This window comes from Streptomyces sp. NPDC050997 (assembly GCF_040660135.1).
GTDB lineage: Bacteria > Actinomycetota > Actinomycetes > Streptomycetales > Streptomycetaceae > Streptomyces.
Map to the genome: position 1 here is coordinate 154,617 of NZ_JBFAGK010000001.1, position 57,671 is coordinate 212,287.

38 protein-coding genes and 4 pseudogenes (1 of these 42 only partly in view) are annotated in these 57,671 nt (G+C 71.1%); 20 read left to right on the forward strand and 22 right to left on the reverse strand.

Annotated elements, in window-relative coordinates; all coding sequences use genetic code 11:
• The 3 genes from AB0H86_RS00785 to AB0H86_RS00795 form a co-directional block, all read right to left on the reverse strand.
• On the reverse strand, nucleotides 1-4,266 hold a 4,266-nt coding region (locus tag AB0H86_RS00785), incomplete at its 3' end, for an Ig-like domain-containing protein (protein ID WP_362431228.1).
• 551 nt (nucleotides 4,267-4,817) lie between these two features.
• Nucleotides 4,818-6,419 (reverse strand): AMP-binding protein, encoded by a 1,602-nt coding sequence (locus AB0H86_RS00790; RefSeq protein WP_362432227.1) that lies wholly within the window; start codon nucleotides 6,417-6,419, stop codon nucleotides 4,818-4,820.
• A gap of 53 nt (nucleotides 6,420-6,472) precedes the next feature.
• Nucleotides 6,473-8,143, reverse strand: a complete 1,671-nt coding sequence (locus AB0H86_RS00795; RefSeq protein ID WP_362431230.1) for an AMP-binding protein — start codon at nucleotides 8,141-8,143, stop codon at nucleotides 6,473-6,475.
• Between the two features lie 125 nt (nucleotides 8,144-8,268).
• Here AB0H86_RS00795 and AB0H86_RS00800 point away from each other — a divergent pair, with 125 nt between their 5' ends.
• The 4 genes from AB0H86_RS00800 (at nucleotide 8,269) to AB0H86_RS00815 (ending at nucleotide 14,050) form a co-directional block, all read left to right on the forward strand.
• A complete protein-coding gene (locus tag AB0H86_RS00800) occupies nucleotides 8,269-9,120 on the forward strand; it encodes a helix-turn-helix transcriptional regulator (RefSeq protein ID WP_362432229.1) in 852 nt (283 codons plus the stop codon).
• 162 nt (nucleotides 9,121-9,282) lie between these two features.
• Nucleotides 9,283-12,093, forward strand: a complete 2,811-nt coding sequence (locus AB0H86_RS00805; protein WP_362431233.1) for an AAA family ATPase — start codon at nucleotides 9,283-9,285, stop codon at nucleotides 12,091-12,093.
• 256 nt (nucleotides 12,094-12,349) lie between these two features.
• The gene (locus AB0H86_RS00810) at nucleotides 12,350-13,141 is read left to right on the forward strand and encodes a serine protease (protein ID WP_362431235.1); all 792 of its coding nucleotides are present in this window, start codon (nucleotides 12,350-12,352) and stop codon (nucleotides 13,139-13,141) included.
• Nucleotides 13,142-13,330: 189 nt separating this feature from the next.
• Nucleotides 13,331-14,050, forward strand: a complete 720-nt coding sequence (locus AB0H86_RS00815; protein ID WP_362431238.1) for an FxLYD domain-containing protein — start codon at nucleotides 13,331-13,333, stop codon at nucleotides 14,048-14,050.
• An 88-nt stretch (nucleotides 14,051-14,138) separates the two neighbouring features.
• On the opposite strand, the gene AB0H86_RS00820 is transcribed toward AB0H86_RS00815, so the two are convergent.
• The 3 genes from AB0H86_RS00820 to AB0H86_RS00830 form a co-directional block, all read right to left on the reverse strand.
• A complete protein-coding gene (locus AB0H86_RS00820) occupies nucleotides 14,139-15,266 on the reverse strand; it encodes a winged helix DNA-binding domain-containing protein (protein ID WP_362431240.1) in 1,128 nt (375 codons plus the stop codon).
• 260 nt (nucleotides 15,267-15,526) lie between these two features.
• A complete protein-coding gene (locus tag AB0H86_RS00825) occupies nucleotides 15,527-16,396 on the reverse strand; it encodes a universal stress protein (protein ID WP_362431242.1) in 870 nt (289 codons plus the stop codon).
• A gap of 379 nt (nucleotides 16,397-16,775) precedes the next feature.
• The gene (locus AB0H86_RS00830; protein ID WP_362431244.1) at nucleotides 16,776-17,381 is read right to left on the reverse strand and encodes a TetR/AcrR family transcriptional regulator; all 606 of its coding nucleotides are present in this window, start codon (nucleotides 17,379-17,381) and stop codon (nucleotides 16,776-16,778) included.
• 181 nt (nucleotides 17,382-17,562) lie between these two features.
• Here AB0H86_RS00830 and AB0H86_RS00835 point away from each other — a divergent pair, with 181 nt between their 5' ends.
• Both AB0H86_RS00835 and AB0H86_RS00840 read left to right on the forward strand, forming a co-directional pair.
• Entirely contained in the window at nucleotides 17,563-18,372 is an 810-nt protein-coding gene (locus AB0H86_RS00835) for an alpha/beta hydrolase (protein ID WP_362431246.1), read from the forward strand.
• 211 nt (nucleotides 18,373-18,583) lie between these two features.
• Nucleotides 18,584-20,137, forward strand: a complete 1,554-nt coding sequence (locus AB0H86_RS00840) for a serine/threonine-protein kinase (protein ID WP_362431249.1) — start codon at nucleotides 18,584-18,586, stop codon at nucleotides 20,135-20,137.
• Nucleotides 20,138-20,311: 174 nt separating this feature from the next.
• Here AB0H86_RS00840 and AB0H86_RS00845 read toward each other — a convergent pair.
• The 5 genes and pseudogenes from AB0H86_RS00845 to AB0H86_RS00865 form a co-directional block, all read right to left on the reverse strand.
• A pseudogene (locus tag AB0H86_RS00845) lies at nucleotides 20,312-20,509 on the reverse strand (cupin domain-containing protein); the annotation flags it as partial.
• 135 nt (nucleotides 20,510-20,644) lie between these two features.
• The gene (locus AB0H86_RS00850; RefSeq protein ID WP_362431251.1) at nucleotides 20,645-21,325 is read right to left on the reverse strand and encodes a response regulator transcription factor; all 681 of its coding nucleotides are present in this window, start codon (nucleotides 21,323-21,325) and stop codon (nucleotides 20,645-20,647) included.
• On the reverse strand, nucleotides 21,322-22,527 hold the full coding sequence (locus AB0H86_RS00855) for a sensor histidine kinase (RefSeq protein WP_362431253.1): 1,206 nt from the start codon (nucleotides 22,525-22,527) through the stop codon (nucleotides 21,322-21,324). The genes AB0H86_RS00850 and AB0H86_RS00855 overlap by 4 nt, the downstream gene beginning before the upstream one ends.
• Nucleotides 22,528-22,605: 78 nt before the next feature.
• The gene (locus tag AB0H86_RS00860; RefSeq protein WP_362431255.1) at nucleotides 22,606-24,858 is read right to left on the reverse strand and encodes an MMPL family transporter; all 2,253 of its coding nucleotides are present in this window, start codon (nucleotides 24,856-24,858) and stop codon (nucleotides 22,606-22,608) included.
• Between the two features lie 151 nt (nucleotides 24,859-25,009).
• Nucleotides 25,010-25,111: pseudogene (locus AB0H86_RS00865) on the reverse strand (C4-dicarboxylate ABC transporter substrate-binding protein); the annotation flags it as partial.
• A gap of 1 nt (nucleotide 25,112) precedes the next feature.
• On the opposite strand from AB0H86_RS00865, the pseudogene AB0H86_RS00870 reads away from it, so the two are divergent.
• From AB0H86_RS00870 to AB0H86_RS00880, 3 genes and pseudogenes are all read left to right on the forward strand, one after another.
• Nucleotides 25,113-25,559: pseudogene (locus AB0H86_RS00870) on the forward strand (amidohydrolase family protein); the annotation flags it as partial.
• Nucleotides 25,560-25,564: 5 nt separating this feature from the next.
• Complete coding sequence (locus AB0H86_RS00875) at nucleotides 25,565-26,548, forward strand: amidohydrolase family protein (RefSeq protein WP_362431257.1); 984 nt, start codon at nucleotides 25,565-25,567, stop codon at nucleotides 26,546-26,548.
• A gap of 42 nt (nucleotides 26,549-26,590) precedes the next feature.
• Nucleotides 26,591-27,949, forward strand: a complete 1,359-nt coding sequence (locus tag AB0H86_RS00880; protein ID WP_362431260.1) for an MFS transporter — start codon at nucleotides 26,591-26,593, stop codon at nucleotides 27,947-27,949.
• Nucleotides 27,950-27,999: 50 nt separating this feature from the next.
• Here the strand turns inward: AB0H86_RS00880 and AB0H86_RS00885 are convergent, their stop codons facing one another.
• The gene (locus tag AB0H86_RS00885; protein WP_362431262.1) at nucleotides 28,000-29,154 is read right to left on the reverse strand and encodes a HoxN/HupN/NixA family nickel/cobalt transporter; all 1,155 of its coding nucleotides are present in this window, start codon (nucleotides 29,152-29,154) and stop codon (nucleotides 28,000-28,002) included.
• A gap of 159 nt (nucleotides 29,155-29,313) precedes the next feature.
• Nucleotides 29,314-30,543, reverse strand: a complete 1,230-nt coding sequence (locus AB0H86_RS00890) for a heparan-alpha-glucosaminide N-acetyltransferase domain-containing protein (RefSeq protein ID WP_362431264.1) — start codon at nucleotides 30,541-30,543, stop codon at nucleotides 29,314-29,316.
• Between the two features lie 281 nt (nucleotides 30,544-30,824).
• Here AB0H86_RS00890 and AB0H86_RS00895 point away from each other — a divergent pair, with 281 nt between their 5' ends.
• Both AB0H86_RS00895 and AB0H86_RS00900 read left to right on the forward strand, forming a co-directional pair.
• Nucleotides 30,825-31,484 (forward strand): response regulator transcription factor, encoded by a 660-nt coding sequence (locus AB0H86_RS00895; RefSeq protein WP_362431266.1) that lies wholly within the window; start codon nucleotides 30,825-30,827, stop codon nucleotides 31,482-31,484.
• Nucleotides 31,481-32,614, forward strand: a complete 1,134-nt coding sequence (locus tag AB0H86_RS00900; protein WP_362431268.1) for a histidine kinase — start codon at nucleotides 31,481-31,483, stop codon at nucleotides 32,612-32,614. The genes AB0H86_RS00895 and AB0H86_RS00900 overlap by 4 nt, the downstream gene beginning before the upstream one ends.
• 20 nt (nucleotides 32,615-32,634) lie before the next feature.
• Here the strand turns inward: AB0H86_RS00900 and AB0H86_RS00905 are convergent, their stop codons facing one another.
• Nucleotides 32,635-33,456, reverse strand: a complete 822-nt coding sequence (locus AB0H86_RS00905; protein ID WP_362431270.1) for an SAM-dependent methyltransferase — start codon at nucleotides 33,454-33,456, stop codon at nucleotides 32,635-32,637.
• Nucleotides 33,457-33,934: 478 nt separating this feature from the next.
• Between AB0H86_RS00905 and AB0H86_RS00910 the strand changes: the two genes are divergently transcribed.
• A complete protein-coding gene (locus AB0H86_RS00910) occupies nucleotides 33,935-35,590 on the forward strand; it encodes an allantoin permease (protein WP_362431272.1) in 1,656 nt (551 codons plus the stop codon).
• Nucleotides 35,591-35,691: 101 nt separating this feature from the next.
• Here the strand turns inward: AB0H86_RS00910 and AB0H86_RS00915 are convergent.
• Nucleotides 35,692-36,126: pseudogene (locus tag AB0H86_RS00915) on the reverse strand (LysR substrate-binding domain-containing protein); the annotation flags it as partial.
• Between the two features lie 196 nt (nucleotides 36,127-36,322).
• On the opposite strand from AB0H86_RS00915, the gene AB0H86_RS00920 reads away from it, so the two are divergent.
• Both AB0H86_RS00920 and AB0H86_RS00925 read left to right on the forward strand, forming a co-directional pair.
• On the forward strand, nucleotides 36,323-37,825 hold the full coding sequence (locus AB0H86_RS00920) for a family 43 glycosylhydrolase (protein ID WP_362431274.1): 1,503 nt from the start codon (nucleotides 36,323-36,325) through the stop codon (nucleotides 37,823-37,825).
• Between the two features lie 22 nt (nucleotides 37,826-37,847).
• On the forward strand, nucleotides 37,848-39,296 hold the full coding sequence (locus AB0H86_RS00925) for a family 43 glycosylhydrolase (RefSeq protein WP_362431276.1): 1,449 nt from the start codon (nucleotides 37,848-37,850) through the stop codon (nucleotides 39,294-39,296).
• A 44-nt stretch (nucleotides 39,297-39,340) separates the two neighbouring features.
• On the opposite strand, the gene AB0H86_RS00930 is transcribed toward AB0H86_RS00925, so the two are convergent.
• Nucleotides 39,341-39,931: an HAD-IIIA family hydrolase gene (locus AB0H86_RS00930; protein WP_362431279.1), complete on the reverse strand. Its 591-nt coding sequence runs from the start codon at nucleotides 39,929-39,931 to the stop codon at nucleotides 39,341-39,343.
• Nucleotides 39,932-40,131: 200 nt separating this feature from the next.
• On the opposite strand from AB0H86_RS00930, the gene AB0H86_RS00935 reads away from it, so the two are divergent.
• Nucleotides 40,132-40,572: an SRPBCC family protein gene (locus AB0H86_RS00935; protein ID WP_362431281.1), complete on the forward strand. Its 441-nt coding sequence runs from the start codon at nucleotides 40,132-40,134 to the stop codon at nucleotides 40,570-40,572.
• Here the strand turns inward: AB0H86_RS00935 and AB0H86_RS00940 are convergent.
• Nucleotides 40,555-45,384, reverse strand: coding sequence for a DNA/RNA helicase domain-containing protein (locus AB0H86_RS00940; protein ID WP_362431283.1), 4,830 nt, complete (start codon nucleotides 45,382-45,384; stop codon nucleotides 40,555-40,557). The two genes, AB0H86_RS00935 and AB0H86_RS00940, sit on opposite strands and share 18 nt — an antisense overlap.
• A gap of 60 nt (nucleotides 45,385-45,444) precedes the next feature.
• Here AB0H86_RS00940 and AB0H86_RS00945 point away from each other — a divergent pair, with 60 nt between their 5' ends.
• Genes AB0H86_RS00945 through AB0H86_RS00960 form a run of 4 tightly spaced genes read left to right on the forward strand, consistent with a single transcriptional unit; the run spans nucleotide 45,445 to nucleotide 49,568 of the window.
• A complete protein-coding gene (locus AB0H86_RS00945; RefSeq protein WP_362431285.1) occupies nucleotides 45,445-46,332 on the forward strand; it encodes a DUF4231 domain-containing protein in 888 nt (295 codons plus the stop codon).
• Nucleotides 46,333-46,345: 13 nt separating this feature from the next.
• Nucleotides 46,346-47,623 carry a toll/interleukin-1 receptor domain-containing protein gene (locus AB0H86_RS00950; protein ID WP_362431288.1) on the forward strand — a complete coding sequence of 426 codons (1,278 nt, stop codon included), beginning with the start codon at nucleotides 46,346-46,348 and terminating at the stop codon, nucleotides 47,621-47,623.
• Nucleotides 47,620-48,600 (forward strand): MoxR family ATPase, encoded by a 981-nt coding sequence (locus tag AB0H86_RS00955; RefSeq protein ID WP_362431290.1) that lies wholly within the window; start codon nucleotides 47,620-47,622, stop codon nucleotides 48,598-48,600. The genes AB0H86_RS00950 and AB0H86_RS00955 overlap by 4 nt, the downstream gene beginning before the upstream one ends.
• A 2-nt stretch (nucleotides 48,601-48,602) precedes the next feature.
• On the forward strand, nucleotides 48,603-49,568 hold the full coding sequence (locus tag AB0H86_RS00960; protein WP_362431293.1) for a hypothetical protein: 966 nt from the start codon (nucleotides 48,603-48,605) through the stop codon (nucleotides 49,566-49,568).
• A 72-nt stretch (nucleotides 49,569-49,640) separates the two neighbouring features.
• Here the strand turns inward: AB0H86_RS00960 and AB0H86_RS00965 are convergent, their stop codons facing one another.
• The 4 genes from AB0H86_RS00965 to AB0H86_RS00980 form a co-directional block, all read right to left on the reverse strand.
• Entirely contained in the window at nucleotides 49,641-50,792 is a 1,152-nt protein-coding gene (locus tag AB0H86_RS00965) for an XdhC/CoxI family protein (protein ID WP_362431295.1), read from the reverse strand.
• Between the two features lie 113 nt (nucleotides 50,793-50,905).
• Complete coding sequence (locus AB0H86_RS00970) at nucleotides 50,906-53,296, reverse strand: molybdopterin cofactor-binding domain-containing protein (protein WP_362431297.1); 2,391 nt, start codon at nucleotides 53,294-53,296, stop codon at nucleotides 50,906-50,908.
• A 2-nt stretch (nucleotides 53,297-53,298) separates the two neighbouring features.
• On the reverse strand, nucleotides 53,299-53,916 hold the full coding sequence (locus tag AB0H86_RS00975) for a (2Fe-2S)-binding protein (RefSeq protein ID WP_362431299.1): 618 nt from the start codon (nucleotides 53,914-53,916) through the stop codon (nucleotides 53,299-53,301).
• On the reverse strand, nucleotides 53,916-54,803 hold the full coding sequence (locus AB0H86_RS00980; protein WP_362431302.1) for an FAD binding domain-containing protein: 888 nt from the start codon (nucleotides 54,801-54,803) through the stop codon (nucleotides 53,916-53,918). The genes AB0H86_RS00975 and AB0H86_RS00980 overlap by 1 nt, the downstream gene beginning before the upstream one ends.
• 364 nt (nucleotides 54,804-55,167) lie before the next feature.
• Between AB0H86_RS00980 and AB0H86_RS00985 the strand changes: the two genes are divergently transcribed.
• Nucleotides 55,168-56,841 carry a PucR family transcriptional regulator ligand-binding domain-containing protein gene (locus tag AB0H86_RS00985; RefSeq protein WP_362431304.1) on the forward strand — a complete coding sequence of 558 codons (1,674 nt, stop codon included), beginning with the start codon at nucleotides 55,168-55,170 and terminating at the stop codon, nucleotides 56,839-56,841.
• 8 nt (nucleotides 56,842-56,849) lie between these two features.
• Here the strand turns inward: AB0H86_RS00985 and AB0H86_RS00990 are convergent, their stop codons facing one another.
• Nucleotides 56,850-57,671, reverse strand: the 3' end of a protein-coding gene (locus AB0H86_RS00990; protein WP_362431306.1) for an IS200/IS605 family accessory protein TnpB-related protein. Its footprint extends 822 nt past the window's final position; 822 of the gene's 1,644 nt are visible here — the last part of the coding sequence; the start codon falls outside the window, past its right edge — the gene reads right to left on this strand; it ends in the stop codon at nucleotides 56,850-56,852.

Consider the following 57,671-nt stretch of genomic DNA (forward strand, 5'->3'; position numbering starts at 1 on the left):
GTCGAAGGTGACCGTCCCCGTCGGCGTCCCCGCACCCGGAGCCGTCGCTGTCACCGTCGCCGTCACCGTCACCGGCTCACCCACCACCGACGGATCCGGCGCCGACGTCACCGTGGCGGTCGTCGCGGCCTGGCCCACGGTCTGGGTGTCGGTACCGGTGGAGGCGTTGAAGTTGACGTCCCCGCCATAGGTCGCGGTGATGGTGAACGGGCTGCCCACCGTGGTGGCGTACGCGTGCGTGACCGTGGCCACACCGCCCACCAGAGTGCCGCTCTGGGTCGGCGACCCGTCACCGAAGTCGAAGGTGACCGTCCCCGTCGGCGTCCCCGCACCCGGAGCCGTCGCTGTCACCGTCGCCGTCACCGTCACCGGCTCACCCACCACCGACGGATCGGGAGCGGACGTCACCGTGGTGGTGGTGTCCGCCGCGCCGACCGTGTGAGGGTCGGTGTCCGAGGAGCCTGCGAAACTGATGTCTCCGCCGTAGGTGGCGGTGATGGTGAACGGGCTGCCGGTCACCGTGGTGTAGGTGTGAGTTGCCGTGGCCGTGCCGCCCACGACGACTCCGGGGACCGGCGGGGAGCCGTCGCCGAAGTCGAAGGTGACCGTCCCCGTCGGCGTCCCCGCTCCCGGAGCGGTCGCTGTCACCGTCGCCGTGGCCGTCACCTGTTCACCGACCAGGGACGGATCGGGCGCCGACGTCACCGAGGTCGTCGTGGCCGACTGGTTCACGGTGTGGGTGTCGGTGCCGACCGACGGGTTGAAGTTGCTGTTGCCGGTGTAGATGGCGGTGATGGTGTGGGGGCCGACCGTCAGGGCGCTGGTGGTGACGGTTGCCGTGCCCCCGGTGACGGGAGCGCTGAGGACCGGTCCACCGCTGATGACGAAGAACACCGTCCCGCCGGGCGTTCCGGCTCCGGGCGGGGTGGGCGTCACCGTGGCGGTGATCGTCACCTGCTCGCCGAAGACGGAGGGGTCGGGAGTCGAGGTGACCGTGGTGGTCGTCGCGGCCTGGTTGACCGTCTGGGTGTCGGTACCGATGGAGGCGTTGAAGTTGAAGTCGCCGTCTCCGGCATACGTGGCGGTGACGGTGTAAGGGCTGCCCACGGTGCTGGTGTAGGTGTGGGTGAGCGTCGCCGTCCCGCCGACCAGCGTCACGGTTTGGGCGGGTGACCCGTCCCCGAAGGCGACGGTCACGTTTCCGGTCGGCGTTCCCGCACCGGGTGCCTGGGCGGCGACCGTCACGGTGATGCCGACCGGTTGGCCGACCGGCGAGGGGTCGGGGCTGGTGGTGACCGTGGTGGTGGTTCCGGCCGCTGCGACGGTCTGGGTGTCGGTGCCGACGGAGGTGGTGAAGTCGGCGTCGCCGCTGTAGGTGGCGGTGACGGGGTAGGGGCTGCCGGAGACACTGGTGTAGGTGTGCGTGACCGTCGCCGCTCCGCCTGTGGCCGGCACGGTCTGGGTGGGGCTGCCGTCGCCGAAGTCGAAGGTGACCGTGCCCGTCGGCGTGCCCGCGCCCGGCGCCACCGGAGCCACCGTCGCGGTGAAGGTCACCGACTGCCCCACCACCGACGGATCCGGCGCGGAAACCACCGTCGTGGTCGTCGCCGCCGCGGCCACCGTCTGCGTGTCCGTACCCGACGAACCGGCGAAGTTCCCGTCGCCGCCATAGACCGCCGACACCGCGTACGGGCTGCCGACGGTGGAGGCGTAGGTGTGAGTCACCGTTGCCGTGCCGCCCACCAGAGTGCCGCCCTGGGTCGGCGACCCGTCACCGAAGTCGAAGGTGACCGTGCCCGTCGGCGTCCCCGCGCCCGGCGCCACCGGAGCCACCGTCGCGGTGAACGTCACCAACTGCCCCACCACCGACGGATCCGGCGCGGAAACCACCGTCGTGGTCGTCGCCGCCGCGGCCACCGTCTGCGTGTCCGTGCCCGACGAACCGGTGAAGTCGCCGTCACCGCCATAGACCGCCGACACCGTGTACGGGCTGCCGGTCGTGGAGGCGTAGGCGTGCGTGGTCGTCGCGGTACCGCTGACGACCGGCACCGTGACCAGCGCGCTGCCGTCACCGAAGTCGAAGGTGACCGTGCCCGTCGGCGTGCCCGCGCCCGGCGCCACCGGAGCCACCGTCGCGGTGAAGGTCACCGACTGCCCCACCACCGACGGATCCGGCGAGGAAACCACCGTCGTGGTCGTCGCCGCCGGCAACACGATCTGCGTGTCGGTACCCGTGGAGGCCTGGAAGTTGGCGTCGCCGCTGTACGCCGCGGTGATGGTGAACGGGCTGCCGGTTGTGGTGGTGTAGGTGTGGGTGGCCGTCGCGGTACCGCCGGCGACCGGCACCGTCACCGTCGCGCTGCCGTCACCGAAGTCGAGGGTGACCGTGCCCGTCGGCGTGCCCGCGCCCGGCGCCACCGGAGCCACCGTCGCGGTGAAGGTCACCGACTGCCCCACCACCGACGGATCCGGCGAGGAAACCACCGTCGTGGTCGTCGTGGCCGTGGTCACCGTCCGGGTGTCGGTGCCGGTGGAGGAGCCGAAGTTGCTGTCCCCGCCGTAGGAGGCGGTGATGGTGAACGGGCTGCCGGTCACCGTGGTGTAGGCGTGGGTGACCGTCACCGCGCCGCCCACCAGGGGCACCGTCTGGGCCGGGCTGCCGTCGCCGAAGTTGATGGTGACATTTCCCGTGGGCGTGCCGGCCCCCGGTGCGACCGGTGCCACCGTCGTGGTGATGGTCACCTGCTGGCCGACCGTCGACGGGTCCGGCGCGGACGTGACCGTCGTGGTCGTGGCCGACTGGCTGACGGTGTGTGTGTCGGTGTCCGAGGAGCCTGCGAAGTTGCCGCTCCCGGCGTAGGTGGCGGTGACGGTGAACGGGCTGCCGGTCGTGGAGGTGTAGGTGTGGGTCACCGTTGCCGTGCCGCTCACCAGGGCGCCGCTCTGGGTCGGCGACCCGTCGCCGAAGTCGAAGGTGACCGTGCCCGTCGGCGTGCCCGCGCCCGGCGCCACCGGAGCCACCGTCGCGGTGAAGGTCACCGACTGCCCCACCACCGACGGATCCGGCGAGGAAACCACCGTCGTGGTCGTCGCCGCCGGCAACACGGTCTGGGTGTCGGTGCCCGACGACGTGGTGAAGCTGCCGGACCCGCTGTAGGTGGCCGTCACCGCGAACGGGCTGCCCGTGGTGGTGGTGTAGGCGTGCGTGGTCGTGGCGGTGCTACCGGCCAGCGGCACCGTCACCGGCGGCGACCCGTCCCCGAAGGTGAACGTGACCGTGCCCGTCGGCGTCCCCGCGCCCGGCGCCACCGGAACCACCGTCGCGGTGAACGTCACCGACTGCCCCACCACCGACGGATCCGGCGAGGAAACCAGCGTCGTGGTCGTCGCCGCCGGCAACACGATCTGGGTGTCGGTGCCCGTGGAGGGGTTGAGGTTGGCGTTGCCGCTGTAGGTCGCGGTGACCGTGTACGGGCTGCCGGTGACGCTGGTGTAGGTGTGGTTGGCCGTGGCCACGCCTCCCGCCAGGGGAACCGTCGTCGACGGCGACCCGTCGCCGAAGGTGAAGGTCACCGTTCCCGTGGGCGTGCCCGCGCCCGGCGGCACCGGAGCCACCGTCGCGGTGAACGTCACCGACTGCCCCACCACCGACGGATCCGGCGAGGAGGTCACCGTCGTCGTGGTGGCCCCCTTGGCCTGTACCGTGTGCGTGTCCGTCCCTGCCGACGGCAGGTTGTTGGCATCGCCGATGTAGATCGCGGTGATCGTGTGCGGGCCGACGCTCAACGTGTTGGTGGTGACCGTCGCCGTACCCCCCGCCAGCGGCGCCGTCAGGGTCGGCCCTCCGCTGATGACGAAGGTGACAGTGCCCGTCGGCGTGCCCGTTCCCGGCGCGACCGGCGTCACCGTCGCCGTGATCGTCACCGTCTGGCCGAAGGTCGACGGATCCGGAGCGGAGATCACCGTCGTGGTGGTGGACGCCTTGACGACCACCTCGACCGCAGAACCCGTCGACGACGTGAAGTTGGAGTCACCGCTGTAGGTGGCGGTGATGATGTGGCTTCCGGCGGACAGGTTGTTGACCGTCGTTGTCGCAGTGCCGCCCACGACGGGCGCCGTCACGGTCGGCCCGCCGCTGACGGTGAAGGTGACCGTCCCTGTCGGAGTCCCTGGGCCGAGCGGAACGATTGTCGCGGTCAGCGTCACCGGCTGACCGAAGACCGAAGGATTCGGCGAGGCGGTGACTAAGGTGATGGTCGCAGGCATGGATCGGCCCTCCAAAGGGAGTTGGGTTGGTCAGGGCCGCCTCTCGTATGCCACTTCCAGGGGGCGCTGCCGGGCGGACGGATGCTGGGCAGCACAACCGTCGTTCCTCGGCAGGAGCTGGGCGGCCCCGGCGGGTACCACCAGTACGCTCCCTGCCGATTCCGCCACGCCAGAACCGTGACGCCCAAATCCCCCGAAGGGCGGAGCGCACAAGCCGCTCGAGCGGCGCGGAGACCGCCTACGACACCGGCGCGCAACGATCGCTGTGCGCCGCGCAGTCAGACAGAAGGAGAGGACGCGCCGGTTCGGGAACTACCTCGACCGGCTGAAGAACCGCGCGGCAGGCAAGCCGAGGCGCCTTCGCCCTCGAGGATTTGAGGCGGGAATCGGGGGCGCGGGGCACCTCCGGACGCCGGTCCTCCGGATGCCGGTCCTCCGGATGCCGGTCCTCCGGATGCCGGTCCTCCGGATGCCGGTCCTCCGGATGCCGGCCCTCCGCTCCCGCCCTCCGCGTGAAGAGGCTGCCGGAGGCCGCGCACGCGTGCCGATGCTCAGTCCGCCACGTACTTCTCCCGCAGCTCCACCTTCCGCACCTTCCCGGACACCGTCATGGGAAAGGAGTCGAGGACCTGGAGCCGGCTCGGGATCTTGTAGTGCGCCAACTTCCCCTCGCAGAAGGCCCGCAGCTCCTCCAGGGTGAGAGGGTCGGCCGGATCGCGCGGGATGACACAGGCGAGGACCTCCTCGCCGTAGCCCTCGTGCGGTACGCCGACGACCTGGACGTCCGCGACCCTCGGATGGGCGTAGAGGAACTCCTCGATCTCGCGCGGGTAGATGTTCTCGCCACCCCGGATGATCATGTCCTTGATCCGGCCGACGATCTCGACGTACCCGTCCTCCCGCATCACGGCCAGGTCGCCGGTGTGCATCCAGCGGCCCGGGTCGACGGCCTCGGCGGTCTTCTCGGGCTCGTTCCAGTAGCCGAGCATCACGCTGTAGCCGCGGGTGCACAACTCGCCGTCGGTGCCGCGTGGTTGGGTGACGCCGGTGGCCGGGTCGACGACCTTGACCTCGATGTGCGGCAGAACCCGGCCCACGGTGGCCGTGCGGTGCTCCAGGTCGTCCTCCCGCCGCGTCTGCAGGGACACCGGGGAGGTCTCCGTCATGCCGTAGCAGATGGAGACCTCCGCCATGTGCATCTCGGCGACCACTCGTTTCATCACCTCCACCGGACAGGGCGAGCCGGCCATGATGCCGGTGCGCAGCGAGGAGAGGTCGTACGTGGCGAAGTCGGGGAGGTTCAACTCCGCGATGAACATGGTGGGGACGCCGTACAGGGAGGTGCAGCTCTCCTGCTGGACCGCGCGCAGGGTGGCCGCGGGGTCGAAGGAGGGGGCGGGGATGACCATGCAGGCGCCGTGCGAGGTCGCGGCCAGATTGCCCATCACCATCCCGAAACAGTGGTAGAAGGGCACCGGGATACAGATCCGGTCCTGCTCGGAGTAGCCCACCAACTCCCCTACGAAATAACCGTTGTTGAGGATGTTGTGGTGGGAGAGGGTGGCGCCCTTGGGGAAGCCGGTGGTGCCCGAGGTGTACTGGATGTTGATCGGGTCGTCGCAGGACAGGTCCTCGTAGCGGGCATCGGGGGCCGCGCGGGCGATCAGCGTCTGCCAGCTGGGGTCGCCGAAGTACGCCACGTCCCGCAACTGCGGGCATCTGCCCCGCACTTGGTCGACCATCGCCCGGTAGTCGCTGGTCTTGTGGCTGAGGGAGGCGAAGAGCAGGGAGATGCCGGCCTGCTGGAGGACGTACTCGATCTCGTGGGTGCGGTAGGCCGGGTTGATGTTCACCATGATCGCGCCGATACGGGCGGTGGCGTACTGGACGAGCACCCACTCGGGGCAGTTGACCGCCCAGATCCCCACCCGGTCGCCCTTGACGACGCCGCTCGCGTGCAGCGCGGACGCCAACCGGTCGATGTCCGCGGCGAATTGGGCGTACGTCCAGCGCCGCCCGGACGGCACGTCGACGAGCGCCTCGCGCTCCGGCCAGGCCGCGACGGCCCGGTCCAGGTTCGCGCCGATGGTGTCACCGAGCAGCGAGGTGTCACCGGTCCCGTGGGTGTACGACAGTCTGTCGGCCTCGTGGATGTACGACAGTCCGTCGGATCCGTCGGCCCCGTGCGAGTGCGTCTGGTTTCCGCTCACCAGAAGTCCTCCTCGCGGTACTCGGCGTCCGAACCCGTGGCCGTGGCCTCGCGCAGTTCGATGCGGCGGATCTTGCCGGAGACGGTCTTGGGCAGGGGCGCGAACTCCAGGCGGCGGACGCGCTTGTAGGGCGCGAGGGCACCCCGGGAGTGCTCGAACAGCACCTTCGCGGTGTCGGGGCCGGGCTCCCAGCCCTCCGCCAGCACCACATAGGCCTTCGGGACGGCGAGCCGCAGTTCGTCCGGCGCGGGTACGACGGCCGCCTCCGCCACCGCCTCGTGCTCCAGCAGCGCGCTCTCCAGCTCGAAGGGGCTGATCTTGTAGTCGGAGGCCTTGAAGACGTCGTCGGCGCGGCCCACGTAGGTGATGTAGCCCTCGGCGTCGCGCGCGCCGATGTCCCCGGTGCGGTAGAAGCCGCCGGCCATCGCCTCTGTCGTGAGGTCGGCGTCGCCGTGGTAGCCGGTCATCAGGCCGACCGGCCGCGCGGACAGGTCGAGCGCGATCTCGCCCTCGCTCGCGCCGGACGCTCCCGACACCGGGTCGAGGAGTTCGACGCGGTAGCCGGGGCTGGGCCGGCCCATGGAGCCGGTCTTGAGGGGCTGGCCCGGGCTGTTGGAGACCTGGACCGCCGTCTCCGTCTGCCCGAAGCCGTCCCGGACGGTCACGTCCCAGGCCCGGCGGACCTGCTCGATGACCTCGGGGTTGAGGGGCTCGCCCGCCGCGACGACCTCGCGCGGCGGGATGCGCAGCTGGGTCAGGTCGGCCTGGATGAGCATGCGCCACACGGTCGGCGGGGCGCAGAACGTGGTCACGCCCGCGCGGTCCATCTCCGCCATCAGCCGGGCCGGGTCGAAGCGCGTGTAGTTGTGGATGAACACGGTCGCCTCCGCGTTCCACGGCGCGAACAGGTTCGACCAGGCGTGCTTGGCCCAGCCCGGCGAGGAGATGTTCATGTGTACGTCGCCGGGCCGCAGGCCGATCCAGTACATGGTCGCCAGGTGCCCGATCGGGTACGAGGTGTGGGTGTGCTCGACGAGCTTGGGGCGGGCCGTCGTACCGGAGGTGAAGTAGAGCATCAACGGGTCGTCGGCGAGGGTCGGCCCGTCGGGCAGGAACTCGGCGGAGGAGGCGTACGCGTCCTCGTACGGCTGCCAGCCCTCCGGCACGCCGCCGACGGCGGTGCGCGTGTAGTCGCCGGGCACGTCGTCGAACTTGTCGGCGTCCTCCGCGCGCACGAGGACGTGCCGCACGTGGCCGCGCTCGACCCGGTCGCGCAGGTCGGCGGGGCCAAGCAGCGGGGTCGCCGGGATGACGACGGCTCGCAGCTTCATGGCGGCGAGCGCCGTCTCCCACAGCTCGACCTGGTTGCCGAGCATGACCAGGATCCGGTCCTCGGCACCGACCCCGCGCTCGCGCAGCAGGTTCGCGACCCGGTTGGACCGCTCGGACACCTCCGCGAAGGAGAGGCGGATCTCGGAGCCGTCCTCCTCGACGATGTGCAGCGCGGTCCGGTCGTTCCTGTCCGCGATCTCGTCGAACCAGTCGAGCGCCCAGTTGAAGTACCGGGGGCGGGGCCAGGCGAAGCCCTCGTACGCCGTGGCGTAGTCCTCGCGGTGTTCCAGCAGGAAGTCCCGCGCGCTGCGGAACAGCTCCGTGGCCGATGTCATCTGTCCTCCTGGGTGCCGGACCTTGCCGGGCGGCTCTCTGCCATCGTGTAATCCGTGATGCAGGTCTCACTACCCCCGAACGGGGGTGTGTGCCGCAGCGAAGGGGCGAGCAGGTGACAGCAGAGGTGTCGCAGTCGGTGTCGCAATCGGTGGAGATCCGCAGTGCGCTGGTGCGGCTGCGGCGGTCGACCGGCCTCCCGGTGGCCTTCGGCGGCCTGGTGGAGACCGGCCGCCGGCAGATGCGCATCAGCGAGCTGAACGGCACGGCCACGCCCGCCCTCAGCGCGCTCGCGGTGACCTCCGGCAACGGCCTGGGCGGCAAGGCGGTGGCGCTGGGCCGCCCGTGCGCGGTGACGGACTACTCCTGCTCGCGGCAGATCAGCCACGAGTACGACACCGCCGTCGCCGTCGAGGGCCTGCGCTCGGTGCTGGCGGTGCCCGTCGTGGTACGACGCCGGGTGCGCGGTGTGCTCTACGGCGCCCTGCGCGACGCCCGGCCGCTCGGTGACCGCATGCTCGGCGCGGCCGTGGACGCCGCGCGGGACGTGGAGCAGGCGCTGGTCGTCGCGGACGAGGCGCGGGACCTGGTGATCGCCGCGCGATCCGAACCGGCCCCGGCCCCTCGGGAGGGGGCCGCGTGGGAGCAGGTGCGGGAGGCGCACGCGGCGCTGCGGTCCCTGGCCCCGCGGATCACGGACCCCGCGTTGCGCACGGAGCTGCTGGACGCCTGCGGGCTGCTGACCGCGGGGACCGAGCCGGCCGAAGGGGCGGGGCCGGCCGAAGGGGGGCCGGCGCCTCGTGAGGTGGATGTGCTGGCGTGCGTCGCGGCCGGGGCGACGAACGCCATGGCCGCCGAACGGCTGGGGGTGACGTCCGAGACGGTCAAGGGGTATCTCCGGTCGGCCATGCGCAAGCTCGGAGCCCGGACCCGCGGCGAGGCGGTCGTCGCCGCACGTCGGGCCGGGTGGTTGCCGTAGCCGGCCGGGGAGGCGGCCCGGATCCGTCGGCCAGTTGTTCATGTGCGACGGCTCTGAATTTGACTATGCCATCACGTTGTTATTTCCCTCACCACCGCGTTCGGCCGAATTCCAATGTCCGTTGCCTAATATTGGCCAGGACACGACACACGGAGGGGATCGGTGACCGTGCGACGGGACTTCAAGGAGCCTGCCCGATGCCGCCCCGACCTGCTGATCGGCAGGGAGGAGCTGTTCACAGCCGCGCGTGAGCAGCTCGTCCGCGGCGGCAGCGTGCTGCTCCACGGCCCGGCCGGAATAGGAAAGTCGACCGTCCTGCGGAGTTTGGCCGCCGAATACACCGGCACGGCCGGCACCGTCCTGCGCTGCTCCGCCACCGAGTCCGAATCCCATCTCCCCTTCCTGGCCCTGGCCGACCTCCTCGGCCTGGTCGTCGACAAGGTGTCCGGGCGGCTGCCCGCCGCCCAGCGCACCGCCCTGGAGTCGGCTCTCACCGGCCGGGGCGAGTCCACCCTCCAGCGCGACGGGCTGGCCCTGCGTCTGGCCGTACTGTCCGCACTGCGCGCCCTCGCCGCCGAGGGGCCCGTCCTGGTCGTCGCGGACGACCTGCAGTGGCTGGATCCGGCCAGCGCGGAACTCCTCGGCTTCGCCGCCCGCCGCCTCGGCGACACTCCCGTCCAACTGCTGTGCGCGGTGCGGACGGAGGGCCAGGAGTACGACCGACATCTACGCGCGTTGCCCCCGGACAGCCTGGCGGTCCGGCTCAACCCGCTCTCCCGCCCCCAGGTGTCCGACCTGCTGATTCACCGCGGCTACACCGGTCTGCCGCGCTCCACCGTCCGGGACATCCACCGCACCAGTGGCGGCAACCCGCTGTTCGCGCTGGAACTGGGCCGGGCGCTGGCCGAGAACCCGACCCCGCCCCGGCCCGGCGAGCCGCTGCACGTGCCCACCTCGCTGCGGGCCCTGGTGCTCAGCCGGCTGGAGATGCTCTCGGACGAGGCCCGTCGCACCCTGCTGGTGGCCAGCGCCGGCGCGCGCCCCACGCTGGCGTTGCTGCACGCGGCCGGCCGGGACAACGCCGAGGCGGAGACCGCGCAGGCGGCGGCTCTCGGGCTGCTGGCGACGGAGCCGGAGGGGCCCGCCGTACGGTTCGCGCATCCGCTGATCTCGGCCGCGCTGTACGCGGAGGCGCCCGCGCTGGAACGGCGGGCCGCGCACGGCGCGCTGTCCACGGCGGCCTCCGATCCCATCGAGCGGGCCCGCCATCTGGCGCTGGCGACCACCGGAACCGACCCGGAGGTGGCCGCCGCGCTCGCCGAGGGCGCCACCCAGGCCCGGGACCGCGGGGCACCCTCGGTGGCCGCCTCGCTCGGGCTGCTGGCGGCCCGGCACACCCCGACCGACATCGTGCCGGGGCCGGACGAGCGGCGGTTGCAGGCCGCCGAGGACGCGATCACCGCCGGTGAGGTGGACCTGGCCCGGGACATCGCCCGGGAGGTACTGACCCGGGCGACCGTGCCCGCGGACCGGGTGCGGGCCTGGATGGTGGTGATCGAGTCCGCCGGGCAGGCCCTCGGGGACGTCGACGCCGTCTTCCCGCAGGCGCTGGCCGACGCGGGCGACGACCCCCGCCTGCTCGCCCTGGTCCACTACCAGCTGGCCTGGCGGGGCCTGGTCGTCCAGGGCGACTTCGCGGAGGGCCGGGAGCAGGCCGCGCACGCGGCGGAGCTGGCGGCGCGGGCCGGTGACCGGCGCACCGAACTGCTGGCACTCGCCTTCCAGGCCCAGACGGAGACCCTGATGGGCCACCCCGGCGCCCCCGCGACCATCAACCGGGCGCTCCGGGAACCCCAGGACCCGCAGGTGGCGTGCCATCACAACGGGCCGGGGCTGACCCGGTTCCGCTGGCTGCTGATGAGCGACCAGCTGGCCGAGGCCCGCACCACCGTGACCGCGCTGCTGCGCGAGGTGCGGCGGCGCGGCATGGTCGAGAGCGAGGTGCACTTCCTGCGGCTGGTCGCCGAGACGGAACTGCGCTCCGGGCACTGCGGCCGGGCCCTCGACCTGGCCCGGGAGAGCCTGCGGCTGGCCCGTGACTCCGGCATCGGCGAGGTGGCCTCCGCGCTGCTCGCCTCGTTCGCGGAGGCGGCCGGCGGGGATGTCGACCGAGCATTGGCGCTGGCCCAGGAGGCGGCAGACCACGCCGAGGTGGACGGCGATCAGATGTACGTCTCGCGGGCCCTGGCCGCCCTAGGTCACGCCCAGCTGGTGGCCGGGGACGCCCCGGGGGCGGTCCGGTCGCTGCGCCGGGTGCGGGAGCTGGAGCTCGGGCTCGGCATCACCGACCCGGCGCGCGGGCGCTGGCACGGCGACCTCGCCGAAGCCCTCGTCCGCACCGGTGAGCTCGCCGAGGCGCAGGAGCTCATCACGGTGACCCGCGAACACGCGCTGCGGCTGAGCCGCGAGTGCGTGCTCGCCGTACTGGACCGTGCGGAGGCACTGGTGCGGGCGGCCCGCGGCCAACACGAGGCCGCCCTCGGGCAGTTGACCTCGGCGCAGGACCGGCTCGCCAAGCTGGGCTACGGCCTGGAGGAGGCGCGGGCCGCGTTCGCGCTGGCCGCGCTGCGCACTCGACGGCCGGGACCGACGTCGTACGACGAGGCGGCACGGCTGTTCCGGCGCTGCCGGGCGCTGCCCTGGCTGCGGCAGGTGGAGGCCGCCGCGGTGCCGCCGCCGGCCGAACCGGCCGTGGTCCCCACGCCCACGCTCGACGCGCTCGACGGGCTGGCCGCGATGGAGCGTCAGGTCGCCGCGCTGGTCATGGAGGGCGCCACCAACCGGGAGATAGCCGGGCGGCTGTTCATCAGCGTCAAGACGGTGGAGGCGACCCTGACCCGGGTCTACCGCAAGCTAGGGATCCGATCACGGGTCGACATCGTCAGACTGGCGGCGGGCCGCCGTACGACGTGAACACGTGAGTACGTGAGTACGTGAGCCCTGTGGGTTTCCGGGATGTTTCCGCGCCCCACGCGGGGTTTGGATGGGGCCGACCGAGGGTTTTCCCTGCCCAACTCCCTTAGGGGGTTCCCTCATTGGGAAGGGGAACTTCGGGTTCTAGCGTATGAGACGTGCCGCTCGCCCGGTCACACGGGGGTCGGTCCCGAGACCCCCGTGCACAACCCCCCACCCGCGCGCCCCCCACCGGCAACCCCCAATGAGGAGACTCATGTTCGGGCTCAACCGCGCCAAGAAGACCGCCGCTGTCCTTGCGGCCACCGCTGCCGCCGCCACGACCGCGCTGATCGGCTCCCCCGCCGCCGTCGCCGCTCCCCAGCCCATCGTGGGCGGTACGACGACCACGACGACCGCCTACCCGTTCATGATGCAGATCACGGACGCCTCGCAGAACCAGTTCTGCGGCGGCACCCTGGTCTCGCCCACCAAGGTGGTCACCGCGGCGCACTGTATGGTCGGCGAAACCACCAGCACCGTCCGGGTGGTGGGCGGCCGCACCTACCTCAACGGCACCGACGGCACGGTCAGCAGAGTCAGCAAGATCTGGGTCCACCCCAGTTACACGGACGCCACCAACGGCGACGACGTGGCCGTGCTGACGCTGTCGACGTCGATGCCGTACACCACGGCGTCCTACGTCTCCTCCTCCCAGACGAGCATCTACGCGGCCGGCACCACCGCCCGCGTCGTGGGCTGGGGCACCACCTCCGAGAACGGCAGCTCCTCCAACCAGCTGCGCACCGCGACCGTGCCGACGGTCTCCGACACCAGCTGCGCGAGCTCCTACGGCTCCGACTTCGTGGCGAGCGACATGGTCTGCGCCGGATACACCTCCGGCGGCGTCGACACCTGCCAGGGCGACAGCGGCGGCCCCTTCCTTATCGGAGGCGTCCTGGCAGGGATCACTTCTTGGGGCGAGGGCTGTGCCGAGGCCGGTTACCCGGGGGTCTACACCCGGCTGACCACCTTCTCCAGCCTGGTGACCACACAGGTCAACTCGTAGCCCGGAAGGACTTCCTGAGTACCCCTCAGGTGATGTACCAGGGGGCGTTGCGGGCCTCCACGAGCGGCCCGCAACGCCCCCTATCCATGTGTCGCCGTCCCGCATCCATGTGTCGCTGTTCCAGTGAGGGCTTACCGTGTCCCTCTCTGAGCACAGAGGACGTTCATCACACGGATCGTGGGGGGTCTCATGTCGTACGGGTATCCGGGGCCGGGGGACGAGCAGCAACCGGCGCCGCCGCAGCCGGGGCAGCAACCGGCGCAGGAGTGGCAACAGCCGGGGCAGGAGTGGCAGCAACCCGGGCCGGGGTGGCAGCAGCCGCCTCCGCCGCCCGGCTGGCAGCAGCCCGGGCCGGGCTGGGGAGGGCCGCCGCAGCCGCCGCAGCCGCCGCACAAGAGCAACACGGGCCTGATCGTGGGCCTGACCATCGCCGGCGCGGTCATCGTCCTGGTCGTGCTCGGCGTGATCGGTGTCATGGCGGTCAGTGACGACTCCTCGAAGGACGGCGGTTCGGCCGCCCGGTCCACGGCCTCGGAGCAGAGCACCGCCGAGGAGGGGGACGCGAAGGAGTCGCCGGCCGAGGAGTCGGCGGCGGAGGAGTCGGCGGCGGAGGAACCGGCCGAGGAGTCCGGAGCCGAGGGCGATGTGAAGATCACCGGCTGCGAGGTGGACTCACTGACGACCTGGGCGTCGGCCGAGGTGCTGATCACCAACCGGACGTCCAAGAAGGCCGACTACATCATCAACGTCGAGTTCGTGAACAGTTCCGGCAAGCGCCTCGGCGAGGCCCTGGCCGCGGTCAACAGCCTTGCCCCGGGCCAGAAGTCGGAGGAGACGGCACAGGGGCTGGACACGATCAAGGGCAAGATCGAGTGCAAGGTGACCGAGGTGACGCGGTACCTGTCGTAGGCGAGGCGCTGGGGGGGGCCGGCCGCTGAGGGGGGTCGGCCGCTGAGGGGGGCCGGCCGCTGAGGGGGCGGGTGGCCGGTCCTTCCCTCTACCGGATGACGGTGCCGAAGTGGATGTCGTACGACGATCCCGGGTGCATCACACTCAGCAGGTGCTCGCCCTCCTCGGTCACCGCGCGGCGCTGATCCCTGGTGAGGTGGCCGAAGGGCTCGATGACGAGGTTGTCGTCCTCGAGTTTCCATACGCCGGCCAGGAAACCGTCGACCAGGAGGGTGCGGTGGGCCTGGTTGCCCTGCCAGGCGCGGCCCCGGTGCTCCGGAGGGACGACGCGGGTGCGGTCGGCGTGGGAGAGAAGCAGGTTGTCGAACTCGGGGAGGAAGCGCGGCGGGGCCGGGGTGTCCGGGTCGGGTCGGGGCGCGTCCGGGAGGTCGAAGAGTTCGACGCTCTGTTCGTCGCGGAAGGTGACCAGGTCCGGACGGAGGCGTTCGAAGGCGTCACGCAGGCGGGTCAGTCCGGCCCAGGTCTGCATGTCCTTGACGGACGCCGGGCCGAACGCGGCGAGGTAGCGCAGGGCGGTGGCGTCGGGCGTGGGCGCCGGCTCCGCGGGGCGGCCCAGCCAGTTCTCGGCGGTGGTGAGGGCGACCTGGCCGCTGCGTTCCCACAGCCCGCGCGGGGTCACCTGGACCAGCGGCAGCTTGCAGCGGGCGGCGATCGCGAGGGCCTGCGGATCGGCGTCCGGCCAGACGGCGAGCAGCGCCTCGCGCAGCTGTTTCATGGTGCGCGGCTCGGCCTCGACGAGGTCCCGGGCGAGCGCGGCCAGCCGGTCGAGGTCGACGCCCTGAAGTCCCCTGCGGAAGGTGGTGAGTTCACGGTCCCGGGCGGGTTGCACCAGGGGGCGCAGGGTGAGGCAGTCGGCGGCGGTGTGGGTGTGGATGGTCGAGCGCATGGTGACGATGCGCACCACCTCACGGTCGGCCATCAGCTCGGACAGCTCGCCGGGGGTGAAGCCGTCGAGGCGGGCGGCGAGGGCGTAGTACGGGGGCTTCACGTTCTGCGCCTGGAGGCCGAGCAGGTGCTCGACGGCGGCCTTCGCGGACAGCGGCGCGCGGCGCAGCAGCAGTTGCCTCTCGAGGGTGGCCCGGTTGAGGGCGCGGGTGTCGAGGACGGGTGCCGTGGCCGCCGACTGCGGGGTGTTCCGCTTCGTCGTCTTCGTCATGCCGGGCACGCTAGCGGTGGTCGCGGACAGCTTCTGTCCGCAACTCGCACGCGGATCACGGGAGCGGCCGGCCCGCTCGGGCCCTGTTCCCGGCCTCTTGCGCACGGTGCCGCGCGACCCTCGACCGTGGGGGCGTCGTCGGCCAAGGGACAGGGGCGTCCCGGGTGCCTTGCCCGTCCGCGTCCTCGTCCGGGCCGCGGGGCGCGTCCGCGTGCCACGCGGGGCAGCCCCCAGGTTCGCCGGTTTCTCAGTCCGGTTTCTCAGTCATGGGGGACGACGGCGACGGGGCAGCGTCCGTGATGGATGGCGGAGTGGGCGATGTGATCCAGGTGGGGTGCCACACCGTGCCGGTGTGCGCGCCGGCCGACGACGAGCAGTGCGGCGCCTTCGGCGGCCTGTACGACGGCCTTGGCGGGGCTCGCGAGACGGATGCTGTCGGCCACGTCCACCTGCGGGTACTTCTCGCGCCAGGGGCGGAGGGCCTTGCTCAGCTCCTGGTGCGCGTCCGTCGTCAACTCCTCGGTGACGTTGTGGTCCACTCCCCAGGGCACGCGCGCGTGGATCGGCACGCTGCGGCCGTGGACGGCCAGGAGCGAAAGATCCCTGGCCGCAGCACTGTGGAACGCGAAGTCGAGCAGGTCGTCGCTGGATCCGTGGAGTGTCAGGGCCACGACCACACGCCTCGGGGGAGCCGGTTGCGCGCCCTCCTTGCGGGTCTCGGCGCGGACCAGTACCACCGGCCGCTGAGCCCGGGCCACGACCGCCATGCTGACGTCGCCCAGGAAGTAGCTCTCGACGGACTCCAGCCCCCGCGAGCCGAGCACGATCATCTCGGATTCCGACGCCGCCTGGAGCAGGACGTTCTGGGCGTCCTCGGCCACCAGGCTCCCGACAACGGGCAGGCCGGGATGGCGTGCTTGGAGTTCCGACCGCGCGGTGTGGACGAGACGCTTCGACCAGTAGTTCTGATCGACTTCCGAGGGAGCGCGGGCCGGTTCCGGCGCGAGCAGGGGCCACGCGTGCAGCAGGCGCAGCGTGAGCCGGCGTTTCTCAGCCTCGTCGGCGGCCCAGTGGGCGGCGGCGAGACTCTCGGGTGAGCCGTTGAGGCCCACGGTGACGACTGGTTCCATGGCGGCGGCCTCCGTCTCGTACGAAGCTGGATACGACGATGGATGACGGTGGAGGGCGGTGAACAAGTCCGATCGCGTACACGGTCCTGACGTCGCCGACATGCCGAGCGCGGTGCTTCTCTCCTTCGAGGAGTACCCCAATCCCTTCCACGGCGCATGTGGAGCCATGGAGGAGGACGGGCATGTGGCACCCGCTCCGAGAGGAGAACAGGTGCGGCGGCGATTCCACTGGTGGTCGGCATCGACGGGTCCGAGTCGAGTCCGGAGGCGGTGAACTGGGCCGCCGACGAGGGCGGTTCGGCACGACGTACCGCTCCAGCTCTCGGCGGGGAGGTCTGACAGCCCCTTCGCGTCCAGGCGCCGACCGACGCCCCGGCCGCTACGCGATCGAGCGCACCGCGGCCCGGGTCAGGGTCTTGGCGGTCCGTACGGCGCTGGACACGGCCTCCTCCGGATCGAGCCCGCACAGATCGGTGAGGGTGAAGAGCGCCTCGGCGCTCACGACGATCGCGAGGTCCCGTGTGAGCTGGGCGAAGGCGTCCGGGTCCGTCGCGCCGAGGGTGTCCTGAAGAGGGAGGAGCGCGTGGTCGATGAGTCCGAAGCGGATACCGGGGCGCCTGGTCACCGTCTCGGGCCGGGTGATCGTGGCGGCGATCATCGCGCGTACCGAGCCCTGGCGGGCGAGGATGCCGCGGAGCAGGAACTCGCAGGCGAAAGCGATGCGTTCGACGGGGTCGGCGGAGTCCGCGACCGGTGCGAGCGCCTCGGCGGGGGGTGGCCAGACCCCGGCCAGGGCCTCGCTGATCAGTGAGGGGAGGTCGGGGAAATATCGGTAGGCGGTGGCCTCGGAGACCAGGGCCGCGTGGGCGATCGCGGGCATGGTCACCTCGGCGCCCGTCCCGATGAGTTCTCGTGCCGCCGCCACGATCGCGTTGCGCGTGCGCTGCTTCTGGTTGGTGCGGCCGGTGCCCGCCTGCGCCGTCATGGGGTGCTCCTCCTGTTGACCCACCCACACGGTAGCAGCCGACCTTCGTTATGAGAGTGGACTTGCATTATGAAACTCGACCTCACTATCTTATGAGAGTCAGCTCTCACGAAGGGGGAGTAATGAGTGTGACGGCGACCCACCTCCCCCTTCACAACCCGGCCCGTTCAAGGAGCACCGAATGACCCACACCACCCACACCCTCGCCCTCGACCACGGCAGTCTCGACGTCACCGTCGACCTCCAGGGAGAGCAGGGGCACCCCTTCCTACTCCTGCACGGAGGCGGCGGCCCGCAGACCGTCACCCCGTTCGCCGGCCTCCTGGCCGAGCAACGGCCGGCCCGGGTATTCACCCCCGTCCACCCCGGCTACGGCGGCACCACTCGCCCCGACTGGCTGACCGAGGTCACGACCCTGGCCCAGGTCTACGCACATCTGCTGGACACACTCGACCTGCGGGACGTCGCCGTCGTCGGCAACTCGATCGGCGGCTGGATCGCCGCCGAGCTGGCGGCCCTGGGCAGCGACCGGATCAGCAGCGTCACCCTGGTCAACGCGGTCGGCATCCACGTCCCCGACCACCCGATCGCCGACACCTTCTCCCTGTCGCCCGTCGAGCTGTCCCGCCTCTCCTTCCACGACCCCTCGAAGTTCCGCTTCGACCCCAGCGCGCTGACCGAGGCGCAGCGAGCGGTCATGGCCACCAACCGCGCCGCCCTGCAGGTCTATTCGGGCCCCCACGCGATGGCCGACCCCACCCTCACCGAGCGCCTCGCCAAGATCGCCCACCCGACCCTCGTCGCCTGGGGCGCAAGCGACCAGGTCGTGGACGCCGACTACGGACGCGCGTACGCGCAGGCCGTCCCCGACGCCGAGTTCCGTCTGCTGGAGGGCACCGGCCACATGCCCCAGTCCGAGACGCCCGAGCAACTCCTGCCGGTGCTCTGGGACTTCGCCGACACCCACGCCGACGCCCGGCCGCGGCACTGACTCCCGAAGGACGCATGCCTCAAAGCCCCTTCACCGCAACGCAGTTGACGGCATGTGAGCACGATGCGCTCGGCTATGCTCAGCCCCGTTCGAACGAAGAGCGACCGAACGAACGACGATCGAACGACCACGTTCGATCGATCGAACGATGGCCGAGCGAGCGATGACCGGCGGGCACCCAGCCCTCCGGGAAGGAAACGTGAGAGAGCGCGTGATATCGGAACATGGCGATGACCAGGCGGCGACGCGTTCGGAACGCCGCTCGGAGCGACTGATCGCCGGTCGTTATCTGCTCCACGACGTTCTCGGCAGAGGCGGCATGGGCACGGTCTGGCGCGCCCACGACCAGCTGCTGGACCGGCCGGTCGCCGCCAAGGAACTGCACATCCTCACCCACGGCGACGACGAGCACCGGATACGGATGCGCCGTGCCGTCCGTGAGGCGCGCGCGGTCGCCCGGGTGCCGCACCCGCACGTGGTCGGCGTCCACGACCTGGTCGAGTCGGAGGACCGGCTGTGGATCGTCATGGAACTCGTCGAGGGACCCTCGCTCGCCCACCGAACAGCGGAGACCGGGCCGCTCACCCCGCAGCACACGGCCGCCCTCGGTCTGCAGATGCTCGACGCGCTGGAGGCCGTGCACGCGGCCGGCACGCTGCACCGCGACGTCAAACCCGCCAACGTCCTGCTGCGCCACGACGGCAACGCCGTCCTCACCGACTTCGGCATCGCGGCCCTGGACGATGGCGAGTTCCTGACCACCACCGGCGAACTGGTCGGCTCTCTCGAGTTCATGGCGCCCGAGCGGGTGACGGGATCGGAGACCGGCCCGGCCTCCGACCTGTGGTCACTGGGCGCGACCCTCGCCACGGTCTGCAGCGGTCAGTCCCCCTTCCGCAGGCCGGGAGGACCCGCGACGCTGCACGCGGTGGCGTACGAGGAACCCGTTCTGTCGGAGCGGCTCGGCCCACTGCGGCCGGTCGTCGAGGCGCTGCTGCGCAAGTCCCCGGACGAGCGCCTGTCGGCGGCCAGTGCGCGTTCCGCGCTGCGGCGGGTCGCGGCGGGAGAGGCGCACGCCGGGCCACTGCCGTCGCCGACCGTGCGCGCGTTCCGGCCCTCGTCCGCCCTGGCCGACGCGGACACCATGACCAGCGGCCACGAACGGCTCGTCCCGGCCGGGCAGACCGTGCCGACGGCGCGACACACCACGTCACTCAAGCCCGCGGGTCATCAGTCGTCCCGCTCGTCGGGGCCGAAGCGGCTGTGGTGGGCGTTGGCCGGTACGACGGTGCTGGTGGCGGGCGTCGCAGGCGGTCTGTTCCTCACCGGGGTACTGCCGTTCGAGGAGGAGCCGAAGACGACGACCGTCAGTCAGGTCGTCCAGGGGGCGACCGGCTGGCAGCCGGTGACCGGAGCGGTGGTCCGGCAGGGAGACCAGGTCACCGTGCGCTTCGTCACGGGACAATGGACCGCCGACCACCGGAACATGCCCATGACCGGACCGGCCGGCTACAACGCGGACACCGATGCGCTGCTGACCGGCGCGACGGACTGCAAGGTCAAGCCCGCGGCACCTTTCGGCGCCCTGTTGGCGGTCCTCGCCGGCGAGAAGGACTTCCCTGTCCACACCGTCGGCAGGCAGCTGACCTTCCGGGCCGCCGGGAACGGCACGCTGCAACTCGGCATGAACGACACCGCCGGGTCCTGCTCCGCGGACAACCGGGGCACGCTGACCGTGAAGGTGAGCGTCACACACCAGGGTTGAGGGGCGGCTGCCGGCGCACTGGTCGCGCTGATCGCGTCGTCGAGCCCGCCGGTCTTCGGGTGTCATGAGCTCAACGCGGCAGTTGGGCGTCGGGCGTTCAGCCCCGCTTCCCGACGACGGAACCGACTTGCCGCGTCCGCCGCCGAGTTCGGCACCGACGAGGACGAAGGCCATCGTGACCGGTCGGTCGCTGCGGTTGCGCCGGCCGTGGCGGGTGCCGTTCTGGATCACTATGTCCCCCGCCGGGAGCTGGGTGCGGTGACCGTCGTCGAGTTCGAGGACGATCTCGCCCTCCAGCACGATGCCGTAGTCCACGGTCGGCGTGGTGTGCGGCGTCCTCGCGTGGGTCCCGCTGAGTGCTTGTCGAGGCAACAGCGGGCGGTAGACGGCCGATCCGGTGGAAGGCCGATGAGGATCTTGTCGTCGGGAGCCGCCCTGCCCACGCCCGGACAGCCTCTGTCGTGAGACACCGACTCGGGTGTGGCGCCGCGCGCCGCGAGGGCCAGGTCAAGGCCTCGGGGGGTTGGGCTGGACGAGGCCGGTCTGGTAGGCGACGACGACGAGTTGGGCGCGGTCGCGGGCGTGGAGTTTGGCCATGGCGTGGTGGATGTGGGTGCGGACGGTCAGGGGGCTGAGGTACAACTGCCCGGCGATTTCCGCGTTGGTGAGTCCTTCGGCGGCCAGGGCCATGACTTCGCGTTCGCGGTCGGTGAGGTCGGCCAGACTCTTCCGGGCCGCGGGGTGGGTGCCGGGCTGGGGGGCGGTGAGGAAGCGGGTGATGAGCTTGCGGGTGGCCTGAGGGGAGAGCAGCGCGTCGCCGCCGACGACCGTGCGGATGCCGGCGACGAGTCCCTCGGCGCCGACGTCCTTGCCCAGGAAGCCACTGGCTCCGGCGTGCAGGGCCCTGGCGACATGTTCCTCGGTCTCGAAGGTGGTCAGGATGAGGACGCGGGTGCTGGAGAGGCCGGGGTCGGCGCAGATCATGGCGGTGGCGGTAAGGCCGTCGGTGCCGGGCATGCGGATGTCCATGACGACGATGTCGGGGTGATGGGCACGAGTGAGGGTGACCGCCTCGTCGCCGTCGGCGGCTTCGCCGACCACCTCCATGTCGGAACGGGAGTCGACGAGGATCCGGAAGGTCTCGCGCAGCAGGGCCTGGTCGTCGGCGAGCAGGACGCGGATGGTCATGGGGTGCTGTCCTCGGCGGGAGCGTAGGGATGGAGGGGGAGTTCGGTGCTGACTTCGAAGCCGCCGGTGGGGCGGGGCCCGGCGCGTAGGTGACCACCGATGGACAGGGCGCGTTCGCGCATGCCGATGAGGCCGTAGCCGCTGTCGGGGGTGGAGGCGGTGGCGGCGGGCCCGGTTCCGTGGTCGGTGATGGTGATGGCCAGCCGGTCGTGGGTGTAGGTGAGGGCCACTTCCGCGGTGCTGGTGCGGGCGTGCTTGGCGACGTTGGCCAGCGCCTCCTGGACGATGCGGTAGGCGGTGAGGTCCGCGCCGGGGGAAAGCGGTCGCTGCCGGCCGTGGGTGGTGAGGGTGACGGTGAGTCCGGCGGCCGTGTGCGCGGTGACCAGGTCGGCGAGCTTGGCGAGGCTCGGCGCGGGCTGGGTCGAGTCCTCGCGGTCGCCGCTCCGGCGCAGGAGTCCGACGGTGGCCTTCATCTCGCGCAGGGCCGCTGTGGTGGTGTCGCCGAGGGCGTTGACCATCTTCTCGGCCTGGGCGGGGTGGCTGCGAATGAGCAGGGCGGCGGTGGTGGCCTGGGCGTTGGCCAGGGCGAGGTGGTGAGCGGAGACGTCGTGGAGCTCGCGGGCGATGCGCATACGTTCTTCGGCGACCCGGTGCCGGGCCTCCTCCTCCCGGGTCCGCTCGGCGTATTCGGCGCGGGCGTGCACCGATTCCAGGTACGCCCTGCGGAACCGGGCCGTGGAGCCCAGGGCGGCCGGCAGCAGCAGCCAGGCGACGGGGCCGATCACGTTGAGGGCCAGTCCTTCCCCGGCGGGGTCGGCGATCAGGGCGGCGCCGGCGACGAGGAGCACGGCGGCGAGGGTGACGTTCCTGGTCGTCGTACGTTCGGTGTGCGCGGCCAGCGTGTACAGCGCGACCATGAGGGGCGCCAGCAGCAGCACGGTCATCACATAGCCGGCCAGGGCCATGCCGGTGGCACCCAGGACCGCGACGGCGGTGACGGGGCGGGGCCGGGTGCGGCGCCACAGCAGCGCGGCGCAGGAGATGCCGGCCAGCAGCACGCAGGGCCACCACCGGGCAGGGGCGGCAACGTCGGAGACGCTGTACCTGCTGCCCGGGAAGGCCAGGACGAACAGCACCACGGCCACCACGGAGTCGACCGTACGGGGATGATCGCGCGGGTGGCGCTGCCAGTTGATGGTCATCGTGCTTCCTGTCGGGTGTGCTGATCATGGTGTGCGACGGCCCGGCGGAACACTCGCCGGGCCGCCCCAGGCTGCCACTCAGTGGACCGGGAGATTCTGTCGCTCCGCTTCGTCGGTCGTCGTGGCGTCGGTCACTACGGCGGTGGTTGCCGCGTCACGGGTCAGGGCGTGCCCCTCGACGTCGACCTGGGGCACGATCCGCTCCAGCCAGTGAGGCATCGTCCAGGCACGCTGCCCCAGCAGCGCGAGGACGGCGGGCACGATCGTCATCCGCACGACGAACGCGTCGAACAGCACGGCGATGGCCATGCCGAACCCGATCATCTTGATCAGCGTTTCGCTGACCCCGATGAACCCGGAGAACACCGAGATCATGATCACTGCGGCGGCGACCACCACGCGGGCACTGTGGCGGAAGCCGGAGACGATCGCCTGGCCGGGGCCTTCGCCCTGGAGGTGGGCTTCCCGGATGCGGGTGACGAGGAAGACCTCGTAGTCCATGGCGAGGCCGAAGACGATACCGACCATGACGATCGGCATGGTGTTCATGATCGGGCCGGTCTGCCGCACACCCAGCAGGCCGGCGAGCCATCCCCACTGGAAGACGGCGACGACCGCGCCGAGGGCCGCGAGGACCGACAGCAGGAATCCCAGGGCCGCCTTGAGCGGAACCAGCACGGAGCGGAACACGATCAGCAGCAGGAGGAACGCCAGGCCCACCACCAGCCCGAGGTAGGGCACCAGGGCGCCCTGGACCTTCTGGTCACTGTCGATGTTGCCCGCCGTGCCGCCGCTGACCATGAACGTGGCGTCGGTGGCCTTCTCGATCGCCGGGCGGTCGCCGCGCAGGGTGTGGATCAGATCGATGGTCCGCTCGTCGGTGGGAGCGGTGGCCGGTGTGGCGGTGAAGATCGCCGTGTCTCCCGCCGTGTTGAAGCTCGCCGCCGAGACGGACACGATCCCGTCGGTGGCGCCGATCTCCCGGACGGTCCCGGCCACGGCGGCCTTGGGATCCTTGGCCGATTCGGCGTCCACGACGATGGTCAGCGGGCCGTTGAAGCCGGGGCCGAAGCCCTTGGCAAGGTCGTCGTACGCGCGGCGCTCGGTGGTCGAGGTCGGCTTGGACTCGTCCCCCGCCGTACCCAGGTGCAACTGCGCCGCGGGCAGGGCGATCACGCCCAGGACCGCCACCGCCACGAGCAGCACGGGCAGCGGCCGGCGGACGATCGGTCGGGCCCAACGACTGCCCATGTTCGGCTTGTCCCCGTCGGCTGCGGGGTGCGCACCGGCGCGTGCGGCTCGGCGTGCCGAGCGCGCCAGGACCGCCCGGGGAAAGACCCCGAGCATGGCCGGGATCAGGGTCACCGCGACCAGCACCGACAGGGCCACCGTTCCGGCCGCGGCCAGTCCCATCTGGGTCAGCGTCGGGATCCCGACGACCGACAGCCCGGCCAGACCGATCACGACGGTCAGGCCCGCGAACACCACCGCCGACCCGGCGGTGCCCACGGCCACTCCCGCCGCGTCCTGCGGGGCGAGACCCCGGGCGCGTTCCTCCCGGTAGCGGGAGACGATGAACATCGCGTAGTCGATCCCGACGGCCAGCCCCAGCATCAGCGCCAGCGTGCTGGTGGCGCTGGAAAGCCCCAGCGCGCTGCTCAGGGCGAGGATGGTCGCGGTGCCGATCCCGACACCGATCAGCGCGGTCAGCAGCGGCAGCCCGGCCGCGGCGAGCGATCCGAACGTGATCAGCAGAACCACGGCCGCCACCACGACTCCGGCCACCTCGGCCACGCCGCCCGACGGCTGGGACGCCAGCACCGAACCGCTCACCTCGACCGTCAGCCCGGCGTCCCGGCCCTCTTCGACGGCCTTCTCCAGGTCCTGCTTCGCGGCGTCGCTGACGTCCTTCGCCTTCACCTCGAACGTGACCGCCGCATACGCGGTCGACCCGTCCTTGCTCACCGCACCCGCCTTGAACGGATCGGCCGCTCGGACGACCTGATCGACCTTGCCGACCTGTCCCACGACCTCGTCGATGACCGACCGGTTCCGCTGCTCGCTCACCCGCTGTCCGGCAGGCGCCACGAACACGATCTTCGCGCTCGCGCCCTCGGCGCCACCGCCGACGCTCACGCCCGGGAAGCGCTGCTCGATGAGATCGAACGCCCGCTGCGACTCCGTCCCCGGCATCGAGTAGCTGCCGTCCGGTGCGGCAGGCGCCAGGGCCGACGCCGTTCCCGCGGCGACGAGCGCCACCACCCACATCAACAGGACGAGCCAACGCCGCCGGAAGGCCAGCCGGCCCAGTCGATCAAGAAAGACAGCCACAGAAGGGTCTCCACATCCGAACTCGGGGTACCTTTCCAGGCTGTCCGCGCGGGCCCCGCCCGTCTTCGTGCGGCCGCCGGTACGCCCCTACTGCATGCGCAGTAGACGAGCCCTGACGGCGTATCACCCCGCGACGAGCTCCGCCCAGGGCTCAGCCGTGCAGCGAGCGGTACGCCGCGGCCGCCCCCGGGTGCAGGGCGATGCCGCCCGTGCCGATCAGGCTGCCGACGTCGAGGAACTGGGTGCCGACGGCGTACCTCAACGCCGACACCACGGCGTTCATGCAGCTGGTCCAGGGTGACCTGTTCGCCGACTTCCCGACCCTGCGCTTCGTGATCCCGCACGGCGGCGGCGCCGTCCCCTACCACTGGGGCCGCTTCCGGGGCCTGGCGATGGCGCTCGGCAAGCCTCCGCTGGAGGAACACGTCCTGGGCAACGTCTACTTCGACACCTGCGTCTATCACCAGCCCGGCTCGGACCTCCTCTACGACGTCATCCCGGCCCGCAACATCCTCTTCGCCTCGGAGATGATCGGCGCGGTCCGCGACATCGACCCGTGCACCGGGCACCACTTCGACGACACCCGTCGCTACGCGGAGGCGGCCAAGCTGCCCCCGGACGACCTGGCGGCGGTCCAGGAGCACAACGCCCGTGCCGTGTACCCCCGCCTGGACGCCCTGCTGAAGCGTCAGGGCCGGTGAGACACATGAGCACTCCCTCCCCTGAGACCTCCGAGACCCTCAAGACCCCCGAAGCCCCTGAGACCCCCGAGGGTTCGCTCTCCCCCAAGTCCCCCGGCTGGCTTGACTGGTACCGCAATCCGTCCAAACCCACCTTCCCGCTGCCGCCGGGGACAGTCGACGCCCACTGTCATGTCTTCGGCCCGCAGGCCGAGTTCCCGTTCGCGGCGGAACGGAAGTACACGCCCTGCGACGGTGGCAAGGAGGAGTTGTTCGCGCTCCGCGACCACCTGGGCATCGCCCGCAACGTCATCGTGCAGGCCACCTGTCACGGCGCGGACAACAGCGCCATGGTCGACGCCGTCCGGGCGGCCGGCGGCAGGGCCCGCGGCATCGCGACCGTCCGCCCGGACATCAGCGAGGGCGAGTTGCTCGAACTCGACGCGGCGGGTACGCGCGGAGTGCGGTTCAACTTCGTACGGCGTCTGGTCGACACCTCGCCCAAGGACGACCTGCACACGATCGCGAAGAAGGTCGCCCCGCTGGGCTGGCACGTCGTCCTCTACTTCGAGAGCGCCGACCTGCCCGAACTGGAAGACTTCTTCGTGTCGTTGCCCGTCCCTCTGGTGGTGGACCACCTGGGGCGCCCGGACGTGACCCAGCCGGTGGACGGGCCGCAGTTCACCCGGTTCCTGCGCTTCGTCGACGCCAACGACGTCTGGGTGAAGGTGAGTTGCCCCGAGCGCCTCAGCGTGACCGGACCCGCCGCCCTGGACGGCGAACAGCACGCCTACACCGACGTCGTCCCCTTCGGCCGCCGCGTCGTGCGGGAGTTCCCCGACCGGGTGCTGTGGGGCACCGACTGGCCCCACCCCAACCTCACCGGCCTCATGCCCGACGACGGGCTCCTCGTCGACCACCTCTCGCAGGTGGCGGTTACCGACGAGCAACGACACAAGCTCCTCGTCGCCAACCCGATGGGCCTGTACTGGCCCGGCGAGGACTTCTGACGTCCCTCCCCGCACTTCACCCCACTTCGACAAGGGCCGCTCATGCAACACTCCAACGCGCTGAACCGGCTGGACAGGCTTCCGGTCTCCCGGTTCCACAAAGTCACTCTGCTCGCCGTCGCATTCGCCTACTTCTTCGAGTTCGCGGACATCAACAGCTTCGCCACCACCGCGCCGAAACTGATCAAGCTGTGGGGCGTGACGGTCGACCAGATCGCCTACGTCACCTCGCTGTCGTTCGTCGGCATGTTCGTCGGGGCGATCGTCGCGGGGTCCATCGCCGACCGGTGGGGCCGCAAACGGGCGCTGCTGTGGACGACGCTGTTCTTCGGCCTGTCCTCGTTCGCGGCGGTGTTCTCCTGGGACCTCGTGTCCCTGGGTGTGTTCCGCGTCCTGACCTCGGCGGGACTGTCGGCGATGACCGTCGTGGGGGTCGTCTACGTCAACGAGATGTACCCGTCGGCGATCCGCGGCAAGTACCAGGCGTACGCCATCGTCATCGGCATCTGCGGCACGCCCGTCACGAACCTCATCGCCAGCGCGGTGGTACCACTCAACGACTGGTCGTGGCGGCTGGTCTACCTCTGGGGTTCCCTGGGCATCCTGCTCATGCTGTTCACCCGGCACCTCAAGGAATCACCCCGCTGGCTCGAAAGCAGGGGAGAACACGCCGAGGCGGACGCGGTCCTGAGGGAGATCGAGGCGAGCGTCACCGCGGAGAAGGGCCCCCTTCCCGAGCCCGCGCCCCCGATCGGTGAAACGCCGTCGACGAAGGCGCCGCTGCGACTGCTCCTGCAGAAGAGGTACCTGCTCCCGACGCTGCTGCTCACCGTGCTGTGGATGACACAGACCATCGGCTTCTTCGGCTACTCCAGTTGGGCGCCCACCCTGCTGGCCAAGGAGGGCTTCAGCGTCGAGAAGTCCGTCTTCTACGTGGCTCTGACCACGGTCGGCGCACCGCTCGGCTGCTATCTGGCGTCCCTGGTCACCGACCGGTTCGAGCGCAAGTGGTGCCTGGTCGCCTTCGGCACCGTCATCGCGGTGTGCGGTCTGCTGTACGGGCTCACCTTCAACCCGGTCCTCATCATCGTGTTCGGCTTCCTGGTGAACCTGTTCGAGCGCGGCTACACCGCCCTCGCCTACGCCTACTCCCCCGAGCTCTTCGACACCCGCAGCCGCTCCCTGGGAACGAGCGTCTCCTACGGCCTCGGCCGGCTGTCGAACGCCGCCGGTCCGTTGATCGTCGCGGCGCTCTACAACGGCCACGGCTACCAGAGCGTCTTCTACTTCATCGCCGGCACCTGGCTGCTCGGCGCGATCATCCTGGCCGTCTTCGGCACCCGGACCCGCTCGGCGCGTCTGGCCGAGGCGGAGCGGCAACGTGTGAGCGCCCCCGCCTGAGGCGGGCCTGCCGGCCGGCGGTAACGCCGGTTCTCGGGTCGGTCGGAGTGCTACTCGGCTGCCTGTTCGGCGGGTTGGGCCAGGTCCGCGGTCCACTTCTCCTCGATCCGGCCGTACTTCCACACCAGCAGGGCGACGGCCCAGGTGGCGAAGAACAGGCCGACGATGACGTAACCGATGATGTTGAGGTCCAGTCCGGAGATCCAGTCCCAGAAGGCGCCGTGCAGACCGGCCTTCTCCGCGATCAGGCCCAGCAGTTCGACGGTGCCGATGATGAGGGCGACGGCGACGGACAGCCCGGTGATGGTGAGGTTGTAGTAGACCTTGCGGACCGGCCTGGAGAACGCCCAGCCGTAGGCGAAGTTCATGAACGACCCGTCGATCGTGTCGAGCAGCGACATACCTGCCGCGAAGAGGACGGGCAGGGACAGGATCGCGTACCAGGGCAGCCCGGAGGCCGCGCCCGAGCCGGCCAGGACGAGGAGCGCGATCTCGGTCGCGGTGTCGAAGCCGAGGCCGAAGAGGAGTCCCAGCGGATACATCTGCCACGGCTTGGTGATCGACTTCATCAGACGGCCGAGGAGGCGGTTCATGAAGCCCCGCTTGTCGAGGTGCTTTTCCAGGGCCGCCTCGTCGAAGTGGCCGGAGCGCATCTGCCGGAAGACCTTCCAGATCCCCGCCATGATCACGAGGTTGATGACGGCGATGACGTACAGGAAGGTCCCGGAGACGGTCGTGCCGACCCAGCCGGTGACGTCGTGCAGGGAGGAGTCGTCGTGCGCCACCGGCCCGGCCAGCCTCTTGACGCCGAGGGAGAGCAGGAGGGCGAGCGCGAAGACGATGCTGGAGTGGCCGAGCGAGAACCAGAAGCCGACGGAGAGCGGGCGTTGCCCTTCGTTCATCAGCTTCCGTGTCGTGTTGTCGATGGCCGCGATGTGGTCGGCGTCGAAGGCGTGCCGCATGCCCAGGGTGTACGCGGTGACACCGATGCCGACACCGAAGGTCTTCGTACCCAGGCTGTAGTGCTCGGGGGCGACCACAGCCACGAGCGTGAACCAGCCGATGACGTGCAGCGCCACGATGAACGCGGTCATCCCGCCGAGGCTCGCCCACTCCTTGCGGGTCATCGACGTACGGATGCGGTGCCACGAGAAACCGCGTCCGCCGGGCGGTGTCCGGCGGACGGAATCTGGAGCGGTGGTCATGGGGACGTGGGCCTCACTGGTCGGCGAGCGGCCGGCTCCAGCCGCACGCCCCCACGTTTGTGCACATGGTTCGCATGTACAACATGGGGGCGGTAAAGGTCGGGTCAGGTCCTCTTCGGACGGTCCCCGGCGCACGTGCGGCGGCGGTGGGGATCCCGCTCACCGGACCAGTTCGGCCGGCTTGGTGGCCATGCCGAGCAGCCACTCCAGTGGTCCGCGCCGGAAGGAGCGGGACCAGAGCGTCGCGAACACGGTCACGGTTCCGAGGAAGCCCAGCAGCACCCGCAGCGAGGAACCCGGCAGCTCCTCGATGCCGAGCAGGCGGATGCCGACGACGTGGAGGACGTACGCGGTCAGGGACATCGAACCGACCGCGATGACGGGGCGGACCAGGCGGTGGAAGCGCGGGAAGGCGTCGACGGCGGCGAGGCAGCCGACCAGGACGGTGAGCGCCACTCCCGTGTTGGCCAGGACCGACAGACTCGTCTCGCTGTGCGGGGAGGCGACCAGGAGGCCCACCGGGGTGTCGCCGTCGGGGTAGCCCCAGGTGTCGGACCACCAGGCCGACGCGGCCGATCCGCCCTCGCTCCCGTCGGACGCGCCGAGCACCGACACGGCTTGGGGGACCAGGCGCAGGGCCAGCCAGGATCCGCCGTATCCGAGGACGGCCAGGCAGCCGCCGGTGATCGCCAGGCGTATGCGGACGGCGGTGGCGGCCAGGTCCAGGCGGGCCACGGCCATCCCCGCGATGACGAACGGGATCCACGCCAGAGCCGGGTAACTGCCGGTGAACAGCAGCGAGACGATGCCGTCGGCGTTCGCGGGCCAGGCCCAGACGCCGCTGGGCTCACGAATGGAGCGGGCGTGCTGGATGACGTACAGGAGCTGCGGCAGGACCAGCGCGCTCGCTCCGGCGATGACCGCCAGCGGGCGCGCGGCGAGCCGGTACAGCGGGAGCGCGAGCAGGAAGTACAGGCCGTAGAAGGCGAGAATCACCTCGACCGGGGTGCCGGTCCTGGTCAGCAAGGTGCCCACGGCCAGCAGGACCAGCGCCCGGATCACCACCTTGACGACCGCCTGCCGGCCCGCCCGGCCCGTCTTGGGGGTACGGCGTCCGGTGATCAGCATGATCGAGAAGCCGGCCAGGAAGGCGAACAGCGCGGAGGCCCGTCCGTGCGCCAGCTCCATGACGAAGCCGGTCGCGCCGGGCTCGGACGGGTCGGGGCCGACATGGGCCGCGTACATCCCGAAGACCGCGAGGCCCCGGGCCAGGTCCACGCCGATCAGGCGGCCGGTCGAGGGCCGGTCCCCGGCCCGGTCGCTCTCCGCGGCCCGGGGGCGGGGGACGGATGGCGCGGCGAGCGCCGTGTCGTCTGTGTTGTGGGTCATGCCTCCACGGTGGAGAGCACCGCGAGCACGGAGTATCCGGCAGGTGTCCGGTCCGCCCCCGCCGTCCGGTCAACGCGTCTCCCCCGTACGGCCGGAACCCTCCCCCCGATAGGCGGGAGTCTGCTGCCGACCGCATATCGAGACGTTTCCCGTTCTACGGTCGGAGCCGTGACAATCCACATCGACATGCGGCCGACGACGATCGGCGTGCGCCCGACGGCATACGCACGACGACGGCATACGCACAACGAGGACGAGGCGGGACGCAGTTGATCCGGGTCATGGTGGTGGACGACGAGGCACTGGTGCGCTCCGGCTTCAAGCTCATCCTGAGCGCGGCCGGTGACATCGAGGTCGTCGCGACCACGACGGGCGCGGAGGCGGTCGACACCGTACGGCGCGAACGTCCGGACGTGGTGCTGCTGGACATCCGGATGCCGGACGTCGACGGACTCACCGTGCTGCGGCGGTTGCGCACCCTGCCGGAGCCGCCGGTGGTGGGGATGCTGACGACGTTCGACGCCGACGAGTACATCCTGACCGCGCTGCGCTCCGGCGCGGCCGGCTTTCTGCTCAAGGACACCGAGCCGGACCAACTGGCCCTGCTGGTACGGACGTTGGCTGCGGGCGGGGTGGTGATGTCACCGAAGGCTTCCCGGGCCGTCTGGCAGAGCCATCCCGGCGCCACGGCGGTCGACGACGCCGAGGCCGCCCGCGTCGGACGGCTCACCGAGCGCGAACGCGCGGTACTCGTGCTGATCGCGGAGGGACTGTCCAACGCCGACATCGGCAGGCGCATCCATCTGAGCGCGGGCACCGTCAAGGACCACGTCAGCGCGATCCTCACCAAGCTGCGGGTCGGCAGCCGGGTACAGGCCGCACTGCTCGCCCAGCGGGCCGGGCTGCTCGACGAGCGGCGGCGCTCGGAGTCGGGCCGATGACCGCGCCGAGAGCCTGGTGGGCGCGCGTGCCCGACCCGGTCGTCGACGCCGTCGTGATCGCGATCGCGATCGCGGACGTCTGGATCAGCCTCTGGGACTCGGACGCGTCCATGGCCGCGCGGTCCATGGCCGCGCTCGCCTGCGTGGCGCTCGCGGCCCGTCGGCGCCTCCCGCTCGCGGTGTTCCTGCTCACCCTCCCCGCCAGCCTCATGCAGGACGTCGTCTTCGCCCCGTTCGCCGCCCTGTTCACCCTCGCCGAGCGCTCCCGCGACCGCCGTCTGCTCGCCGTGTGCGCGGTGCTGTTCGCGCTCGCGTCCGCCGCCCCCTGGCCGCCGGACGACCTCTCCTCCCACGACCGGGCGTGGACCGTCGTCTCCTTCTTCTACACGCTCGCCACCGCAGCCGCCCCCGTCCTGCTCGGCCAGCTCCTCCAGGCACGAAGAGACCTGGCCCGCCGCCTCATCGAGATCGAGGAGGCCCGCGAACACGAACGGCTGCTGCACTCCCAGGCCGTCCTCGCCCGTGAACGCGCCCAGCTCGCCCGCGAGATGCACGACGTGGTCTCCCACCAGGTCAGCCTGATCGCCGTCCAGGCCGGTGCCCTCCAAGTGGCCGCGCGGGACCCGGACTTCAAGGAGGGAGCCCGCACCATCCGGTCCCTCAGCGTCGACACCCTCGACGAACTGCGGCACATGGTCACGCTGTTGCGCGCGTCCGGGGGGCGGGCCACCGAGCTCACCCCGCAGCCCACCCTCGCCGACCTCCACCAGCTCGTCACCACCAGCGGCATCGACACCGAACTGTCCGGCGAACTCCCGCCGGACATCAACCCCCCGGCACAGCGCGCCGTCTACCGCACGGTGCAGGAAGCCCTCACCAACGTCCGCAAACACGCGCCGGGCGCGAGAGCGACCGTACGGCTGTGGAGCGCCGACGACGGTGGCGGCTTCGGCGTGACCGTCACGAACACACCGTCCAGCCGCCCGTCCCTCCCCCTGCCCGGCTCCCACCAGGGCCTCGTCGGTCTGAAGGAACGCGCCGAACTCCTCGGCGGCACCTTCGAGTCCGGCCCCGCCCCGGAGGGCGGCTACCGGGTGAGCCTGCGGATCCCGGCCCGCGGTGACGCCTGAGGTCCGGGTACCGCCATGGATCAGGGCTTGCGGCCCATCCCGCAGTAGGCGTCGACCGCGACACGGCCGGTCGTGTCGCCGGAGTCGGGGCGCCACTCGGTCACCTGGACGACGCCGGGCTCCACCAGGTCGAGGCCCTCGAAGAACCCGGCGATCTCCGCGACCGGCCGTACGTGGTACGGCACCGCGCCACTCGCGTTGTAGGCCTCGGACGCGGCGATCATGCCCGGGCTGGTGGAGGTGCTGTCGCTGATCACCAGGTAACTGCCCGAGGGAAGCCCTGCCATGAGCCGGCGTACGAGGTCGCGGGCCTGCCCGTGGTCGGCGACATGGCCCAGCGTGTTGAGGATCATCAGAGCGGTCGGCCGGGAGAGGTCGAGGGTGCGGGCGGCGGCCTCAAGGACGGCCTCGGGCTCGTACAGGTCGGCGTCCAGATAGGCGGTTTTGCCTTCCCGGGTGCTGGTGAGCAGGGCATTGGCGTGGGCCAGCACGACGGGGTCGTTGTCGACGTACACGATCCGCGCGTCCGGAGCCACGCGCTGGGCCACCTCGTGGGTGTTGTCGGCGGTCGGCAGGCCGGTGCCGATGTCCAGGAACTGACGGATGCCCTGGGCTCCGGCCAGGTGCCGGACCGCGCGCCCCAGGAAGTGCCGGCTCGTGACCGCCACGTCGACGAGACCGGGGAAGATCTCCTTGATCTCGTCCCCGATCTGCTGATCGACCTCGTAGTGGTCCTTGCCGCCGACGAAGTAGTTCCAGAAGCGGGCGGAGTGCGGCTTGGAGGTGTCGATCCGGGCGGCCGACTCGGCACCGGTGGTGGCCTTGGGGTGGGCGTCGGACACGGCAGGTCCTCCTGTGGCTCGGTGGTGGTGATCAGAGCCCAACGTAGGTCAACCCGTCGTACCCGAAGGGCCGTTCAAGGAAGATCACTGTTACGGACAGTGGAGTTTTGGCCATATCTGTCGCACCTCGGCCGAGGCCCGCACCGCAACCCGTCAACCGCCGTCCAGTTCACCGCCGTCCAGTTCACCGCCGTTCCGTCAACCGCCGTCCCGTTCACCGGCGTTCGGTCGGCCGCCGTCCCGTCGACCGCCATCCCCCTCGCCGGTGCCGTGCGCGGAAACCCCCCGTTCACCCCCCAGGACGGTTCAGGAAACAACCCGTTCCTAGCGTGTCCGCCCATGGTTGCCCCGCACACCGACCGCTTCTGAAGCCCCGGGACCCCCACCCCGGCCCCTCGACTCCCCGGCTGTCGACGACGCCAACCGGGCGTGCGCTCCCCCACCCGCTCCGGCACCACCGCACCCCCGAAGGGCTGACATGAGTACCACCGAGTCGCCTCAGACAGCCACCGAGCCCAACTCCCCGACCAGCCAGGCGACCAAGGAGACCCTGGAGGACTACACCCTCCGCTTCGCGCCCCGGAGTTACCGCCGCTGGACCCCGATGGTCGTGGCCACGACCGCGCTCGGCGGCATCGCCTACATGGCCGACTTCTCCATCGGCGCCGGCATCGGGCTGGCGCACGGTACCGGCAACGCGCTCGTGGCGATCGCCGTCGCCGCCGTCGTCATCTTCGTCACCGGGTTCCCGCTGGCGTACTACGGGGCCCGCTACAACATCGACCTGGACCTGATCACGCGAGGCTCCGGCTTCGGCTACTACGGTTCGGTCCTCACCAGCGTCATCTTCGCCAGCTTCACCTTCATCTTCTTCGCCCTCGAAGGCTCGATCATGGCGCAGGGCCTCAAGCTCGGCCTCGGACTGCCGCTCTGGCTGGGCTACTTGGTCTCCACCCTGATGGTGATCCCGCTGGTGATCTACGGCATGAAGGCGCTCAGCAAGCTCCAGGTGTGGACCACCCCCATCTGGCTGGTACTGATGGTCGCCCCGCTGGTCTATCTGATCGCCACGGACCCGGGCACCGTGGACCGCTTCCTCTCCTACGCGGGCACCGACGGCGAGGGCGGCGTCAACACCGCGTCCGTGCTGCTGGGCGCGGGCGTGTGCCTGTCGCTGATCGCGCAGATCGGCGAACAGATCGACTACCTGCGCTTCATGCCTCCCAAGACCGAGGAGAACAAGCGCGGTTGGTGGACCGCCGTGATCATGGCCGGACCCGGCTGGGTGGTGCTCGGCGCGCTGAAGCAGGCCATCGGCGTCTTCCTCGCCGTGTACATCCTGGCCAAGGTCGGCCCGACGGCGGCACCCGAGCCGATCCAGCAGTTCCGCGGTGCCTTCGACGCGATGATGCCGTCCTGGCTGGTGGTGCCGCTGGCGGTGGCGCTGGTCGTGATCAGCCAGATCAAGATCAACGTGACCAACGCGTACTCGGGTTCGCTGGCGTGGACCAACTCCTTCACCCGGGTCACCCGGCACTACCCCGGCCGTATGGTCTTCGTCCTGGTCAACCTGGCCTTCGCGCTGGTGCTGATGGAGGCCGACATGTTCAGCTTCCTCAACGACATCCTCGGCTTCTACTCGAACTGCGCGATCGCCTGGGTGGTCACCGTGGCCACCGACATCGGCGTCAACAAGTACCTGCTGAAGCTGTCCCCGCTCGCACCCGAGTTCCGCCGGGGCATGCTGTACGCCGTCAACCCGGTGGGTGTGGTGGCGTTCCTCGCCGCGTCCGGTCTGTCCATCGCGATGTACTTCCACGCCCTCGGCAACACCCTGCAGCCGTACTCCCCCGTCGCCGCGGCCGTCCTCGCCTTCGTCCTCACCCCGCTGATGGCTGTCGTCACCAAGGGCAAGTACTACCTGCGCCGCACCGACGACGGCATCGACGAGCCGCTGCTCGACCAGGACGGCAACCCGAGCGGAACGACGTACGACTGCCATGTGTGCCACCAGGCGTACGAGCGGCCCGACCTGGCGGCCTGTCAGACGCACGACGCGGTGGTGTGCTCACTGTGCCTGAGCACGGACAGCGTCGGCGACCACGTGCTGCCCGCGCAGCCGTCGGCCGCCTGAGCCGAACCGCGAGCGGGGCAGGGCGGGGGCGGCGCGAGGACCCGGTGGTCCTCGCGCCGCCCCCGCGCACTGCCGCCCGTACCCCGGAGATCCGGGAGCCCTCAGCCGGCGCGGTAGAGCGTGGTGAGCAGTTCGATCACGGCCTGGGTGGCGGGGTGGGCGTCGTCGCGCCACCAGGCGAGGCGCACGGCGATCGGTTCGGCGTCCCGTACGGGGCGATAGACGACTCCGGGGCGGGGGTACTGGTGGGCCGTGGACTCGGCGGTCACGCCGACGCACCGGCCGGTGGAGATCAGGGTGAGCCAGTCGTCGACATCGTGGGTCTCCTCGATGTCGGGGCGGGCGCCCTCCGGCCACAGCTCCGGGGTGGTGGTGCCGGTCCGAGGGTCGATCAGCAGGGTCCGTCCGGCGAGGTCGGCGAGCCGTACCGAGCGGCGGCGGGCGAGGTTGTCGTCGGCGGCCAGCGCGCACAGCCGCCGCTCCAGCCCGACGATGACGGAGTCGAAGCGCCCCTCGTCCAGCGTCCGGCGCACCACCACCGCCCTCCGTACGCGAAGCGCGTGTGACCGCCACCATCTCACGTGGGCGAAGCGCGTGTTGCCGCCATATGTCTTCCGCAGGGGAAGCGCGTGTGACCAAACCGTTGACGCGGACATGGCCCCCACCTATCTTCTGATCGAATTTACGAACCGCGTTCGAAATTACGGACAGGGATGGTTCCCTATGCCCCGCATGTCACCGCAACCCCCCACAACGCGCCGCAGATCCCTGCTCCTGTGCGTCCTCGCCGTGCTCGTCGCCCTGGTGTCGGCGACGACCCAGCCGGCCGTCGCCGCCGACGGCCGTCCGTACACCAACCCGCTCAAGTCGTCGAAGGGCGCCGACCCCTGGCTCGAGTATTACGACGGCAACTACTACCTGGTCACCACGACGTTCACCGGTGTGCTCGGCATGCGGAAGTCGCCGACGCTGGCGGGCCTGGCCACCGCGCCGACCGTGCAGGTGTGGTCGGACACCACGTCGACCCGCAACACCAACATCTGGGCGCCGGAGATCCACCTCGTCAACGGCCACTGGTACCTGTACTACTCGGCCGGGCAGAGCGGTGTGGCCTGCTGCGACTCCCAGCGCACCCACGTCCTGGAGAGCGCCGGCACCGACCCGATGGGCCCGTACACCTACAAGGGCTCACTGACCGGGTCCAACCTGACGCCCGGCGGCTGGCTGATCGACGCGAGCGTGCTCCGGACCGGCGGCAAGCTCTATCTCGTCGGCAGCGGATTCGTGAACGGCAGTACCCAGAGCCTGGTCATCGCCCCGATGAGCAATCCGTACACCCTGGCGAGCAGCACCTTCACCGTCATCTCCAGTCCGACTCTGAGCTGGGAACGGGTGGGCTCCCCCGTCAACGAGGGCCCCGAGCCGCTCTACCACGACGGCCGCACCTTCCTGACGTACTCCGCGAGTTCGTGCCAGACGGCCGACTACAAGCTCGGCCAGCTGGAGTTGACCGGCTCCGACCCTCTGAACCCGGCGTCGTGGACGAAGAAGCAGACCCCGGTGTTCCAGCGCAGTGACTCGGGCGGCGTCTACGGACCCGGCCACAACGGGTTCTTCAGCTCACCGGACGGCACCGAGAACTGGATCGTCTACCACGCCAACTCCTCGTCGAGCGGCGGCTGCGGCAACGGCCGCACCACCCGGGCGCAGAAGTTCACCTGGAACGCCGACGGCACCCCGAACTTCGGCACCCCCGTCACCCTCGGCAGCACCCTGCCCGGCCCGTCCGGCGAGACGGCGGCCACCCCGGCCGCGTACACGCTGGTCAACCGCAACAGCGGCAAGTGCCTGGACGTCGAGGGCGGCTCCACCGCCAACGGCACCAACGTCTTCCAGTGGAGCTGCACCGGCGGCGCCAACCAGAAGTGGAAGGTCGAGGACCAGGGCGACGACACCTCCCGCCTGGTCAACGTGGCCACCGGCGGCGTACTGGACGCGGCCGACTGCTCCACCGCCGACGGCGCCGACCTGCGCCAGTGGTCGTGGCTCAACAACAAGTGCCAGCGCTACCGGCTGGTGTACACGGCGACCGGCGACTACGTACGGATCGTCAACGAGAACAGCGGCAAGGTCGCCGACGTCGCCGACTGCGGTACCGCGAACGGCGCCGACGTACGCCAGTGGTCGTGGCTCAACAACACCTGCCAGCAGTGGCGCCTCGTCCCCACCACGTGACTTCCTCTTCCGGAGAACTCCCTTGAGACGCAACGCCGTTCGTCTGCTCCTGGCCGGGCTGGTCGCGCTCGCGGCCTGCCTGGTCGGCCCGGGGCCCGCCGCGCGGGCCGCCGCCCCCGCCTCCCCCGCCGTGACGTACACCAACCCGATCGCGGAGAAGCGGGCCGACCCGCACATCTTCAAACACACCGACGGCTACTACTACTTCACCGCGACCGTGCCCGAGTACGACCGCATCGTGCTGCGCCGGGCGACCACCATCCAGGGTCTGTCGACGGCGCCGGAGACGACGATCTGGACCAAGCACGCCGGCGGTGTGATGGGCGCGCACATCTGGGCGCCGGAGATCCACTTCATCGACGGCAAGTGGTACGTGTACTTCGCCGCCGGGTCCACCAGTGACGTGTGGGCGATCCGGATGTACGTCCTGGAGGGCAGCGGCGCCAACCCGTTGACCGCCACCTGGACGGAGAAGGGCCAGATCAGGACCCAGTGGGAGAGCTTCTCCCTGGACGCGACGACCTTCGTGGTGAACGGCGTGCGCTATCTGGCCTGGGCGCAGCGCGACCCGTCGGTGGACAACAACACCGACATCTACCTGGCGAAGATGTCCAACCCCTGGACCATCACCGGCACTCCGGTCCGGCTGTCCCGCCCCACCTACGCGTGGGAGACGGTCGGCTACAAGGTCAACGAGGGGCCGGCGGTGATCCAGCACGGCGGCAAGGTGTTCCTGTCGTACTCGGCGAGCGCCACCGACAGCAACTACTGCCTCGGTCTGCTGTCCGCCTCCGCGAGCGCGGACCTGCTCAACGCGGCTTCGTGGACGAAGAGTTCGACGCCCGTCTTCACCAGCAACGCGTCCACCGGCCAGTACGGCCCGGGCCACAACTCGTTCACCGTGTCCGAGGACGGCAAGAGCGACGTGCTCGTCTACCACGACCGCAACTACAAGGACATCAGCGGCGATCCACTGAACGACCCGAACCGCCGCACCCGGGTCCAGAAGCTGTACTGGAAGGCCGACGGCACCCCGGACTTCGGTGTCCCGGTGGCCGACGGGGTGACTCCGCAGCGGTTCTCGTCGTACAACTTCCCGGACCGTTTCGTCCGCCACTACGACTACCGGGCCCGGATCGACACCGGCGTCTCCCCGCTCGCCGACTCCCAGTTCCGGGTCGTCACCGGCCTGGCCGGCAGCGGCACCGTGTCACTGGAGTCGGCCAACTTCCCCGGCTACTACCTGCGCGGTGACAACGTCGAGGTCCGGCTGGTGAAGAACGACGGCTCGGCGCAGTTCGCCTCCGACGCCACCTTCTACAAGCGCGCGGGACTGTCGGACTCGGCCGGGGTCTCCTACGAGTCGTACGCCTCCGCCGGGCGCTATGTCCGCCACTACAACTACCTGCTGTACGTACAGACGTTGAGCACGGCCACCGACCGGGCGGACGCCACGTTCTACGGCGAGTGACAGGTCAGTGAGACCGGCACCGGCACCGGCGCCGGAGGGGGGGGTCACCCCGGCCCCTCTCCGGTGTCGTACGCGGCCTCGATGGGCCGCTCGTCGGCCAGCACCCGGCCCCGCGGCGGGCCGGTGAGGATCGCGCGTACGGCGGTCAGGACGTCCGGCGCCACATGGTCGGCGCGTGCCGTCTCCTCCGGCAGGGTCCGGTCGGAGGGGACGAGGATGCCGTGGCCGCCCGCCCGCCGTGCGGCCTCGACATGCGCGCCGCGGTCGCCGACGACGACACAGTCCGACGGGGCCGTGCACACCCGCCCGACCGCCCACAGGAGCAGTCCCGGTTCAGGTGCACGGCAGTGACAGCCGTCGTCCGGAGCGTGCGGGCACACGCCCCACACGTCGAACGGGCCGAGGACGTCGTCGACCCGCCGGTCGACCCGGCGTACGTCGGCGGCGGTGAGCAGACCGCGCGCCACACCGGGCTGCTCGGTGAGGAACCCGGTGCTGATGCCGTGCAGACGCAGCAGACCGACCGCCTCGCGGGCTCCGGCGACGGGACGGACCCGGTCGGGGTCGGAATTGTGCGGGACGTCCTCGACGAGAGTCCCGTCCCGTTCGAACAGCACAGCCCTGACGCGGCTCACGACGCCACCTCCTCGCTCGCGATCACTGGCGTCGACCCGAGTAACCCCTCAGCGGTCGCGTATGCGTCGGCCCGGCGTCGGCCCACGACGAGCGGCGCGTTCGCCCGGAGTACGCCCCCGCGCGCATGCCCGACTGGGCCAACCGTGTGAGACGTATACGAACACGCCGCTGAGCAGGCCGGATTCCCTACGATCGTCCTGTGGTCACCTTCCAGCTCGAACGCACGGCACCCCTTCCCCTCGACGAGACATGGCGCCGCCTCACTCAGTGGCCCCGCCACGCCATGGTGGTCCCGCTGACCCGCGTCATCGTGGTCACGCCCCCGCCGACGCGTGTGGGCACGGTCTTCGTGGCCCGTTCGGGAATCGGTCCGCTCGCCTTCGACGACCGGATGGAGGTCACCCTGTGGCGCCCGCCCACCGAGACCCTGCCGGGCCTGTGCCGCCTGGAGAAACGGGGCCGGCTCGTCCGCGGCTGGGCCGAGATCGAGGTACTCCCCGGCCCTGGCGGGCGTACGCGGGTGCTGTGGCGCGAGGAGTTGCGGGTGCGTCCGCTGCCGGCCTTCGCCGACCCGCTCCTGGGCTCCGTCGCCCGCTACGTGTTCGGCAGGGCGGCGAACCGCCTACTCAGACGGCCGTGACCAGGTCCGTGACCAGGTCCGTGACCGGTGGTCGGAGAGCCTCCCCGGTACCATGCGCCGCAGTTCCTCCTGGGTCTTCGGGTCGGTGGAGAAGAGTGCGACTCCGGTGGTGGCGCGGGTGAGAAGGACGCGGTAGGCGTTTCTGATCAGACGGTCGGCGTCCGACTCCGGGACCGACCTCTGCCGGATCCCCGGATCGACGTTCGCCTCCCGGTCGGTGACCCAGCGTCCGTCGCGGCACACGAGATCGGGGCCGAGGATCACTCCGGACCAGTCGAACTGGTGGCCTTGGGCCACATGGGCGGAGCCCACCCGCTCGGTGGCCGAAAGTTGCACGCCCCACAGTCCCACGTCGACGGAGTGGGACTGCCAGGGGCGTCGCCAGTCGCCCACGCGGACGACCGCTTCCGGGTTCGGCTCCGGCTGTTCCCCTTGAGTCCGGGACGAGGGCACGGGCCAGCAGAGTCCGGCCGTCATCCGGGCAGACGAGCCCTCCTCGCGGCAGTCCTTCAAGAACGCCTCCATCTCCTGGGGGCTGTCCGCCGTCAGTACGGTGTGGCTGTCGTCGGGGACCCAGGGGACGGCGTGCCCAGACCCTCCTTCGAGAAGGGCGGAGACCCAGCGCGGGTAGGCGACACTGCCGCCGAAGCGGATGGGGTCGCGCAGTTCGACGTGGACCACGGGAAGGCCTCGCGATTCGGCGGCCCGGGTGATGAGGTCGGCGGTCCCCACTTCGGTGGGCCGTAGCGCGCTGTCCTCGTCGAGGAGGAACACGGACACGTCGGCGGCGTCGAGGAGTTCGTGGATCTGCGACCGATCGGACCGGCTTGTTTTCGGGGTGAACCGGGTGTCCGACGTGGAGCGCAGGCCCTGCCCATCGTCGAAGACCAACAGCAAGGGCCGCTCACCCTGCGGGGATCCGGTTGTCGGCCCGGCCGCGAGGTAGTCGGAGGGTACGACAAATCGACTGGCCCCCTGTCCGTCGTCCCCCAGGACCATCCGCAGGCTCTCCCTCCAGGCTCGCGGTCCCGACACGTAGTAGGCGCGAGGCCCCCAGCCGTGCCGCAGCTCGGAGAGCAGCTCCAACGCCAGAGCCGACTTGCCCGTGCCCGCCGCTCCCGTCACCACCACGACGCGCCGCTCCCGCCTGCGCACCGCCGCCACCGCCTGCCCCACGGCGATCGTCTGCCCACCCGTCGGAAAGTAGGGGAGGCTGTCGTCGGCCACGGCGGCAGCGTCAAGCACAGTCCTGAGCCTGGGGCGAGGCGCGGAGAGCAGCAGGTCCGCCGCCGCCGTTCCGGACCGGTCCGCCAGGCGGGACCGCAGGTGGGCAATGAACTCCGCCCGCCTGTCCCCCTGGAAGAGCGGCACCGTGCGCGCGTCCGACAGCGGCCAGGTCTCGTCAACGGCGGCGCTGCTCGCCTCGTACAACCAAGCCGCCCCGTTGGCCCGCACGGGACCGCTGCTCCGTGGCCAGAGCATGTCGTCGAGGTGGGCCAGGCGCGCCCGCACCCGCTCGACGGGGTGGACCCCCGGGCGTCCCCCGCCCTGGTAGCACAGACGCGGCTCGTCGGGATCCACACGCAGTGAACGCCATCGCCGCAACTCCAGGACGACGTAGGAGAACTGGTCCCTGCCCGGGTACCGGCCGGCCAACGTGACGTCCGTGGGTTCGTCCCCCGGCCCCCCGAGCCGGCCCAGGACCACCTCGACGTCCTCAAGGCCCGCTTCGATCAGCACCTCCGCCAACGCCGCGCAGTCCGCGCGCAGTTCGCGGAGTCGTCCGGTCGCCGGCCCGATCCATGACGGCAGGCTCAGGTTCTCCGCCCGCCACACGTCGTACGCCACCTCCGGCACCGTCGCCGCCAGCAGCCCGGCGGAGCCACGGAACACCACACCCCGCCGGGAGTACGGCTCCCGGCGCCTACCCGGTTCCTCCGGCGCGGGCACCGCCGTCTCCCGCGACGCCTCCCCACCCCCGGCCACCGGTCCCAGCTCGTAGACATCCCCCCGCGGTGTACGCAGCCGCACCTTCCCCGCCCCCACCGCCACCGTCCGCGACTCCCCCGGAGGGACGGTCACCGTGCGCGGCACCGGCACCCCGCCCCCGTCCGTCTCGTCCACCAGCACCTCGACCACCCGGGGATGCGTGTCCGGTACGAGGATCGCCACGTCCGTCGCGGCCCCCGGCCCGGCTCCCAGCGTCAGCAGGCCGCCGGACCCGGAGACCGTCAGCACCGCGTCCCCTACGGCGCCGACGATGACCGCCACGTCGTCGGCCGTCACTCCGTCAGGCGCGGGCCGCTGCTCCAGGCCCGTGTCGGAGACCTGGTGCACGGCGGCCGTGACCAACTGCCAGGCGCTGGTGCTCGCCCGCACGGCCTCCGGCAGCCTGGGCCAGGCACCGGCCAGCCAGTCGGCGACGCCCTCGCGGCCCTCCTCGACGAGCGCCCGCAGCGCCGGCGCCAGATGCGCGTCCACCGTCGTCGAAGCGCTCTCGGCGGTCAATCCGCCCGTCACCGCGAGCCAGTTGAGGCGTTCCTCGATCCGGAGAGCGGGCGAGATGTTCTCGTGGAGGCGCTCCACCAGGGCACCCACCTCGCGGATCGGGTCGTCCGGCGCCCCGGCCGCCAGCCGTTGCGCGAGCTCGGCCCGCAGCGCGGGGAGCAGTTCCGTGCGCAGCGCCATCGCCTGCGCGGTCTGCGCCGCCGTCCATGGACTGAACCAGAGGTCCGCCTCGTCTCCCGCGTCCAGCAACGGGAAGACCCGCAGCCGAACGGCCCGGATCAACTCCGGTTCGATACGGGTCGCGATACTCAGCGCCACGGCCAACTCGCGGGCACCGGAGGCCGGTTCGGGGAGGGCGCGCAGGGCCTCCGCCGAGCGGGCGACGACCTCGGACGGCGGGGACGGTGGGGAGGGCGGGGCGAATCGGCGGGCGGCGGCCTCCGCCTCGGGGCCGGGGATCCGGCCGAGCAGGCGCAGCACGGCGCCGCTCTGATTCTGGGGGACCTCGACCGGATCCGGGAGCAGTGCGAGAAGGGCGGTCCCGATGCTCGCGAAGGCCGCCTCCTCGTCGGGCGTACGAGGGGGAAGGTGGCCGGTGATCCGGTCCTTGACGGCCTGGACGACGCGCGGGGGGATGACGGAGGCCTGCCTCGCCTCGTCCAGGCAGGCCGCGGCCAGCAGGTGGATGTGGAGTGCCCGGTCGCGCTTCCGTTGTGCGTCGCCCCGCTCGACGAGACGCTCCAGCAGCGAGGCGAGCTCCAGAGGGCGGGCCAAACCGGCGGCACAGAGGAAGACCTCCCACCATTGGTCGTACTCGGCGTGCTTGGCCAGCAGGCCGAAGTCGCCGTTGTCCACGATGGTTCTGGCCGCCAGGAAGTCCTGGAGAGACCGGTGCGGGAAGTCGACGACGCCCTCGGCCGGGGAGCGCAGGACGCCGGAACGGTCGAGGAGGTGCGTGAGGATCTCCTCCGGTCGGAGGGCCAGGGCGAGGCTTCGGCCGTTGTTCGCGATCACATGGCGGGCCTGCTGCTCCGACATCTCGCTCTGTCCGTTGCGCAGCATCCAGTAGGCGAGGGCGCCCAGGAGGTTGAGCTGCACGTCGCCCGTGAGGACGTCCGACGCCGAGGTAGTGAGGGACCGCTCCCTTTCCCGTCTGATCACGAATTCGAGAAGGGCCGAGGACGACTCCGCGCGGGTGCGAGGCAGTCCTTGTCCGCGGTCCGCATGAGTGGCGCAGAGGACGGTGCACAGCCACGGATTGCGGGCCACTTCGGCAAGGCCGGGCCGCTCCCTCAGCAGACTCAGCAGCGCGTCCGCTCCTGCCGGATCCACACCTGCCGTGCGCTGGGCCTCGTACCACCGTCGTACGAAGGCCTCGACGTCGGCGTCCGTCATCGGAGCGATGGTCATCTCGGCGAAACCGAGGTCGGCCAGCCAGTCCGCGCGGACGGCCGAGGGTCGGCATGTGACGATCCACCGATTGCCGGGGTAGAGGGCACACAGGCTCTCGATCCACTGGCGCACTCGACCCCGTTGGCGCTCCTGGACCTCGTCCACGCCGTCGATCAGAAGGAGTCCGCGCCCTTCGGTGAGCACCCGGTGCTCCCACCCCTCGGGGGCGGTGAGCGGGCAGCCCTCCGCGGGGAGGAACTCCGCCGGATGCGGGAGGCGTTCCCCCCGGGTCAGGGCACGCACCGGCAGCCAGAACGGCACGTACCCGGATTCGTCCCGCGCGGCCCGGGCCGCGAGCCAGTGCAGCGCGGTCGTCTTACCGGATCCCGTGGAACCGCGCAGGAGCAGCCTCGGACTCTCCTCGACTGCCTCTGCGAGACGGCGGGCAAGGCTCGCTGTCAGTTCCGATGTGACCCTCGATCCGAGGTACCGCGCGTACTCCGCCTCGAACTCCGCGTCCGGCGCCCACTCCCCCTTGACGAACCCCATCGCATGCCGGCAGACGTCCTCCAGCAGCCGGCGTGTCTCCCCCTCTACCCGCCCTGCCCGCGCCGTCCCCAGTACGTCGTCCAACAGCCGACGAGCCAGGACGACGTACTCCAGCTCCCAGCCCAGCAGATCGGACGCCGTCCACCTGCTCAGGTACCGGACCGCGTCGTACACCATCTCCAACTGATCCTCGGCCGGACGCTCCTGGCTGAACTGCGCGACCCGATCGACGAGTTGGCGCACGGTGGACTCCGCCTCCGCCCACCCCCGCGAGACCCTGCCCTCGAACAGCTCCCGCAGCACGGGCAGTACGGCCTCGAAGACCTCCCGGTCCCCCGGGCCCCCCGCCACATTCCGCTCCATCCCACCGAGTATGTCCGAGTCCTTTGCCTGCGACCACGAATGTCCGCCAGAATCTCCGGCATGGAGACGCTCGGGGGGAACACGCTGATACGCACAGTCTGGCAGCGGCGGACCATCTGGTCGCAGGCAACGGCGAAGCAGAAGAGGACCGTCGGTCATGCCCGGCTCCTGACCCTGGGGCTGGGCATCCTTGCCGCCGCCTGCGGTACGGCCGCATCCCAGACACTGGAGGCCCTTCCCCCGCTCGGCCGGGCCTTCGCCTTCGTCGCGGCACTGGCCGGTGCCGTGACGCCGCTGGTGGCGCAGCGGTCCGGTCCGGGGCCGATGTCGGAGTGGATCCGGCTGCGGGCGATGACGGAGGCGCTGAAATCGGAGTCGTACCGCTATCTGGCGGGCGTCGCCCCCTACCGCGGCGCGGACAAGGACGACGTACTGCGGGCTCGGTTCGCCGAGTTGGAGCTCGACGCGGCGGATCTGCTCCCGCACACCACCGGGCTCACCGCGTCCGACCTCCCGCTGCCGGACGTGCGGGACGTGGACAGCTATGCCGCGCTGCGGGCGGGGCAGCAGGTCGCCGAGTACTACGAGCCTCAGGCGCTGCAGATGCAGGGCAACCTCGCCAAGGTCCGCCGGCTGGAGACGGCGTTCGGTCTGTGCGGGGCGCTCCTCGCGGCGGTCGCGGGTGTGTTCGAGATCGAGCAGGCCGGGGTGTGGGTGGCGGTCGCCGCGACGATCGGCACGGCGGTGACCGCGCACGCGGCGGGGTCGAGGTTCGGCTATCAGCAACTCGAATACGCGCGCACCGCCCAGCAGTTGAAAGCCCTGCTGGACGGCCGTGGGGATTCCTCGTCGCTCACCGACGCCCAGGAGGACGCGTTCGTCGCCCGTTGCGAGGACATCATCTCGGTGCAGAACGACGCCTGGATGGTCAAATGGACGACGGCGTAGGAGCCCCGACCGCATGATCGACGTGTTCATCAGTCACAGCTCCCGGCGCGACCCGTTGGCCGGAAAGGTCCGCAAGCGGGTCGTCGGCGAGCTCAAGCGCAGGAACTACCGGGTCAAGGTCGACACGTACGCGTTACGGGGCGGGCGCGAGTGGTGTCTGCAGCTGATGCGGTGGATCGCCGAGTGCGATGTCGCCGTCGTCCTGCTGAACCGGGCCGCGCTCGACTCGTCGTGGGTGCTGCGCGAGGTCAACATCCTGATGTGGCGGCGGTCCCTGTGCCCGTCCCTGCGTGTCCTGCCGGTGATCGTCGGCGATGTGACGACGGATCAGCTGAAGGAGAAGGGCTTCTCCGAGTTGTTGCCCCTGCAGTCCGTGCGGCTGCCGTACGAGACGGGCGACAGGATGTACCCGGGGCGGCTGGCCGGCGAAGTCCTCAAGGAGTTCGCCGGGTTGCCGGACGTACGGCACGACACCGATCACATGCGGCGCTGGATCCAGGACGTGGCGACCCGGCTGGACACCGTCGACGATCCGAAGGCGCTGATGGCCACGGGCCGCGCGCTCGGTATCGAGGACGCCGACCTCCACCACCTGGACGTGTACGCGGGGGCCGGCGAGTTCCTCGCGCACCACATGCTCGCCACGGCGACGGCCGCGGGGCTCAGGAAGGGCGTGTACGAGATCGCGCGCAGCATGGGCGGGGACCGACTAAGGGAGCTCATCACCCTGCTCACGCCCACATGGATCGACGCCGACGCCGCCCGACGCCTGCTGCCGCCGAACGGGCTGGCCTCCAAGCACCTGGTGGCCCTGAACGCCCGGGACCCGGCCACAGCGGGCCAGTACGTGGACCGTGCGATGTGCCGGCAGCTCATGTACTACAGCTTCCAGGCCGCGGGCGGCATCCCGCAGGGCGAGGACACGGTCGACGACCTCGTCGAGCAGGGCGTGGAGGCCGTACGCCAGGTGCTCTGCTCCCCTGACTGGCAGGACCCCCGGACGTTCCGGCCGCGCGAGGACTATCTGCACTGCCTGGTACTCGATGTCCACGGGCTGCGGCCCCGGTTGGTCGAGCGGGTCGTCGCCCGGCTGCACGACCTGTTCCCGTGGCTGCTGATCGTGCTGCTCGCCGACGAGTGCGACCCCGCCCGAGCGCGGCTGTCGTCGCAGCTGGCGGACCTCGTGGTGCTACCGGAACTCACCCAGGCCGACGAGGTGTTCGGTCATCAGCTCACCAAGGAGCTCAAGGCTGTGCCCGATCGCCTCAACGGCCTGGAGGTAAGCGCATGACCGATGAAGACCCCACTCAGGCGGCCCCCGTGCCTCATGGGGACGCGCCGGACCGCCGGGACGGCCGCGCCTATGTGACGCACCCTCGGGTGGAGCTGGCGGTCGAGGTCGCCCTGGCCACCGGCCGGCCGCTGCTGCTGCGCGGCGAGCCGGGTTCGGGCAAGTCCTCCCTGGCCGCGCACATCGCCCTCACCGAGGGCTGGCGCTACTACGAGCAGGTGGTCACCTCCCGCACCCAGGGCAAGGACCTGCTGTGGACCTACGACCACGTGCGGCGTCTCAGTGACGCGCAGGTCCGCGGTGGGGCCGCCGACCTGCGGGACGAGCTGTATGTGACGCCGGGGCCGTTGTGGTGGGCGTTCGATCCCGACTCGGCGGCCGGCGGGGGCGGGGCGGAGGGCGTGGTGCGTGGCGATCCCTGGTCCGAGGTGAACGAGGATCGGTCGCCGGACGGTGCCGTGGTACTGATCGACGAGATCGACAAGGCGGACCCGGATCTGCCCAACAGTCTGCTCGTGCCGCTCGGTTCGAACCGGTTCACCGTGCTCGAGACCGGTCAGGAGGTCACCTGGCGGCAGCCCGTGCCACGGCCCGACGCCGCCGCCGGGAGGAGCGGCCATCTCGTGATCATCACCACGAACGAGGAACGCGAACTCCCGCAGGCCTTCCTGCGCCGCTGTGTGGTGCTCGCCCTGAAGGAGCCCGACAGGCCACGGCTGGTGAGGATCGCCGAGGAGCACTTCGTCACCTCCTTCGGTGCCTTCGCCGACGCCGATCGGGCGCTGGCCACCGAACTCGCCGACGCCCTGGTGGAGACCCGGAAGCAGGCCCGCGACCAAGGGCTGCGCCCGCCCAGCACCGCCGAGTTCCTCGACGCCCTGCGCGCCTGCAGGAATCTGCGGATCAACACCGCGGACCCCCGCTGGGGGCAGCTGAAGGAGCTGACGCTTCTCAAACCGCAGCAGCCCGAGGCCTGATCGTGTCGTCGTCCGCCATCTGGTTCGGCGATCTCGCGCGGGCCGTCACCGCCGTGGGCCGGAGCGACCCGGAGACCCTGCGGGCCGTGGCCGACCTGCTCGGTGTCTCCGCCCCCGCGCCGGGTGAGCAGGCCGTGCCGCCCGAGGAGCCGGCCGCCGAGTTGCTGCCCCCGCTCCCGCCCCCGGCCCTCGGGCCCCGCGCCGACGGCGCCCCCGAGATCCCGCGCACCTCAGCCGCCGTACCGGCCGTCTCCGCGACCGTGTCCGGGGCGGGGCCGCGGCTGCTCACCCCCGTGGCGCGGGCGCCCCGGCCGCCGGTGGTGTGGACGACACCTTCCTTGGCGACCGCCTCCCGCACCGGGCGGCCCGTGCCCCGGCAGTCGTTGTTGGCGCCCCGGTCGGCGTCCGCGATCGTCCAGGCCGCCGCGTCCCGCCGGGAGCCCGACGGGGACGTGGACATCGCCCGTGCCGTCGACCGGCTGGCCAGGGGTCTGCCGCTGCGCAGCCTGCCGCGCCGGCCGGCCCCGACGCTGCGCTTCGGAGTGCAGGTCCTGGTCGACCGCGGGATCGGGATGCAGCCCTTCCACCGGGATCAGGACGACCTGGTCAGCCGGATCCGCAACACGGTCGGGCAGGACACCACGCAGGTCCTCCACTTCGAGGACTCTCCCCTCGACGGGGCCGGCCCCGGGGGCCGTTGGACCTGGCGCCCCTACGAGTCGCCCGCGCCCGGTACCCGCGTCCTGGTCCTGACCGATCTGGGGCTGGGCGGTCCCGCGTACCGCCGGCGGGACGGTCGTGCCGCGTGGGAGTGCTTCTTCGACCGGCTCACCCGGGCGCGCTGCGCGGCCGTGGTGTTCCTGCCGTATCCGCGGCGGCGCCGGCCGGCGTGGGCCACGGGCCGGGTCCGCCTGGTGCCCTGGGACCGCAGGACCACGGTCGGCTGGGTGCGTATGCACGACAGCTGAACCACGCGCCACTCGGCCGGACCGGCGACACCTCCCGGGCCCGCCGGTCCGATCGCCGACTGACGATGCCTCTCAGGCCACCGACCCGATCCGCCCCGCCGGTCCAGAGGTCACCTCGTGATGGATCGGTGTGTGCGCACCGGTCAGGGAGACGCCGCTGCCGCCGCGCCGGTCGGCGACGATCTCCGCGGCGATCGACAGGGCCGTCTCCTCGGGCGTACGGGCTCCGAGGTCCAGTCCGATCGGGGAGTGGAGCCGCGTCAGCTCCAGCTCGCTCACGCCGACCTCGCGCAGGCGGGCGTCGCGGTCCAGGTGGGTGCGGCGGGAGCCCATCGCGCCGACGTACGCCACCGGGAGCCGCAGGGCCAGTTTCAGCAGGGGTACGTCGAACTTGGCGTCGTGGGTGAGGACGCACAGGACCGTGCGGGCGTCGACCTCTGTGCGCTCCAGGTAGGTGTGGGGCCACTCGACGACGATCTCGTCGGCCTCGGGGAAGCGGGCGCGGGTGGCGAACACCGGGCGGGCGTCGCACACCGTCACGTGGTAGTTCAGGAACCTGCCGGCCCTGACCAGCGCCGACGCGAAGTCGATCGCGCCGAAGACGATCATCCGGGGCGGGGGGACGGACGATTCGACGAGCACCGTGAGCGGGGTGCCGCAGCGGTAGCCCTGTGCGCCGAGCCGCAGGGTGCCGGTGCGGCCCGCGTCCAGGAAGGCGCCGGCCTCCGCGGCGATCGTGCGTTCCAGTTCGGGGTGGGCGCCGAAGCCGCCGTCGTATCCGCCCTCGGGACGGACCAGCATCGCGCGGCCCAGCAGATCCGCGGGACCGGACACGATCCGGGCCAGCGCCGCCGCCCGTCGGTCCGCGGCGGTGGCGAGGGCGGCCGTGACGACCGGGCGGACGGGGTCGCCCGCCCGCACCGGGGTGACGTAGATGTCGATGACACCGCCGCAGGTAAGGCCGACGGCGAAGGCGTCCTCGTCGCTGTAGCCGAACCGCTCCAGGACCGACTCTCCGTCCGCCAGGGCCTGTTGGCACAGGTCGTAGACCGCACCCTCCACGCAGCCGCCGGAGACCGAGCCGATCGCCGTGCCGTCGGCGTCCACCGCGAGGGCGGCGCCGGGCAGGCGGGGCGCGCTGCCGCTAACGGCCACCACGGTGGCCACGGCGAAGTCACGTCCCTGCTCGACCCACCGGTGCAGTTCTTCGGCGATGTCCAGCATCTGTCTCGGTCTCCTTGGCGGCAGAGGGTGCAGGGTGCGGAGAGTTCCCGGGAGGGCGGCCGGCGCACGGGACGAAGTCCCCGGGGAAACTCGCCGGTTCGGCCCCGGAGGGGTCACGTTCCGGTGAGGTGTTCCGGCCGGACCGGTGTCCTGTTCAGCTCCAGGCCGGTCGCGTCGCGGATCGCCGCGAGCACGGCCGGAGTCGACGACAGGGTCGGTGCCTCGCCGACGCCGCGGAGCCCGTACGGGGCGTGGTCGTCGGCGAGTTCGAGCACGTCGACCGGGATGGTCGGGGTGTCGAGGATGGTGGGGATCAGGTAGTCCGTGAAGGAGGGGTTCTTCACTTTCGCGGTCTTCGGGTCGACGATGATCTCCTCCATGACCGCCATGCCGAGGCCCTGGGTGGTGCCGCCCTGGATCTGGCCGATGACGGACAGCGGGTTGAGCGCCTTGCCGACGTCCTGGGCGCAGGCCAGTTCGATGACCTTGACCAGGCCGAGCTCGGTGTCGACCTCGACGACCGCGCGGTGGGCGGCGAAGGAGTACTGGACGTGTCCGAAGCCCTGGCCGGTGCGCAGGTCGAAGGCCTCGGTGGGGCGGTGCCGCCACTCGGCCTCGACCTCGACGGCCTCGTCCTCCAGTACGTCCACCAGGTCGGCGAGGACCTCACCGCCGTCGGTCACCACCTTGCCGCCCTCCAGCAGCAGTTCGGCGGTGGCCCAGGCGGGGTGGTACGAGCCGAACCTGCGGCGCCCGATCTCCAGGACCTTCTCCCGGACGAGCTCGCAGGAGTTCCGGATGGCGCCTCCGGTGACGTACGTCTGACGTGACGCGGACGTCGAACCGGCGCTGCCCACCTGTGTGTCCGCCGGGTGGATGGTCACCTGGGCGACGCCGAGTTCGGTGCGGGCGATCTGCGCGTGGACGGTGACGCCGCCCTGGCCGACCTCGGCCATCGCGGTGTGCACGGTGGCGACCGGCTCCCCGCCGACGACCTCCATGCGGACCTTCGCGGTCGAGTAGTCGTCGAAGCCCTCGGAGAAGCCGACGTTCTTGATGCCGACCGCGTAGCCGACGCCGCGTACGACGCCTTCGCCGTGCGTGGTGTTGGACAGACCGCCCGGCAGCTGTCGTACGTCCGCGCCCTCGCTGCTCTCCCACTGGCGCTCCGGCGGCATCGGCATCGCCTTGACGCGGCGCAGGAGTTCGGCGACGGGGGCCGGGGAGTCGACGGGCTGGCCCGTCGGCATGATGGTCCCCTGCTCCATCGCGTTGAGCCGCCGGAACTCCACCGGGTCCAGGCCGAGTTCCCTGGCGACCTTGTCCATCTGTGCCTCGTAGGCGAAGCACGCCTGGACCGCGCCGAAGCCGCGCATGGCGCCGCAGGGCGGGTTGTTGGTGTAGAGCCCGATGGCCTCGATGTCGACGTCGTCGACGACGTACGGGCCGACGGAGAGCGAGGCGGCGTTGCCGACGACGGCCGCGGAGGTGGAGGCGTAGGCGCCGCCGTCCAGCACGATCCGGCACTTGATGTGCGTCAGCCTGCCGTCCCTGGTGGCGCCGTGCTCGTAGTACAGCTTGGCCGGGTGGCGGTGGACGTGCCCGAAGAAGGACTCGAACCGGTTGTAGACGATCTTCACGGGCTTGCCGGTGCGCAGCGCCAGCAGGCAGGCGTGGATCTGCATGGACAGGTCCTCGCGGCCGCCGAACGCGCCGCCGACGCCGGACAGCGTCATCCGTACCTTGCGCTCGGGCAGGCCGAGCACGGGGGCGATCTGGCGCAGGTCGGAGTGCAGCCACTGGGTGGCGATGTAGAGGTGGACGCCGCCGTCCTCGTCCGGCACCGCGAGACCCGACTCGGGGCCGAGGAAGGCCTGGTCCTGCATGCCGAAGGTGTACTCGCCCCTGACGACGACGTCGGCGCGTTCCTGAGCCGCTGGGACGTCGCCGCGGATGATCGGCTGGCGGTGGACGATGTTCGGGTGCGGGACGTGCTTGCCGTGGCTGTCGTCGCGGTTCTCGTGGATCAGGATCGCGTCCGGGGCGGTGGCGGAGGCTTCGTCGGTGATGACCGGGAGTTCGCGGTACTCGACCTTGATCTTGGCGGCGGCGCGGCGCGCGGTCTCCGGGTGGTCGGCCGCGACGATGGCGACCGGCTCGCCGTGGTGGCGGACCTTGCCGTGCGCGAGGACCGGGGTGTCCCGGATCTCCAGGCCGTAGTTCCTCACCTCGGTCGGCAGGTCGTCGTACGTCATGACGGCGTGGACACCGGGCAGGGCGACGGCCTCGCTCGTGTCGATGGAGACGATCTCGGCGTGGGCGACCGTGGAGCGCAGGATCTGGCCCCACAGCATGTCCTCGTGCCACATGTCGGACGAGTACGCGAACTCGCCGGTGACCTTGAGGGCGCCGTCCGGGCGGAGCGTGGACTCGCCGATGCCACCCCTGGTCGGGGATCCCTGGGTGATCTTGGTCGGTGTACCGAGGGGGGAGCCGTTGGGCATGGTCAGACCGCCTCTCCCTGCCGGGCGGCCGCCAGGCGAACCGCGTCCATGATCTTCTCGTAGCCGGTGCAGCGGCACAGGTTTCCCGAGAGCGCCTCGCGGATGTCCGCGTCGGTCGGGTTCGGGTTGCGCTCCAGCATCTCGTCGGCGGCGACCAGCAGCCCCGGGGTGCAGAAACCGCACTGGACGGCTCCGGCGTCGATGAACGCCTGCTGGATCGGGGCGAGTTCGGTGCCCTCGCCGGTGTGGGAGTCATGGCCCTCGGCGGCCCACCCCCTGGCCTCGTCGAGCGAGGTGCCACCGGAAGCGGACGCACCGGCGCCGGCACCGGCACCGGCACCGGAGGCGCAACCGCCGTGCTCGGCGCGCTGCTTGGCGAAGTCCGCGAGCCCTTCGACGGTGACGACCTCGCGGCCCTCCACCTGGCCCGCGGCGACCAGGCAGGAACACACGGGTACGCCGTCGAGGCGGACGGTGCACGACCCGCACTCCCCCTGCTCGCAGGCGTTCTTGGAACCCGGCAGGCCGAGCCGCTCGCGCAGCACGTACAGCAGGCTCTCGCCCTCCCACACGTCGTCGGCTTCCTGCGGACGCCCGTTGACCGTGAAACTGACGCGCATTACGCGACTCCCTCCGTGGTGGCGGCTGCGCGGTACGACTCCCAGGTCCAGGTCAGGGTGCGGCGGGCCATGATGCCGACCGCGTGGCGGCGGTAGCTCGCCGTGCCCCGGACGTCGTCGATCGGGTTGCAGGCGCCCGCGCACAGGTCCGCGAACTGCTTGGCGACCGACGGGGTGATGATCTTCCCGTTGTCCCAGAAGCCGCCCTCTTCGAGCGCCGCGTTCAGGAACTCCTCCGCGGCCTTCGCCCGGACGGGGGTCGGGGCGGCCGAGCCGATGCCGGTACGGACCGTGCGCGAGGACGGGTGCAGCGCGAGCCCGAAGGCGCACACCGCGATGACCATGGCGTTGCGCGTACCTACCTTGGAGAACTGCTGCGGGCCGTCCGCCTTCTGGATGTGGACGGCCCGGATCAGCTCGTCGGCGGCGAGCGCGTTGCGCTTCACTCCGGTGTAGAACGCGCCGATGGGGATCAGCCGGGATCCCCGTACGGACTCCACCTCGACCTCGGCGCCGGCCGCCAGCAGCGCGGGATGGGCGTCGCCGGCCGGGGACGCGGTGCCGAGGTTGCCGCCGACGCCCCCTCGGTTGCGGATCTGCGGGGACGCGACCGTGTGCGAGGCGAGGGCCAGCCCCGGAAGCTCGGCGCGCAGCCGGTCCATGATCGTCGAGTACGGGACGGAGGCGCCCAGCCGCACACTCTCCGCGCCGACCTCCCACTCGTAGAGGTCGCCGACGCGGTTCAGGTCGAGCAGGTATTCGGGCCGGCGGTGGTCGAAGTTGATCTCGACCATCACATCGGTGCCACCCGCAATCGGCACAGCGGCGGGGTGCTCGGCCTTCGCGGCGAGCGCCTCCTCCCAGCTGGCGGGGCGAAGGAAGTCCATGACCGGCTCTCTTCTTCGTCTCGTGAGTCGTGCGGATCGAGCCAATCCGTGTGCGGCGGGCCCGGCTCGTTCATGTCCTGTTTACGCGGAGTGATGCCAGTACACAGCGCCGTGCGCCGACCGGGTCAGTCACGGAAACCATGAAGGAGTTGGCTGGCCAGGCGGGCCATCTTGTAGATTCATATGAACGGAGGACACCAGTAACCTCCGCGTTCTCCTGTGGAAACGCGCGACACAACACGTGTGACCTGGGACACAGCCTCGGAGACGGAGACTGGCGCTCCCACCCAACGGGATCGTCCCCCACACCACGGGACCTCTGACTTCATCGTAGATTTCGAGACAAAGATCGGCGGCGACGAGAATGCGCCTGCGCGCACTGCTGGACACCGACGCGCTGGGCCTGCGGCTGCTCGGCGGCGAGGACGAGCTGGACCGCACCGTGCGGGGTGTGATGACCACCGACCTCCGCGACCCCAGCCGCTACCTCTCGGGCGGGGAACTGGTGCTCACGGGCCTGGCCTGGCGCGGGAACGCGGCGGACTCCGAGCCGTTCGTACGGATCCTGGTGCAGGCCGGGGTGACCGCCCTGGCCGCCGGCGAGGCCGAGCTGGCGCACGTCCCGGACGACCTGGTCGTCGCGTGTGCCCGGCACCGCCTCCCGCTCTTCGCCGTGCACGAGTCGGTGGCGTTCGCGACGATCACCGAGCACGTCGTACGGCAGGTCTCCGGCGAGCGGGCCGGTGACCTCGCGGCCGTGGTAGACCGGCATCGCCGGATGATGACCTCGGGTCCGGCGGGCGGCGGCCCGGACGTGGTCCTGGACCTGCTCGGCTCGGACCTGGATCTGCGGGCCTGGGTGCTGTCCCCGGCCGGCCGTCTGATCGCCGGCCCCAAGGTCGGCGGCCCCGGTCTGCCCGCCGACGTGTGCGCGCGGCTCGCGGCCGAGCACCTGGCGGCCGCCCGCACGGGCCGGCGCGGCCCGCACCGCGTCACCCTCGGCTCCGCCACCTACTCCCTGTTCGCGGTCCGCGGCGGCGGGCGCTCCCCACAAGGCCCCCGGGACGTCCGCGAGACGATGCTGTCGGAGTGGCTGCTGGCCGTGGAGGCGGACGCCGGGGACTGGCCGGAGGAACGCCTGGACCTGCTGCACGGCGTCACCCAGCTGATCGCGGTGGAACGGGACCGCCGGGACGCCGCCCGCACGGTCCGCCGCCGACTGGCCCAGGAGATCCTGGAGCTGGTGCAGGCGGGCGCCGCCCCCGGCGAGATCGCCGCCCGGCTGCGGGTGGCCGCCCCCGTGCTGCTGCCCGGCCAGGGCACGGCCCCGCACTGGCAGGTGGTCGTGGCTCGCGTCGAATGGCAGGGCGGCGACCTGGAAGGGGGCCCGGTGGCCCAGTCCCTGCTGGAGGAGATCCTGGTCGACCCGCTCGCCACCGGCCCCGAGCCCTCCGACCGTATCGCCGTGGCCCACACGGGTGACGAGGCCGTCGCCCTGGTCCCTCTGCCGGCGGTCCCCTCGGAGCACGACGGCTCGGAGACCGGCATCCTCGCCGACGTCCTGCTGGAGTCCGTACGCGACCCGCTGTCGGCCGGCCTCGACGACGACGGCCGGGTCACCCTCGGGGTCAGCGCGTCCGTCCACTCGGCGGAGGGTCTGCGCGGCGCCCTGGAGGAGGCCCGGCACGCCCGCCGGGTGGCCGCCGCCCGCTCGGGGCGGGTCTGCGCGGCCGGCCATCAGGAGCTGGCCTCCCACGTCCTGCTGCTGCCCTTCGTCCCCGACGACGTCCGCCGCGCCTTCACCGCCCGCCTCCTGGATCCGCTGCGCGACTACGACCGCCGCCACCGCGCCGAGCTGATCCCCACCCTGGAGGCCTTCCTCGACTGCGACGGCTCCTGGACCCGCTGCGCGACCCGTCTGCACCTGCACGTCAACACGCTGCGCTACCGGGTCGGGCGGATCGAGCAGTTGACGAGCCGCGACCTGTCCCGCCTCGAGGACAAGCTGGACTTCTTCCTGGCACTGCGCATGAGCTGAAACCGTTCCTAAAAACTGAGCGGGAGTGAGTCCTGTTGCCAGGACCCATGCTCAGCCGCGTGTCCCGAACGGTGTTGGGCACGCTGGTTCCCCGCTGTGACTGCACGGCCGGTCGCCGCCCTCTGGGGGCTGGTTCCGTTCCGTGTCCGGCGGAGTTCCTCACGCCCCCGGGTGCCACGATCGGCCTGGACGGTCCGATGCCCGCCACCATCGCTCTGGTGGTGGCGGGGCGGTTTCGTCCGTCGCCGGATCGGGTGGCCGAGGGCGCGCCTTCCGATCGCGATGCCCGCCGCGTCGTGGCGGGTCATCGCACGCTTGCTGCTGGTCAGGGGTGTCTTCCAGTGCCCGGCGCCCCACTGGGAGGTGTACGCCGGGTCGACGGCGACCAGTGCCAGGCCGTGCTCGGCGGCCATGTTCACCAGCCTGGCCTTGACCTTTCCGGTGGGAATGCCGTGGATGAGCTGCCGGAACCGCTTCTTGCGGCCGAACGTCTCGCGGGTCCTGCCGTCGGAGAAGTCGAGGTCTTCGACGGCGATCGCGGTGACGCCGGTCCGGGAGGCCCAGCGCAGCAACTGGCTGAGCGCATGGCGCAGCTGCGCGTCGCGGTGGTCCGCCGAGCCGGTGAGGTCGTAGGTGAACCGGTGTGGGTTGCCGGCCGGGTTGCCGTACGCATCGAGGCGGTACGCGGCGAAGTGGTCGGCGTTGGTGTCCACACCGATCAGCCCGCCCGCCCGAGCCGCCTTCAACCCGATGCTCTGCACGGCGAGGGGCTTCCACGATGCGGGCAGGTACCAGCGGCCCTTGGCCACGTCGTAGTGGATCTCGTACGC

Excerpts from the sequence above, each read along its gene's own strand:
- AB0H86_RS00975 (WP_362431299.1), bottom strand. The coding sequence starts at position 53,916 with ATGCGCGTCAGTTTCACGGTCAACGGGCGTCCGCAGGAAGCCGACGAC.
- AB0H86_RS00940 (WP_362431283.1), bottom strand. The coding sequence starts at position 45,384 with ATGGAGCGGAATGTGGCGGGGGGCCCGGGGGACCGGGAGGTCTTCGAG.
- AB0H86_RS00820 (WP_362431240.1), bottom strand. The coding sequence starts at position 15,266 with ATGACGAAGACGACGAAGCGGAACACCCCGCAGTCGGCGGCCACGGCA.
- AB0H86_RS00920 (WP_362431274.1), top strand. The coding sequence starts at position 36,323 with ATGTCACCGCAACCCCCCACAACGCGCCGCAGATCCCTGCTCCTGTGC.
- AB0H86_RS00855 (WP_362431253.1), bottom strand. The coding sequence starts at position 22,527 with ATGACCATCAACTGGCAGCGCCACCCGCGCGATCATCCCCGTACGGTC.
- AB0H86_RS00900 (WP_362431268.1), top strand. The coding sequence starts at position 31,481 with ATGACCGCGCCGAGAGCCTGGTGGGCGCGCGTGCCCGACCCGGTCGTC.
- AB0H86_RS00955 (WP_362431290.1), top strand. The coding sequence starts at position 47,620 with ATGACCGATGAAGACCCCACTCAGGCGGCCCCCGTGCCTCATGGGGAC.
- AB0H86_RS00795 (WP_362431230.1), bottom strand. The coding sequence starts at position 8,143 with ATGACATCGGCCACGGAGCTGTTCCGCAGCGCGCGGGACTTCCTGCTG.
- AB0H86_RS00895 (WP_362431266.1), top strand. The coding sequence starts at position 30,825 with ATGGTGGTGGACGACGAGGCACTGGTGCGCTCCGGCTTCAAGCTCATC.
- AB0H86_RS00890 (WP_362431264.1), bottom strand. The coding sequence starts at position 30,543 with ATGACCCACAACACAGACGACACGGCGCTCGCCGCGCCATCCGTCCCC.
- AB0H86_RS00945 (WP_362431285.1), top strand. The coding sequence starts at position 45,445 with ATGGAGACGCTCGGGGGGAACACGCTGATACGCACAGTCTGGCAGCGG.
- AB0H86_RS00825 (WP_362431242.1), bottom strand. The coding sequence starts at position 16,396 with ATGGAACCAGTCGTCACCGTGGGCCTCAACGGCTCACCCGAGAGTCTC.
- AB0H86_RS00810 (WP_362431235.1), top strand. The coding sequence starts at position 12,350 with ATGTTCGGGCTCAACCGCGCCAAGAAGACCGCCGCTGTCCTTGCGGCC.
- AB0H86_RS00850 (WP_362431251.1), bottom strand. The coding sequence starts at position 21,325 with ATGACCATCCGCGTCCTGCTCGCCGACGACCAGGCCCTGCTGCGCGAG.
- AB0H86_RS00910 (WP_362431272.1), top strand. The coding sequence starts at position 33,935 with ATGAGTACCACCGAGTCGCCTCAGACAGCCACCGAGCCCAACTCCCCG.
- AB0H86_RS00830 (WP_362431244.1), bottom strand. The coding sequence starts at position 17,381 with ATGACGGCGCAGGCGGGCACCGGCCGCACCAACCAGAAGCAGCGCACG.
- AB0H86_RS00880 (WP_362431260.1), top strand. The coding sequence starts at position 26,591 with ATGCAACACTCCAACGCGCTGAACCGGCTGGACAGGCTTCCGGTCTCC.
- AB0H86_RS00835 (WP_362431246.1), top strand. The coding sequence starts at position 17,563 with ATGACCCACACCACCCACACCCTCGCCCTCGACCACGGCAGTCTCGAC.
- AB0H86_RS00875 (WP_362431257.1), top strand. The coding sequence starts at position 25,565 with ATGAGCACTCCCTCCCCTGAGACCTCCGAGACCCTCAAGACCCCCGAA.
- AB0H86_RS00980 (WP_362431302.1), bottom strand. The coding sequence starts at position 54,803 with ATGGACTTCCTTCGCCCCGCCAGCTGGGAGGAGGCGCTCGCCGCGAAG.
- AB0H86_RS00885 (WP_362431262.1), bottom strand. The coding sequence starts at position 29,154 with ATGACCACCGCTCCAGATTCCGTCCGCCGGACACCGCCCGGCGGACGC.
- AB0H86_RS00970 (WP_362431297.1), bottom strand. The coding sequence starts at position 53,296 with ATGCCCAACGGCTCCCCCCTCGGTACACCGACCAAGATCACCCAGGGA.
- AB0H86_RS00985 (WP_362431304.1), top strand. The coding sequence starts at position 55,168 with ATGCGCCTGCGCGCACTGCTGGACACCGACGCGCTGGGCCTGCGGCTG.
- AB0H86_RS00950 (WP_362431288.1), top strand. The coding sequence starts at position 46,346 with ATGATCGACGTGTTCATCAGTCACAGCTCCCGGCGCGACCCGTTGGCC.
- AB0H86_RS00815 (WP_362431238.1), top strand. The coding sequence starts at position 13,331 with ATGTCGTACGGGTATCCGGGGCCGGGGGACGAGCAGCAACCGGCGCCG.
- AB0H86_RS00965 (WP_362431295.1), bottom strand. The coding sequence starts at position 50,792 with ATGCTGGACATCGCCGAAGAACTGCACCGGTGGGTCGAGCAGGGACGT.